The sequence below is a fragment of the Latilactobacillus sp. genome (assembly GCF_033176295.1).
Lineage (GTDB): Bacteria > Bacillota > Bacilli > Lactobacillales > Lactobacillaceae > Latilactobacillus > Latilactobacillus sakei.
In genome coordinates this window covers 1-55,569 of record NZ_JAMQEX010000014.1, presented here as the reverse complement: position 1 = coordinate 55,569, position 55,569 = coordinate 1, and the positions used below count along the sequence as shown (strand labels likewise).

Genomic DNA, 55,569 nt, shown 5'->3' with positions numbered 1-55,569 from the left:
CACTTGAACTAATTAATCAACGACCATTAAAAATACATCATCAACAGACTGCCATTGAAAGATTCCGGGCTTGTTCGGATTAAACTTGTAATTTGCCAACTAAAAAAGCCTCGGGACAAAATAATTTTTGTGCCAAGGCTTTTTTTAATGATTAATTTTATTTATCAGAAACCGTGCGATTTTTTCATGACCGGCATCATTGGGATGCAAGCTATCGAGACTAAGAGCTTCTGCTTGTTGCGCATCGGCAAAAGATAATGCCTTTTGATTAAAGAGACTGATATGCGCAATTCCTAATAATTCAGTGACTTGATCAATTGCCTTTTCGTAATCGGCTTGTCGATAACCACTTTGATTGATGGCTGGGAAAAAATCCGTTCCAATTTTGACATGCGATATAAAATAAATCGTTGCTTGCGGATAATGTTTACTAATCTGGCCAAGCATTTGCTGCAACGCGCCGTAAAAAGTCACGGTCGTTTGGTCGCCAAGTTGGCCTAACGGGACATCGCGACCAAAATCATTGATACCAGCATAGATTAATAATAAATCTGTTTCAGTTGGTATCTGTTGCCAGCGATTGACCATTGGATCGTACGGTTGGGCAATCGTTGAGCCGGAAATACCGAGATTGGTGGTCTTAGGAATCGCTAACCAGTCCGCCAACCATTGGTAATACCATTGATGCGCATAGTGGTTTCGTTGATCGGTGATACTATCTCCTAAAACCGTTAAATGTTGATAATGTCTCACCTGTCATTCACTCCTATTACCGAATAATCTATCAATTGCCAGTTATTTCTTTGCCAATAAGCCATCGCTTGTAACGTTTTTAGCGTCTCAAGCTCAACCAAGCGGTTAGTCGTTAGACTACTTTTTTGCCTTAAGGTACTGGATAAATACCCGACATGACTTAGAATGACTGGTGGCACTGTTTGATCAACTAACAGTAATTGTTGCTGAATATCAGCGGGTGTTAAGTATGGCCCTTGTTGCGCCGTGATTAATGCACCTGTCGTTTTAACCGTGCTCTTTTGCCACAAATCTTGATAAGCTGCTTGCTGTTTAAGGGGTAACTTAGTCACTTCATGACGCAGTGGCACCTGGTAGGTCTGGGCCAACTCGAGCACTACCGCATAAATGGCAGGCGTTAAAGTGGCGACAAAATGATGTGAGGTCAGATGGGTCAGTTTTAAACCGCTCGCTAAAAAGCAATCAATCTGGGCCTGAAACTCACGTCTGACCTCATTGATATCAAGTTCTTGTTCACGTGCTTGTAAGTTCGCATAGCACATCAATCGGCCAGCTGTTGTCACCAAACTTGGGATGTTTTGCGGGTCACAGATGGGTACATCCTTATCAAGTACAAGATGGAGCCCCATTCCCTGAATCCCCATTTGCTGAGCCAAGACCGCACTCGCCGCAAAATCTGGTGACGTCACTTGTGCATTGGTTGCCGAGAGCAGTCCCCGCTTTAAAGCTAATATAATCGCCCGTGAAATTGGGATGGTCATCCCAAAATCATCAGATTCAACAATAATTGATTGCATATGGCACCTTATTCTGCGCTCAAATCGAACTGTCCAATGACACTGTCCGTCGTCACTGCTGCTGGTAGTGGTTCGGCTGGTGTAAACGTCGCATTGCTGCTGACGACCATGATTGTATTAGCTTTATCAGCTGCTTTTAATTGTGCCCAGTCGATTGTCACAAGTGGTTCGCCAGCTTTTACTTTAAAATCAGCTTCCACTTGCATTTCAAAAGGTGTACCTTGTAATTCAACTGTATCAATCCCCATATGAATCAAGACTTCAACACCTTGTTTCGTTTTAATCAAGATAGCATGTTTTGTTGGAAAAATTGAACTAACCACACCATCAACTGGCGCATTAATCGTATTCGTCATTTCGTCCGGCACGATGGCAAAACCATCACCAACTGCCTTACTAGCAAATACTTCGTCTGTCACTTGTTCGATTGGTAAATAGTGACCTGTAACGGGCGCTGTTAGTTGGCCCGCAGGTGCTTTTTTCATAAATTTAAACATCATTCTTATCCTCTCTTTATTCAATTTCTAGCATAACGGCTTCATATGGTCGTAATGTAATTTGGTCGGTCGTTAATTGTTGGTCTGGATAATTACTCATCATCACCGCTTTAACGGCCGCGTTAGCGCGTTGTTGCGTTTGATCTGTAAAGTTTGCGATCACACGGACTTTTTTATCACCTAACTGTCGTTGATAAGTATAAACCGCTTCATCTTCTGGTGCCAATAATTGATATTGGCCTTCAATAAGGACAGGTTCAGTCTTACGTAGCGCTACTAATTGTTGGTAAAAGGCAAAGACACTATCTGGTGCTTGTGCTTTAGTCGCCACCGAATAATCATCCGCAACAACTGGTTGCAACCAAGGCATACCAGTTGTAAAGCCGTGATTGGCAGTCATATCCCATTGCATTGGAATCCGACAATTTTCACGCGATTTTTGTTGTAGGATTTTAATCGCCAAATCTTCACTAATCCCATCAGCTAACATTTGGTGATATGCGTTAATCGATTCAGCATCTTGATATTGATCAATCGAAGTGAAATTAGCATTCTTCATCGCAATTTCTTCCCCTTGATAAATATACGGTGTGCCTTGTAACCCAAATTCAACTAATGCCAATAACTTAGCGGATTGATCACGATACTGACCATCGTCTAAGAACCGTGAAATCGCCCGTGGTTGATCGTGGTTTGACCAGAATAATGCATTCCAGCCACCACCTGCTGCCATTTCAGTTTGCCATTGACTTAAAATCCGCTTCAAATCAGACAGACGGTACTGCCCTAGCGTCCACTTTTTACCACCCGTATAATCGACTTTAACGTGGTGGAAGGTAAATGCCATCGAGAGTTCTTCACGTTCTGGGTTCGTATAACGAATTGCTTCTGAAACCGGCGTTGATGATAATTCACCAACCGTCACAAAGTTGTTAGGGCCAAAGACGCGTTCATACATTTCATGAATATATTCGTGAACGTGCGGACCGTTGGTATAAAAGTTACGGCCATCGTCACTCGGTGTCTCGAAAGTATCATTTGGAAAATCTTTATCCTTCGAGATGTTATTGATCACATCTAACCGTAAACCATCAATCCCTAAATCAGCCCAAAACTGCATCATTTGATAGATTTCTTCACGCAATTGTGGATTTCGCCAGTTTAAATCAGGCATCCGCTTCTCGTATAAATGTAAGTAATACTGATTTAGCGCGGGGACATACTCCCAAGCACTACCACTAAACTTAGATAACCAGTTATTCGGTTCATGACCATCAACTGGATCACGCCATAAATAATAATCGTGATAAGGATTGTCCTTGCCCTTCAAACTTTCTTGGAACCAACGGTGTTGATCTGAAGTATGGTTGACCACCATATCCATCATAATTTTAATCCCCCGTTGATGAGCCTCTTTCAAAAGCCGTTCAAAATCAGCTAAGTCACCAAAAATTGGATCGATTTGATAATAATCCGCAATATCATACCCATTATCCCGACCTGGTGAGACATACATCGGTGTTAACCAGATTAATTCAATCCCCAAATCTTGTAAATAATCTAAACGTTGGATAATCCCGTTGATATCACCGATACCATCACCATTTGAATCTTGAAAACTCCGCGGATAAATTTGATAAACTGTTGCTTTTTGCCACCATTTCATATGACGATCTCTCCTATGCCGTTACTTTTTTAGTCGTACCTGGTTTTTGTGGTTTAGCCATTCCTTGCCCTTCTTGCATTTGGTCGTTATAACCCCAAACGTAAGTGACGATGAATGGCACAATTGTCGCAACCGCTGAAGCGGCAATGAAGATCCAGAGGTTTGATAAATCTGCTGGGTGTTTTGGATCTAAGAATGATGCAAATCCAATCCATGAACCGGCAAAACCAAACATATTGCCATGTAATAAGCCGCTGACAAAGCCACCAGCTGCTGAACCGATTAAACCAGAGATGAAAACCCGTTTGTATTTCAAGTTAATCCCATAAATAGCGGGTTCTGTTACCCCACAGAAAGCTGAAATTGCACCAGCAAATGATAATTCTTTTAAAGCTGTTTTCCGAGTTTTAATCGCAACTGCTAATACCGCAGCCCCTTGCGCAACCATTGTCGTACTTAAAATAGCGTTTAAATAACTGTGCCCGGAAGTGGCCACGTCGTTAGCAATGATTGGTAAAATCCCCCAGTGAAGCCCGAAGATAACGAGCACTTGATAGAAGCCGCCGATTAATAGACCGGATAACCAACCACTCTTCAAGAGTAAGAACTGAATACCAAATGCTAAGCCGTTTGATAACCAAATAATAGCTGGACCTGTAATATAAAGTGTAATGGCTGCAACAACTGCGATTACAATTAGTGGTGTAAAGATAATTTGTAAGTAGCCTGGTAACCAATTCTTAACCCATTTTGTTAATCTAGCAACCAACCAGGCTGCTAAAATCATTGGGAAAATTGAATACGTGTAGTTCACCATTGGGAAGTTTAACGAACCAATCTCAAGGAGTGATTTACCGTTTAAAGCGACTAATGATGGGTGGACTAAAACGCCCCCGATAACCGCTGTTAAGACCGGATCGCCTTTTAATTTCTTAGCAGCTGTAAACCCAACTAGCATTGGTAAGAAGTAAAAGACGGAATCGCCCATCGCACTTAAAATAATGTAGAATTCACTCTTTTGACTCACTAACGCGCCTAATTGCGGCATCGTTAACATTGCTAAAACACCTTTTAAAATCCCGCCGGCAGCCAAGATTCCGACGATGGGACTCATTGCACCAGTGATGACACCGATTAATTGACTAAAAGCTTCTTTCACGTGCCCCCATGGTGTTAGGTTCTGTTTTCTTTTAGTTTTTGCGACCACTTGGGCTGTTTCATCTTCATCGGCAAAGTCTGCGCCAATTTCAGCAATCACAGCGTCATAAACGGCCGTTACCTGATTCCCAATCACAACTTGATATTGACCAGATGCTTTTTGAACATTAATAACGCCATCCAAAGCTTTGATCGTTTCTGTTTGTGCCTTTGATTCATCTTTTAAATAAAACCGAAGTCGTGTAATACAGTGAATTAAACTATCGATATTTTCTTTGCCCCCGACACCGGCAACAATTGCTTTTGCGAGTTGTGAATAATCTTTTTGTGCCATATTAAATCCTCCCTTGATTTCTTTTTATAAAAGCGCTTTCTGTTTATGGACTCATCATACAACATGTATAGACAAGTTGTCAACGAACTTCTTAAACCGTTTTCAAATTGCACTTGCAACTTCGCCATTTAATTTATATGATGGAATTAATCAAACAATTGAGGTTTAGTCTATGTCGAAAAAATATGAAATAATCTACCGCGAACTCGTCCATAAAATTACGAACCATGTTTATCCAGCCAACTCATTCTTACCCAGCGAAAACGAACTCGCAACAGCGTATGGTACCTCACGCGAAACAGTCCGCAAAGCACTCGCTAGCCTTTTAGAAAATGGCTTCATTCATAAGATCAAAGGCAAAGGCTCTTTAGTCCTTGATTTTGATAAATACGCCTTTCCCATTTCCGGCTTGACCAGTTACCGCGAATTGGATAGTCTCTTTGAAATGCACACGCAAACAACAGTCCTACAACTCCAAAAAGCAACCGTCCCACAAGCGCCTTTTCATTTAGACCCCACAGAGATTCTACCCGCGACCTATATTCAACGGTTACGGACCGTTGATGGTGAACCAATTGTTATCGATAACGACTACGTTCTAACCAGTGTTGTCCCAGAAATCTCACGGGCAGTCGCTCAGGATTCACTTTATCACTACTTTGAACAAGAATTGGGTCTAACTATTGGTTATGGGAATAAAGAATTCACTGTTATCCCTGCAACCGAAGAACAGTGTGCCATTTTAAAACTCGCCCCTAATAGTGCGGTCGTTAGTGTTAAAGGTATCACTCATCTTCAGGATAATACCTTAATTCAATTTACCGAATCCATTCACCGGGCTGATAAATTTAAGTTTATTGAACACGCGCGCCGCCAATCAATTTAAAACAATCATAATCAAAAAGGGGGGACCGATTTTACCATCGGTCCCTCCTTTTTGATGACGCCACTAACTGTTTAGTGCACCAATGCTATTTAAGAGTTGATTTAATTTTAGTCGTTGCTGTTTTTGAATCGTTCGACATTGATTTAATTGTTGTTCCACTTCCGACTCTTCAGTCAATCGCATCGCATTGACAAAATCCTTTGCAGCAGTCACATAATGCTTAATAACCATCTGTAATTGCTCATGTAATGCGACAAATTCCGTTGGCGGTTGAATACGCGCAATTTGATCAACAAATTGATCGAGGACAGTTAAATTCTGTCTGGAATAGTGATTAAGTAATTGTAAATTTTCATCTACCAATCCTTTACCCCGCATAACATTTTTACTAGTTTGCGCATATTCACTAAAAACCGTTTCGAAGACAATAAACCGCTCTAAAAACCGATTCCATTGGATCACATAAGCTTGTGCCGATAGCTGAATTGTTGGTTGTAACATTCTAATCGCCTCCTTGACTATACTTTAAAATTTATTGTTATTATAATCGTATATCACAAGGAGGCACCTTGTCAAAGATAGTGCATTTATTCACATTTATTTAATTAAACCCGCTTTCGCCATCGTGACCCGATCAGTATTATTAACCAGATCAAAAGTGTGCCCAAACTAATCAGTTGTCCAAGCAGCAACCCCGGTGCCCGATACCGTAACTGTACCTGATTGGTGCCACGTTTTAATGGCACTGCTAGCATGTTGGCCATTACCTTTTTAGGTTTACTCATTTGCCCGTTAACCTTAGCTTGCCAACCAGCATCATACGGAATGCTGAGATACAGTAGCTGATTAGATGCCATTGTTTTAATATCGCCAGTGACATGTCCGTTATCTTGCCATAAAGCAGTCGTCGTTAATTTTTGCTGATCAAGTTGTTTGACAGCTTGATTAAACCGTTCTTGATTGAGTGTCGCAACTTGGAAATGATTAATATTCTGCCGTTTAGGGCTAATCACAGTTAATCGTAGCGGTTGCCCTTTATGCGAGTCCTCAAGCGGGATAATTGCAGCACTCGTCACTCTAATCGGCGTTTTCTTCTTACGTCCGTTAACAAATAATTTAATTCGCGCTAAATTTTGATGTGGTAAATATAAATACGTAGGACCTTGCGTATCTCTTGGAATTTCTAGCGTATACCGGTAGCTATGGGCCTTAATTTCTTCATGGACCATATTAACCCGATGATTTGTATAAAATGCTTGGTCAGTATTTACCATTGCTTGTAACAACCGATCCTGGTTGTCGAATGGCCGATGCTTTTTCAAAGTAACATGCGCTAATTGCCGATTAACCGCAAAACCCAATCCAAGCGTTTGATGTCGTTGAATAACCGTTTGCTGATTTTTTGGTTGTAAATCATAGCGATTGGCAAATAACAGATCCGTAATCGCTGTATGTCCGACCCCATTAATTCGCCGGACGTTCTTACTGTAAAAACCAAGGTCCACCAGCATACTGCGCATTTGTTCGTCCAAAGTTGATGAGTAATTATTTAACGTATATTGGCCAAATAACAAGGCATCGTTGTAGCCATAATAAGGTTCGCGATACGCCGATTTTAATAAGATCGACTGGTTATTGACCCGATAAAAATCATTATCTTTTTCACTGAGTTGTTCATACAGTGCAGCTTGGCGTTGATATTGTTGCGCATATTGTTTTTGATAACCCAATGGTATTTTATGCGTCATTAATTGAAAATTAGTGACTAACTCGCCAAATGATACCAAAACAACGCCTGTTATCAGTATTTTTTGATAGTGACGGTTTGTTTGACCCCAATAATAAAATAATAACCCGAGAAATATTGTGTAGCCACTTAATAATATCCATGATTGTGCTGTAACTTGCGGATAACTCTGATTACCGTGTAATCTCAATTGACCAATCACCAATAAACCACTCACTAAGGCAATGGCCCACCCTTTGGCCTTTTTATTTTGCCTCTGTACTAGGCTTGCTTCGTAGGCAATTTTAATTAAGACAAATGAGAATAAGTAAGCATTCCGGTAGGGAAACCCTTCTGGCTGCTGAAACATATGCCAAATAGTATTAAACGTTGTTACCCAAAAACTAAGGGCTAAACTAATCACTAAAAAGCCATTAGCGTACTTCGCCTGTTTTCGAATTTGTGGCAACATAAAATATAAAACCGCAAAAAATAATGCCAATGTGCCCACAAAAAGTGTTGGTTCGTGCGTTAATCGTTGTGTATAGCGACTACCACCGACCTGAAATTGCGTAAACACTTCCCAGCCAAATTGTGGTGTCGGGTAAAAACTGGTCATGGCAATTGTCTTTTTTCCAGTCTTTAACATGCCTAACAACGCTGGGAGGAGGATAATGGCGCTTAAGCCACCAACAATCAGTGATGACCAAATAAACTGCCAGATAACTCGTGCTTGTTGCTGTAATAAATGCCCCCACTTTTGCTGTGGTTGCCGTTGCTTAATTACAAGGCTAATCATATATAAGGCGGCAAATAAGCATGTCATGTAACCCAAATAATAATTGGTTAGAATCGAAATCGTCAACGTCACGATGTAAAATGTCGGCTTTTTAACTGAAAATAAGCGTTCGAGGCCGATGACAATCAGTGGCACTAAGATTAATGCATCTAACCACATCAAATTATAAAAATTCATGGCTACAAAGCCACATAAACTATAAGCCGTTGAAAAAATCAATGCGGCATAATGATAAGTCGTTGTCCGTGTTCTCAGAAAATAACTCATTGTCACGCCCATCGTACAAATTTTAAGCGCAATTACGTAACTCACCATAACTGGTAACTGACTATTCGATCCTAAAAGTAACAATAGATTAAACGGGCTAATCAGATAATAGGCCGCTAGTGGCACTAAATTGCCACCTAGCGATAATGAAAACGAGTAGGCACTGAAGTTAAGATGAGCGACTTGCCGCTTGAATTCAGCCAAAAATGGCATGTACTGTGTCCCTAAATCACTAAACAATAAATTGTGATTACCAAAAGGCACTAACCCCATGATGGCAAAGCCGATCAAGACCAATACTAACGGCAATCCGAAACTGAGTCCGTAATAGCTGATCACCTGTTTATGTTTTGTTTGCATCAAATTTCAACCCTCTCTTGTTTGAAGCACAAACTAAGCATAGCATGCTGCTGAGCTAAAACACCACCAAACAACTACGCTACTTTGATAGCACAGTTATTAAACAAAAAAGCAGACTACTACCTGTCATTAAGGTATCAGTCTGCTTTTTAATTAATATTAAGATTATTTCATCATTCCAAGTGTCACGCCACCGACAATGACTAGTAAACAGCCAAGTGTGACATACACCATTTCTTTTTTCGTTTTACGTTCACCCAAGAGGTAGATACTACCAATTGTTGAAATGATAATCCCACATTGTGAAAGTGAATAACTGATGGCAAGACCGATATCTGACATTGAAATCAACATGAACAAGTTTCCTAAGCCCCATAATAGACCTGTTATAATGTTCAAACCTGTTTTCTTATCAAAGACTGCTTTACCAATACCAACGCCAGCAAAGATAGCAGCGCCGATAAACATCCCAATCGCTTGTGGTAAGACGATTGTTGTTGCACTAATTCCTGACCAGTTAACAATGATTGTGTAACCACCATAACCGATTGTTGAAAGAATCAAGGCCCGGAAGCCACGTGCAAATTGTGTATCTTCTTTAGCGGCTAAGCTACTCTTAGGATCTTTCATTGATGTTAATGTTGCACCAGCGATTAAGATCACTAATGCTGTAATCCCGAAGATATAATCATGGGTTGTTTTCCATTCGTGGAATAACAAAGCGCCCGCTAAAGTGTTTACAATCAATTGCATCCCTGTTGATAATGGGACGGTTTTTGAAACACCCATTGCTTGCATTGATTGGAATTGTTGCCCTTGACCAATACTCCAGAATAATCCGGAAATGACACCGATTACCATGATGAATAAATCGATTTTAGGTTGAATAACCAAAAAGGTACCGATTCCAAAAACCAACGCACCAATCGTCATCCCAAAAGTTTGTTGATAAGCGTTACCACCTAATTTACCACTTACCAATCCGATACTACCCCAGGCAAGTGCTGGGATTAATGCAATTAAAATAGCCATTTTTAAATTCCTCTTCTTCTCTAAAGTACAAGAATCCATTATACAGACAAACGTAATCGATTTCTAGAGGGAAAACGGCACCATTAAGCGCCTTCCAAAATGGTCTGTTTATGAAAAAATGATTACACCAACCATGTTAACGGTTACCGTTTTTTTGCGTATAGGTTGAATTTTTTTTACTTTTTTTTAGTAAACCCGCTAATCTTTTTTAGTAAACCCATTAACCTATTGTTTTGACGTAATTAAAAAGGTATCAAAGACCAATCATTCGTCTTTGACACCCACAATTTAATGTTTTAAAATTCGGTAGCCCTTGTACAAAGTCACCCCGATAATCGCGCCAAGTGTATTGAAGATTAAATCATCAATATCGGCCATTCCTGTTCCTAAAATAAACTGGGCGGTTTCAATCCCAAATGAAAATAGTGCGCCTTCAATAATCGTTAATAGCCAGGTCCCTTTTCGATCTGTTAATGAACCACGCAACCACCCAAACGGCACAAACCACAGAATATTACCATAGAAGTTATACCAGTAATCTATTTGTGCCGGCGCATTCCGTAACTTAAACGTCTCGACAAACGGCGTTAAGTTAATTTGGGTTAGAGAGCGGTTGACATATAGGTGCATCTGCCAAGGATAATAAATATGGCGTAAAACCGTTAACGATAATAGTAGACATAGATAGAAGACAAATATAAAAAGTTTCAATTCATACTTAAATTGAATCCGACGTTTTTTAAGGCCTAAATACAATAAACGCAGTCCGATAAAAATAAAACAATACAAAATTGTCTTATCCAAACTCTCTACCGTTAATTTAATTAAGGGCAGATGATTATATTTTGTCCCCCAAGGAAGGATGATGTTGTTATAAAGACCACCTAGAAATAACAAATGATAACCCCACTTATCTGATTGATTTAAGCTATTACGTCATACGTCTATTATATACACTTTGACGACTAAATGACATATGCCACCCCGCTAACTAAAGTGAATCTTAAACTTCTAATCAAGATACACCTAGCGTTGGAGGAGAGATTTAACGAGCTATGCTATAATGGTGTGATTAGTTACCAATACAACGTGTCATAAGGAGCCATTTAATGAAAGTTTTATTGTATTTTGAAAGTCAAAAACTACTCGCTAAATCAGGTATCGGCCGCGCACTAGATCATCAAAAGCGTGCGCTAACTGCCATGGGCATCGACTACACACTCGATCCTAACGATACTGATTATGATATCTTACATATTAACACATACGGTTTAAATAGCCGGCGAATGATTAAAAAGGCGCGCAAGGCTGGTAAAAAGGTGATTTACCACGCACACTCAACCGAAGAGGATTTCCGTAATTCCTTTGTCGGTTCCAATCAACTTGCCCCTTTTGTTAAACATCGCTTGGTTAGTCTCTATTCAAAGGCTGACCATCTCATCACACCTACCCTCTATTCAAAGGCGCTTTTACAAGGGTATGGCATTCAAGTACCGATTGCACCGATTTCAAACGGGATCGATCTTGCTAAGTATCAAGCAACGCCGGATAAAGAACAAGCCTTTAGAGCTTATTTCAACTTGAAGCCCGATCAAAAGGTAATTATTTGTGTCGGTTTATTCTTCCAACGTAAAGGCTTGCTAGATTTTGTTGAAATTGCTAAGCAATTACCCGAATATACCTTCATTTGGTTTGGTGATGTGCCGATGTACAGTATTCCACGCAACATTCGCCTGATTGTTAAAAAGGACCATCCTGCAAATGTGCGCTTCCCCGGTTATATCAAAGGTGACATTATCGAAGGCGCTTATGCTAACGCTGATTTATTCTTTTTCCCTTCTTACGAAGAAACAGAAGGGATCGTTGTGCTAGAAGCCCTTGCCAGTCACCAAAAAGTCTTGGTGCGCGATATTCCAGTCTACCACGGCTGGCTCAAAGATCAACAAAATTGCTACATGGGTACCGATAATACGGAATTTAAGCGATTGATTCAAGACATCGTTGAACAACGCGTCCCCGACTTAACTGAAGCGGGTTATCAAACTGCTGAATCGAAACAGATTACCGCAATTGGCCATGAATTAGCGGCCGTCTACCAACATGTCTTAACCCCTGATGAATCAAATCCAACCTACACGCAAATCATGCAACACACTTTAAAACTTTAAGTTTCCGTTTAAATCATGTCATGCACTTTGCGCTGTCTTCATTTGGGCGGTAAAATGAGTCAATGACGCGCTTTAGATTGATTTTGAAAGGATGTCACATTTCTTGAAACTCACAAAAATAAAACAATTTATGGCCTCTAAGCTTGGCTTTTTAAGCCTATTAGTCTTTTTATTTTGGGTTAAAACCCTCTTTGGTTATTTCACCGATTTCAACCTCGCAGCTAGCGATCCGCTTCAAATGGCCATTTTAATCTTTAATCCACTCGCAACTACCTTGCTTGTCTTGGGGATTTTATTGTACATTAAGCAACCGATTATCAGTTATTGGACCGGGCTGGTGATTTACACGGCCAACACGGCCCTTTTGTACTTTAATGTCATCTATTACCGGCAATTCACCGATTACATGACAATTAACACGATCCTCGGTTATTCAAAAGTTTCCGCGGGCCTCAGTAAAAGTTCGCTGGCCCTAATGAACTGGCATGATGCACTCTACTGGCTCGACATTATCATCTTGGCCGTTTTAATCCTATTAAAGGTCATTAAAATTGATCACCGCCAATTCCCTAAAAGGTGGGCATTTAGTATTACGTCCCTAGCCGTTTTGTTATTCGGTGTTAATCTTGGTCTGAGTGAAATCAGCCGGCCACAAATTCTCTCACGGACTTTCGATCGAAACTATATTGTTAAATACCTCGGTATTGATACTTTTACCGTCTACGATGCCGTTAAAACCACCCAGAATAATCAAGTCCGGGCCCAAGCCGAAAGTTACGACTTAGATTCCGTCTTAGATTTCACCAAGCAGCACTACGCCGCGCCCAATGCCGATTATTTCGGCGCTGCTAAAGGTAAAAACGTGATCGTCATTCATCTTGAAAGTTTCCAACAATTCTTAATTGATTTCAAGTTTGAAGGTCAAGAAGTCACGCCATTTTTAAACAGTCTCTATCACAACCAAAATACGCTTGCCTTTTCTAACTTCTTTAATCAAGTTGGGCAAGGTAAAACCAGTGATGCAGAAAACATGCTTGAAACTGGCGTGTATGGCTTACCACAGGGTTCCGTCTTTACAACGCTTGGTTCCGACAACACCTTCCAAGCAGCCCCTTCAATTCTTAAACAAAATGGCGATTATACCAGCGCCGTTTCCCACGGGAATGTTGGGACGTTCTGGAACCGGAATAACGTTTATAAAAACTTTGGTTACAACTATTTCTTTGATTCTAGCTATTTTAATACAAGTCCTGATAACGTCTTACAATACGGTCTCAAAGATAAACTCCTCTTTGGCCAATCGATTAAATATTTAGAACAACTACAACAACCGTTCTATTCCAAATTTATTACCGTTACTAACCATTTCCCATTCCCACTTCCTAAGACAGATGGTGATTTCCCACGGGCAACAACCGAAAATTCCGCTGTTAATAACTACTTCGCAACCGCTCATTATCTCGATCAGTCACTCGCTGAATTTTTCAATTATTTGAAGAGTTCTGGTCTCTATGATAAATCGATGATTGTGTTGTATGGGGATCATTACGGCCTCTCAAATTCCGATAATAAAGCTTTATCTGGCGTTTTAGGCCGTGATTATGACACTTGGACCGATAACGATAATGCCCAATTACAACGGGTTCCTTACATGATTCACATGCCTGGTTTAAAAGGTGGTATTCAAACCCAATATGGTGGCGAAATTGATGCCTTACCAACCATGTTGCATCTATTAGGGATCAATAGCCAAAATTACGTTCAATTTGGGACAGACTTACTTTCCAAGCAACACGATCAAGTCGTCGCCTTCCGAAATCATAACTTCGTGACGCCAGAATATACCGTCCTCGATGGCACCATCTATCAAAATCAAGATGGTACAGAAGTCACCCAACCAACAGCTAAATTGCAAAAGCAAGTCGCAAAATGGCAAAAGCAGGTCAATCATGAACTTAGCCTTTCTGACTCAGTTAACGAGAAAAACCTCTTACGCTTTTACACACCAACTGGTTTCAAACCGGTTGATCCTGCCGATTATAATTATCAAACCGGCTATCAACAACTCGTTGATATTGAAAATAAACTAGGCACTAAATCAACAAGTGTCCTTTCCCAAAACAAAGGCAAATCAACAGTCCCATTATTTAAAACAGATGCCCCTGAGTTAGCAGATGATCAATCTAGTTTAACTGAAGTCCCTAAAAGCAAAGCACTAAAAGATAGTGCAGCTACCTCGTCAAGTAGTAGCTCGGAATCCGGTCAATCAACATCAGAATAGTCCCAAATAAAAAGTGCCATTCCGAATTTGGAATGACACTTTTTTGTATTTAACGCGTTAATACTTGTTTCTTAAAGCTCTCAAAAACAGATTCTTGTACCGTTGTAAAGATAATAATTAGTTCATTATCGGCCGCAATCTTGCGGACATCGTTTAATAACTGACGCGCATCTCGAGGTGCTAGTTGATCTAAATAACGCGCTAAGACGAAGACCTGTTGCCGATTTGCTAAACCACGAATAAATTGAATCCAAAACTGATCGATTGGTTTCAACGCGCTTCCTTGTGTCGTCCGCACTTTTTTGACATATTGATCAGTCAAGATGCTAATGACTGACTGATCAGCATCCTTAGGTAACAATAGATTATCCCACCCCGATAAGAACGGTAGGATCTTTGGTTGCGCATAATCAATCGTAAAGGGCTGATTAGGGAATTGTAATGCTGTCTTCAACAACTCTGGTTGACTGAAATAAATCTGCCCGACTTCTAATGGTTGTTTGTTCAACATACCGACTCACCTCTTAAATATTTTTTCTTAAAACGACTGACTTGTAACCCACCAATCATTAAAATCGGTGCGGCTAAGCTAATGATTGCTTGCCATAATTGCCCAAAAATTTGATTGGTTAATGTTTGTTTGACACTATTGTGCAGTGTCGGATTCAAAAGAGAATGACTACTAAAATCTGTCAAATGATTTTTAAAGAGTGGGTTGAGCGTTTTAGGTGCTTTTTGCATTGCTTGCAGTGGTCGATGCCAATAATGGTTGATCGCTTCTAATCCTCGCCAGAACGGCTGATTAGCGACTAACAACAAAAGGCTGATCGTTACGACAGCAAAAAATAGTAAGCAAAGCGCCGTTAAGCCGTAATACAACGTCACTCTCGTTCGTGTCCAATTGGCACTAAAGAAGGTCTCGATATCACGCGTCAAAATTTTAAACGCCAACCAACTAATGATTACTGTGGCGATGATCCCGACAATCATTAGTAATAGATACGCAGTTTGATACCGCTCTAAGACTGTCTGGTTAGAATGGAGCAACGTCTTTAACGGATGATCCGCTGCAAACTTTTCTTCAGCTGTAAAATTAGCTAACTGACTCTTGAGTTGGGTTAAGTTATGTCGTTCTAACCGAATCAAGCCCAAAATAATTGTCGCCAGGCCTAAAAATAAACAGTCCAATAAATAAATCGCTAGCGACTGCCGCCAATAATAATGAATATTGGCCGGAATCGATTTTAAGAAAAACATTAACTCACCCCCTTATAGAAACAGTGTAAAGCTAAAGTGTGAAAAATATATGAACTATCTGGTAAAAAATAAAAAAGCCAGCATAAAATAATTTTATACTGACTGTCATAACGATTTAAATCACTTTTTTAGTTTGTAGTTGAACAGCTACCCCATAAAAAAGCGCTGTGATCAACATGGCGATAAAGGTTGCCCCTGTATAGGCGTGCACGATTGCGAATTGATTTAAGATTAAATAACTGATAACGCCAATCACCCAACTGAATAATGCCGTTAGATGATAGCCCTTCGTATACCAGTATGGCCCAGCAATCGTATTAAGCGCGTCTACTTGATAGTGTCGGCGTCTAATCCAGAAGTAATCGACTAAGAAAATCGCAATCTCTGGTCCTAAGAACATCCCAATACTGTCTAAGAAGGTTTCAAAGGTGGTCAAAAATGACGCGACATAAACTGGAATAAAGGTGACGACCGTTGCTAACAAGGTGACACACCAGAGTGCTGGCGTTAACTTGAGCTTTGGAAAAATGTTAGTGAGCGCTGAACCAGCAGCCATTAAATTAACAGCATTCGCGGTTGTACTGGTAATTACAATCACCAACAAGGCTAAAACGCCGAGTCCTAATTTAGCGGCAATCGTACTTGGATCAGCGTTATTAGGATCAAAATGATTCAACGTAATCGCGGTCGCAATTGTCGCCGTCAAACCGATGAAAGCAAACCAGAATAAGCCGATATTAGCCCCTAGGAATGAATAAACAGTTGCGGCCTTCTTACGCTTGGCAAAACGACTAAAGTCAGCAGCTGCTGTGACCCACGCTAAATTAAAGGCGGCTAAAATATCGATTGCTCGACCGGCTTCAAGACGAAACTTGGCAGCTGGACGCCAAGCCACCAGATCCTTGAACGGTACCATTTTGAAAACAATGATTGATTCCCATGTCACTAAGATAATCACGAGTACAATCCCAATCCGTTCGATCCAACGCACTGATTTTTCACCTAACGAAATACTGATAAGATGCAAGATGGACATGATGATGATCCCAACAACCAAGCTCAAACGATTCGTAGCGGCATCATTGCCCGACCAACCCATAATTTCTTTCAAAATAAAGCTCACAGAAGTCGCCGCAATATAAGTATTAACGGCTGCCCAACCGATGAATTGCACGACGTTAATGAGTGACGGTAAGACTGAACCTTTAACGCCAAACGAAGCACGCGTTAAGCCCATTGCACCCACACCAGTTTGATAGCCCATATAAGAAGCAAGTGCTAATAAGACATAGGATAAACAGCCGATGGCAATCAACAGTGTAGAACCTTGAATAAGACCAGTTGCGGCAATAATACCGCCGATGTACCACGTCCCATTATTAGCGTTGGCACCTATCCAGGTCGCAAATAAATCCCAATCACCCATCGTTCTTTCAGACTTAGCAACTGAGTGAATCGTATGTTGTTTTGCCATTTTCTCTCCTCCAACTTCGACTATCACAAACAAAAAAGGCCCACTCCAAAACAGAGCGAGGCCATTAAATCCCGATAGTCGCTCCTTTGTCAGCCTCTCTGGACTGCACTTAAAAGGAATTATATTTATAAGCATTGTATTAAACCTACTTGCCAAAGTCAACCCAGTATTGTTATACTCACTATTAAAAAATAGCGAGGATGGATTCAGATGCTTATTCAAAACGTTCATATCGAGAACCAGACAGCTTTAAAATCAATTAGAATTGAAAACGGTCTTATAACAGCAATTGAATCACATCTTGAGCCCCAACAAAATGAAAAAATAATTGACGGCCAACAACAATTAGCGCTCCCACCGTTTGTTGACCCCCACGTTCATCTCGATTCAACACTAACTGCCGGACAACCAGAATGGAATGAATCTGGCACACTTTTTGATGGTATTCGAATCTGGTCCGAGCGTAAGAAAACACTGACACACCAAGATGTTAAAGACCGAGCCCTCAAAGCCCTGAAAATGCAGGCTAGTCATGGGGTCCAGTTTGTTCGCTCACACGTTGACGTCACTGATCCTGAACTAGTCGCCCTGAAAGCACTGATTGAGGTCCGCGAAGAAGTGAAAGACTGGATGACATTGCAACTTGTTGCCTTCCCACAAGAAGGGATTCTCTCCTTTCCAAACGGTAAGGCGCTAATGACTAAGGCCGCTCAACTAGGGGTGGACGCCATTGGAGCAATCCCCCATTTCGAATTCAATCGAGAATATGCTGTTGAATCCTTGAAATTTGCCTTTGAACTAGCCCAAGAATATGATCTACTATTCGATGCCCATACTGATGAAATCGATGATCCTAATTCACGGAGCCTCGAAACAGTCGCTACACTCGCCTTAGAAACTGGCATGAAAGATAAGGTAACAGCCTCGCATACAACAGCAATGGGCTGTTACAATGATGCTTACATGTATAAGCTAATGCGCTTATTAAAAATGGCCGATCTTAATTTTATCGCTAACCCCTTGGTCAACTTATTCTTGGGGGGGCGTTTTGATACCTATCCCAAACGCCGCGGTCTCACCCGGGTCAAGGAATTAACAGCTAACGGATTGAATGTTGCGTTTGGTGAAGATGACATTCAAGACCCTTGGTACCCTATGGGCGATGGTAACATGTTAGACGTCCTCCATGCTGGTTTACACGCCACTCAAATGATGGGTTATACAGAAATCATGAATGCTTACCGCTTCATTACCCACAATGGCGCTCGGGCAATGCACGTGACTGACCAATACGGCCTTGAAGTTGGGAAACCCGCCCACTTAATCTTAATGGCTAGTGATAATTTCTATAACGCAATTAATCAACGGGCCGCTGTTACGCTATCAATCCACGCTGGTCGTATTATTAGCGAAACACAACCGGCTACCACTCAGTTATTTATTTAAAAGCTAAAAAAACGCAACCTTGTAGGCTGCGTTTTTTGTTTGCGTAGTTATTAATTAGCATCAGTTGTGACGGTTTCGTCTGGGAAAGTTAATGTAAAGGTTGTCCCTTGATCTGGTTCACTTTGAACCTCGATGGTCCCATGATGTAATTGGACCAGTTGATGAACAATTGCTAAGCCCAAACCAGATTCACCGTATTTTGTGTTCTTCCGGGAAGGGTCAGCCTTATAGTATCGTTCCCAAATATTCTTAACTTGCTCAGGGGTCATCCCAATCCCAGTATCACTAACCGTCAGAATGGTTTCGTGGAACCCAGCTTCTGCAGTAACCGTAATCTGTCCGTTATTGGTAAATTGGATGGCATTTTGCATGATATTAAACATGACCTGAACAAAGCGGTCATAGTCGGCATAGATAGCCACTTCTTCTTGTGCTTCAAGCACAATGGTATCACCGGCATCCGCCGCTTTTTTCTGAAGTTGTTCTTGAATATTTTGCAACGCTTCTACCGCATTAAATGTTTGTTGATTCAATTTAATTTGGTTTGTTCGAATCTTTTCATAATCCAAGTTCTCATTAACCAAGCGAATTAAGCGATTCGTTTCGTTTTGCATTAATGAAATACTCTTTTCTCGCATTTCTTCTGGGATGGCATCGTAGGCTAAGCCTTCCAATAGCCCTTTCACCGTCGTTAATGGCGTCCGCATTTCGTGTGCAGCATCGGCCATAAATTGACGACGGCGATCTTCTTGCCGCTTAATTTCGGCCTCAGATTCATTAAGCGAGTGGACCATTTCGTTAAAGTCGGTCGCCAAATCATCCAATTCATCCTTACCGGGGTTATCAATATGGACATCAAAATCCCCTTCGGCAACCAGATGCGTTGCATTTCGTAAGCGGCTAATCCGATAAATCTGGTAGCGCGCTAGAACATAACTGAGTAAAATCCCACCAATCGTCGAAAGTAAGAAAGCAATCAATAAATTCTTGCGCATCGTCACTAAGCCCGACTTAACGTTTTTAATAGAGGAACCCACCCCAATAACATAAATCAACTTATCATTATAGAAAACCGGTTTAAAAACAACCAGTTGATCTTGATCATTATTAAATTGCCGGGAGTCCTTGCTCATACTGAGTCGTTGGACCTGCCCCTTCTTCAGGTATTTCCAGTACTTTTTCTTAACGGAGACGTTCGAGTTAGGCGCTGGATAGACCATTTCATTTTGCGCATTAAAGAAATTAAAACTAACCCGTTGTTGCGACAGGATGGCTTGGCTATCGTCAATAAACTGCTTGGATAGTGTTGCCTGTGAGCCCTGTTTAAATGCTTCACGTTCAATAACTGATGCGTAACCTTCCAACTGATCCCACGTATTATTATAAGCCGTCTTCGTTGAATACTGCGTAAACGCAATTCCAACGATCACGATGGTCGTCATAATAACCCCAAAAAAGGCTAGCATCCACTGATAGATCAGTTTCATTAGTGTTTATTGACCGCTGAATCATCAAATTTGTAGCCGACACCCCAGACCGTCTGGATCACTTGGGGACCAACCTTTTCGATCTTTTGACGGAGTTTTTTAATATGGGCATCGACTGTTCGTTCATCACCAAAATATTGGTAATCCCAAACAAGTTCTAATAACTGTTCGCGTGAGAAAACTTGGCGTGGATTCTTCGCTAAAGTTTTCAATAAATCAAATTCTTTGGGCGTAAGATCTAAAATCGGTTCGTCCATTAAATAGGCCTCGCGCGTCTTAGAGCTCATCTTGAAGTGATCTGTTTGCACATCATAATCGGAGTTATCTACTTCTTCAACTTGCGCGGCTTCCGCGCCAACTTGTTCATCAACTAACTCAGCACGGCGATGAAGCGCCTTAATCCGGGCGATCAATGTAATTGGGCTAAAAGGTTTCGTCACATAATCATCCGCACCCAATTCGAGCCCCAAGACTTGATCACTCTCTGAATCGCGAGCCGTTAACATAATAATCGGCACCACTTTAGATTGCTCCCGAATTTTTTGGGCGACCTGCATCCCATCCATTCCTGGTAAATTCAAATCTAACGTAATAATATCCCAACTATCAGGATCAACACTAAATTGTTCAACCGCTTCATTACCATCATACGCAAAGTGGGCATCCCATGCTTCTTTTTGAAAGAACATGCCCATCATTTCAGAGACAGACTTATTATCTTCAACCATTAATATTTTCATTAGAATTCCTTCTCTTTTGTGTGATTATATTCTTATTATACAGTATCTTAACCAATGGCGGATGAATTAAATATGAAGAAGCTATGAAATTTACCACGTTGAATTGACGAATCTTGACACGCTTGTTAAAATTAATTTATAATTTAAGTGATTTATACGCAAGTCAAAAATTAATTTCTAACGCTCAACTAGTCTTTTATAAAATTAAATCTCCTGTAAGCTAGGGCTTAACCAATTGGTTAGGCCCTTTTTTTATGGCCAATCGGATTAGAGGAGGTGGTCAACTTGATCGAACACGAAGCACTTTTTTTCAAAAACCTGAAGATTCTTCAAGATTTGAAGTTCATGATTTATGAACGAACGTCACCTGCAATCGATTTTCATTGCTTTGGTATTATCTATCTCGAAGTTAATCAACAACAGATTGACCTCGCAGCGGAATATCAGGCTTTAAAAAGCGATCATTCATTGGGTGAAATTGCCCAGACAATCATCAATCACTATCAGTTATAGCAGTTTTACTCGGGGGAGTATTAATCAAACACATGAACAATTTAGCCATCTTGTAAACCGGAAGGACGTTTATTTGCATGCATGCTGAAACCATGCTAGCATGGAGTTTATTATGATATTAGGAGGCACTTATTTTGACCTATAAAGGACTTGTATTTTTTGATCTTGACGGGACACTTTACAATGAACACTCTCGCGTGGACCCAGCAGTCGCCATCGCTGTTAAACAACTACGCGCCAACCATTACCTCCCAATCATTTCTACCGGCCGTTCACCACTTGAAATTCAAGAGGCATTAGCAATTACCGGGATTGACTCATTCATCGCATTAAACGGTAGTTACATTCAATTTGAAGGCCAACCGGTTTACCAAGGCACTATTCCAACTAAGACGATTGAACAAGTGGTTACAATCGCTCAAGAAGCTGGCGAAGCAGTTGCCTTTTATGATGATCAAGCCATTCGAATTACCAGTGTTACACAAGCAGCTAAAGATGCTTATGCTGAAGTCAACGCACCAGTACCAAGTGTTGATCCAGAATATTACTTAAATCATCCAATTTATATGCTGTTAATTTTGACGAACGACAATGATGCGGCTTATGCAACAGACGATTTAACATTCTACCGGAACACACCTTATTCAATCGATACTGTTGAAAAGAACGGTTCTAAACAAACTGGTATTAAGCGACTACTTGCTTCTCAAGGATTAGAAGACATGCCAACTTATGCTTTTGGTGATGGTCGCAACGATATCCCGATGCTTAGTTACGTCGATTATCCAACAGCCATGGGCAACGGCATTCCAGAAGCTAAGGCCCAAGCTAAATACATCACATCAGCCAACGTAGAAGGTGGCATTATTGAAGGCTTAAGACACTGGAAATTAATCTAAGCTAGTGCTATTTAAACACCATTCCGCTCGCACGGCATGGTGTTTTTTATTGCTTATCCCTATTGACTGTTTGCTCCTTCACAGCTTACAATAATAACTATTTACTACTAAATGATTAATCAAAGGAGTCCTATTATGTCCAAACATTCTTTATTTGCTAAAAAGAAAATCGATGCAAGTCAATTTAAAAATGGCTTACTTGAACGAAACTTAACAGCGGTCGGCTTAACCGCTATGGGGGTTGGCGCCGTTGTGGGGGCCGGTATTTTCATCACACCCGGAATTATTGCGGCTAAATATGCCGGTCCAGGGGCAATGTTATCTTACTTATTAGCGGCCGTTGTTTGTGCGCTAGCAGCCCTTTGTTATTCTGAATTTGCTTCTACCATTCCACTAGCTGGTAGTGCCTATACTTACGTCTACACCGTCTTTGGCGAATTAGTCGCTTGGATTTTAGGCTGGGCACTGGTTTCAGAATATCTATTTGCGGTTGCTTCAGTTGCGGTTAGTTGGTCAGCTTATTTTCAAAATTTAATGGCCGGCTTTGAGCTTCATTTACCAACTGCGCTTTCGGCAGCGTGGGAACCTGGTAAACCAGCCGGTGTTAATTTAATTGCCGGAATTGTTGTTTTAATTGTCGGTTTCTTACTCTCAAATGGTATGCGCGAATCTACCCGGATTAATACCATTATGGTCGGCGTTAAAATTGCCGTCATCGTCATTTTCCTTGGCGTTGCCATTTTCTACGTTAAACCAGCAAACTTCCAACCATTCCTCCCTTATGGTGCCTCAGGTGTCTTATCTGGTGCAGCCCTGGCCTTTTACGCTTATATTGGGTTTGACGCTGTTTCAACGGCCTCTGAAGAAGTTATTAACCCCCAACGTGATATGCCAATCGGGATTATCGCCTCATTGTTAATTGCTTCATTACTATATGCCGCTGTCGCAACAGTATTAGTAGGGGTTGTTCACTATACAAAATTAAACGTTGGTGATCCTGTGGCTTTCGCATTACAATTGATGCACCAAAACTGGGTGGCCGGCATTATCTCATTAGGTGCCGTCGCTGGGATGACAACCGTTTTACTCGTGATGACTTACGGTGGAACACGTTTAATCTTCGCAATGAGTCGTGATGGTTTATTACCAGCCGTCTTTGCCAAGATTAATCCTAAAACACATGTACCAGTTGCCAATACTTGGATTTTTGCAGTCGTTACCAGTATCGTGGCTGCCCTCGTACCGCTTGATAAAATTGCCGAATTGGTTAATATCGGCACCCTCTTTGCCTTTGCAACTGTCTCATTAGGTGTGATTTTCTTAAGAAGAATTCCAAACTACAATGAGTTGCCTCAAGGCTTCAAAGTACCGCTCTATCCTATCGTGCCAATCCTCTCATGCATCCTCTGCGTCCTCTTAATGACGCAACTGCAAATGACAACTTGGATTGTCTTTGTCATCTGGCTCGTTATCGGATTGGTGATTTACTTTAGTTATAGCTATCACCATAGTCAACAAAGAATGTAAGGTATTAAAAAAAGCGTAACAACTCAATAATCAATTGAGTGTTACGCTTTTTGTGTGGCCATACTATATTTTAAACGCTCTAAGAATATCCCTAAACTCAATAAATCAGCGGTTCCACCTGGGCTGAGGTGCGCTTCAATTAACTGAGCATCAAATTGCCGTAATTTTCTTCTAACAAGTACCATATCATCTGTTTCTTGTAAAATTTCAGCTGCTACTTTTTGAACCATTTGCCAACCATCAATGCCACCTCGATGAACAAGATTCATATCCTGGACCTCAGTCATCAGCGTTAACATCAATAGTAAGTGGCGATCATCTTCTGGCAGCATTCTATATTTTTGTAAAGTTGGTAAAGCGATATATTCAAGTGATGGATAACCCGCTTCTGCTTCGCCCCGAATTCCTGTAAAGCCGTATTCTACATAAAGTTGCTCACCGTAACTAAGCTGTGTTTTATCTGTCATTTGACTAAAATCCCGACTCACAAGTCCCTTGGTCATATTGCGAATAATCTCGAAAACTGGTTTAAAGTTTTGCTCAACTAATTTAGATAGTGTCAAAGTCTGTCCAGCTCGTCCTATTGCGCCTAAAATAAAAGCATAGGAAAAGTTAGCACCTTTATGCGTATTGATTTGGCTCGTTGCCAGTAACATCTGCTTTTCGGCGTCTTGACCAATTTGTCTTAATGTTAAGAAAAGTTGCTGATCAGAGGTGCTTTGGTAACCAGCTTCAATATACGCCAATAAATATGCTTTTAGAGCAGCAATACTCTTTAAAAAAAGCGGATAATCCATATCATCATGGGCGCCATTTGATTCTGGATCGACTAATCCTGGCTTAGGCGCTAATTGCACTTCTGCAATTAGTGATTGGTATGCAAGTATCGCAATCGCTTTTAAATCGCTATTCAAGATGACGATGCCTCATTTCCTTAACAATAAAATCTAGTGAATGATTCAAATGCTCATGGGTGATTAGATTAATTTGGTTAATATCCTGATTCAACATACCACGATAAATTAACCAATGTTCTGCTAATGCCAAATCACATCTATCAGTACTTCTAATACAGATATCTCGAAAATAAACTAGGTATTCCTGTAATTCAACAACAATTGATTTTAACCGATACATCTGACTCTTATCATAAATAAACTGATTGAATTCAGAAAATTTCTGTAAAACAGCGGTTACGTCGCCCGCTTCATTCAAACGCCTAGTCTCTAATAACAATTGGTTTAATTGTTCAAATTCAGCCGTTGTCATTAACCGCATCGCCTGGCGCGTTGCCAAAGCATCAAGTTCTTTGCGAATTGCATAAATTTCATAGGCATCCTTCACAGAAATCCCCTTAACAATAACACCTATGCCTGGTTTTCTAATCACTAAATCTTCATCGGCTAATCGTTTTAGCGCGTACCGAATTGGTGTCCGACTAATATTCATCATCTCTGAAAAATACTTTTCATTAATTCTAACACCTGCAGGAATATCCCCTAGAATAACCGTTTTTCGAAGAGCCTCATAAATTAATTCTTTAATGGGACGATTTTGTGAGAGGTCAAGATTCTTAGCGACTGCATTAACGATTTTATCCATGCCAATACACCCTTCTTGTTTTTAGCCTCATTATATACTAAATTGCTTAGCACTTGTTAACTACCAGAACAAAACGTATATTTAAAATTCCGTCTCAAATTGAATATCTATTTTTTGAACTGGTACATCATAGAAACGATCTTCACGACGACCTAAGAAATCACGCGCCTGTTCAGGAAATAGTGCATACATCAAAACATCTTCAATATTATGTGCGTATTGTTGAATCTCTTTTTCAAATTCAGGTAATTGCGGTGCTAATAAATCAGCTGGCCGTTGTGTAATAGGCTGTTGGTCGCCAATAATCTTAGTAACCATTTCCGGTTTAATAGATACTGGCGGATGCCCATATAATCCCTTAACATAGTCCTTGATTTCGTTAGGTACCACTTGATAGCGTTGACCAGAAACTATATTCATTAATGCTTGCGTCCCAACCATTTGTGACAACGGCGTTACCAATGGTGGATAGCCTAAATCGGCGCGTACTTTAGGAATCTCTTCCAGTACTTCTTGGTACGCATCTGCCATATTTTGGGCCTGTAATTGTGCAAGCAAATTAGAAAGCATCCCGCCAGGCACTTGGTAAATAAGCGCCTTAGGTTGAATATCTTTCACCTTAGGATTAAGGATTCCTTCTTCTCGAAAACGATCTCGGATAGGTGCAAAGTAATCCGCAATTTCTGATAATTTAGTTTGATCTAAATCCACTTCATAACCTAAATTTTGCAAACTAATTAGCATTGATTCAGTCGCTGGTTGACTTGTCCCGCCAGCAAATGGTGAGATTGCTGTATCAATAATATCAGCACCGGCCTCAACTGCTTTAAGATAGGTCATTTCTGCAATACCACTTGTTGCGTGAGTATGCACTTCTAAAGGTAAATCAATCGCTGCCTTTATTTTAGCAACTAGGTCAAAAGCTGTTTGAGGTGTTAAAATACCAGCCATATCTTTGATGCAAATCGAATCAGCACCCATGTTAGCCATTTTAACGGCTAACTCAACGTAATAAGGCACAGTATGAAAAGCACTCGTTGTATAAGCAATTGTCATTTGGGCATGCCCACCGTATTTCTTAGTTGCTTTTAAAGCTGTTTCTAAATTACGAGTATCATTTAAAGCATCAAATAAACGAATGATATCAATACCATTTGCCAACGACCGCTCGATAAAACTTTCAACAACGTCATCAGCATAATTTTTATATCCTAATATATTTTGGCCCCGTAATAACATCTGTAGTTTTGTGTGTGGTACTTGTTTACGAATCTGTCGTAATCTTTCCCAAGGGTCTTCATTTAAATAACGAATACAAGCATCAAAAGTTGCACCACCCCAAACTTCGAGCGCATGATAACCAACCTGATCCATTGTTTTCAAGATTGGTAGCATATCCGCAATTGGCATTCTAGTTGCAATCAGACTTTGCTGACCATCTCGTAAAACAGTTTCCGTTATTTCTACTTTCCGATTCACCATCTAGCATCCCAACCTTCTTCGATTATTTGTTCAATTTTTAGTTGGACTTCTAACAGACCATGCTGCCGTGAACGACTACAATTTTTTGCATCCTGACCACAAACTAGACAGGTTCGTCTTGGTGCCCCTAAAGCTACGCGACTGACTTGTACTAATTGTTCCGACTCCCAATACAAGACATCCAAGTCCCAAATTGCCCCTAAGGGATTGCCTTGCTCAAAGCGAACCATCTCTTGCTTAATCTGTTTTGGTGCGATATTTAAAACAAAATAAAATTCTGGACCTGTTATTGCTTCAAGCTTGATTAACTGGTCAACAAGTTTATCCTTATATTGTTTTTGAATAGTTTCACAAAATTGTTGAACCAGTCCTTTTAATTTAGGTCCGGTTTTTATCGGGCCCGGAATCCGCATCGTACCACATAGTAAAGTCGCTTCTGGATATTTTTTAAGCAATCTTGTTTGATTAACAACACGCTGCTCACGTGCTGTTAACATCTGACCTAAATCGATGGCTGGACCTGTTAGTTGCCGGAATTCAGACATTTTTGACCACATCGATCAATGTACCGTCACGGTATTCAATTAAGGCAACTAGCCGATCCCCATATTTAATAGGTGCCGGTTCACCCGTAATTGCATAAGCTTTTTCTTTTAAGGCCTCAATTGTCAGTTGTGGGATTTTACTATCTTTGAAAGCAGCAATTAAATCCGTTCGCAGTGGATTAATCGCAATCCCAAGTTCGGTAACGACCACATCGATACTGCTGCCAGGCGTAACCACCGTTGTCACTTGGTCAACAATCGTTGGAATTCTTCCTCGAACGATTGGCGCAATCACCATACTCATCTTGCAAGCTGTACTTGTATCTGAATGGCCACCTGACGCGCCTCTCAGTACACCATCTGATCCGGTAATCACATTCACATTAAATTGCGTATCAATTTCCAATGCCGATAAAATTGCAATATCCAATTGGTTAATTACTGCACCTTTGCTCAAAGGTGATGCATACATAGCAGCATCGATCTCGTAATGTTCACTATTTTTACCTAGTGAAATCGCTGATGGATGATCAAAATCTTGAACATCAATTACTTTCTCTACTAAGCCATCTTCTAATAGTTCTGCCATTGCATTCGTAATACCGCCTAAAACAAAACTTGCTTTAAGGTTTTGATCAATCATTGCCTGCTTCAAAAAGCGGGTCACTGCTAGTGCTGCCCCACCGGTACCGGTTTGGAATGAGAAACCATCTTTGAAATAGGTTGATTCTGTAATCATTTTAGCCGCATACTCAGCAATTAATAGTTCCTTAGGATTCTTCGTAAAACGAGTTGCACCTTTGGCAATCCCCTCTGGATCTCCAATCGCATCAACTTCAACAACATAATCTACCAATGTTTGCGGAATACTGATTGGTGTATTAGGATATGGCATCAAACTATCAGTGATGATTACCACTTGATCTGCATATTGTGCATCAACCATTGCATACCCCAATGACCCACACGTTGTTTTACCCTTTACACCATTAGCGTTACCATATTCATCGGCACTAGGTGCACCCAAAAAGGCTACATCAATATGAATATCACCACGTTCGATTGCTCTGGCACGGCCCCCGTGAGAACGAATAATAACGGGATCAGCTAGAATACCTTCTGAAATTGCCGCACCAACTTTATCACGCAATCCGCTAGAGGTAACGTGGGTCACAACACCTTGTTTAATATAATCAATTAATGGTTCATGTACATTTGCAATTGAACTCGGTGCAATTGCAAGATCCTTAATGCCCATTTTAGCAATTTCAGCTAATACCATATTCATGATATAGTCGCCTTCTCTAAAATGATGATGGAATGAAATCGTCATACCATCTTTTAAACCAGTTTGAATAATAGCATCATGAATACTTGCTAATAGCTTACTATCTCTTGGTTTAACAGGATGTACTTTTTTAGTAGCACGTTGATAATCTTTAATGTTGGTTAATTCGCCAGCATAAACGCCATATTGGCTTGCGTATTGATCTGGAATATCCCGACCGACTTGATTAATCGTCATTATTTTACCTCCATATTAGCTGCTTTTGCCATTGCCAAAACGCGATATGCCCGTTCAACAATTGGTTTATCAACCATTTTTCCGTTAATCGCAATTACACCAGAACCCTTTGATTCTGCTTCTTCAATTGCGGCTAATACTTCTTTTGCATTTTGAATTTCAGCTTGCGTTGGTGCATAGATTGCATTAATAATTGGAATTTGGCGTGGATTGATAACAGATTTTCCGTCAAATCCTAATTGTTTAATGAGACTTGCTTCTTGTCGTAAGCCGTCTTCATTATCAACATCTGAATAAACAGTATCAATCGCGGCAATCCCTGCTGCACGTGCTGCATGTAAAATATAATTTCTAGCAAAAAACAACTCTTGACCATCTGGATAACGTCTTGTTTTTTGACTAGTAACATAGTCTTCGGCCCCAAGTGCAATCCCAATCATTCGATTTGAAGCGATAGCAATTTCACGTGCATTTAATACCCCTTCAGCTGATTCAATCGCAGCCATCATTTTAGTTGTCCCAACTGGTATTTGATAGTGACTTTCAACTGATTCAATCGCAGCATCTACAGCTCTGATATCATCGGCTGTTTCAGTTTTAGGTAGTCGAATAACATTAATACCGCCTAAAATCATGGCTTCGATATCCTGACGACCACCACTAGATAATTCATTAATTCTAACAACAGTTTCAACACTCTGATAATCAAATGTCTTTAAAGCTGAGTAGACTAACAAGCGTGCTGAGTCTTTTTCCTTCATTGAAACAGCATCTTCTAAATCAAACATAATCGAATCTGCACCATATAAAATTGCATCCCGTAACATTGCAGGGTTAGCACCTGGTACAAACATCATTGTTCTTCTTAAGCGATCCATTTGTTAATCTCCTCCCAATCGTAATCTTCTTTACCTAGGCCGCGATAAACAGCAACAATGGTTCTGGCCTTAATCGTACAATCCAAAGCACCTTTATCAACTGCATCTACCGTAACGTTTGTAATCTCAAATTGCTTTAATACGGATTCAATCATCGTTCTAATCTGTTGACCAAACTGTTTTTCAACATTACTTTGTAGTTTAATTTCTAAACCTGTCTTATTGGGACTTAAGGTAATCATAATATCACTTGATTCCATCGTCCCCGCTGTTGCAATTTGCTTTAATTCCATTAGCCCTAACTCCCTTTCAAAATTGTATAAGTCTGTTGTGGTACTAATTTTTGAACCGTTTCCCAATCATCCTGCTCAATCGCGGCCCGAACGCGAGTTGCACTAATCACCGTGCCATCTTGTGTGAGCCTTGGGATGATTTTTAGTTTAAGTTTATTCCCAAAAACGGCCATCATTTGTTCATTATAAATTTGCGTCACTGGCGATAAAGGTTCTTCACCCACCCAACGCGTTTGAATTGATAAAATAGGTGCAATAATTTCTAGAAATAAAGTGGCATCAACTTTAGCTTGTACCTTAGCAATATCTTGATTCGCTTTTTCCTTTAAAAAATAAGTTGGAAACGTCATATTGGAAACAATATAGTTATCGGTTGGCAATACCACGATCTTAGGATTATCTTGCGTCACTTGACGAACGATCTCAAGGCGTGTCGCTTCTGAAAAAGTCGAGCGATTCTCAGAAACGACAAACAGATATAGTACATCACTAGCGGCAGCCGCTGTTTCAATCAAATATTGATGTCCCAGAGTCAGTGGATTAGCGTTCATTACAATAGCGCCTATCCGCCGGCCTTCTCTTTTGGCAGTTAGTAATTTCTGACGATAGGTGTCAATATTAGGAAAACCTCGTTCCAAAACAACAACAGTATCCGTTTTTACAATGACTTTAAATCCTAATGATTCAAAATAGACAGCTGTTGCTGGTTTTGTATAAACAAAACTATGATGTTTTTGAAGTTCTTCCAGATAAGTCAACAGATCTTGAACCACTAATGCTAGTAAATTCTGGGACTGTTGGTTATTCTTAATTGCAACACATTTGATGATATTGTCATAAACTGAGCCGGTGGCGATCAATTCTTCACCTTCAAACAAACCAACCGTATAATCAACTTGCCAATCCGCCGTTAAACCAGATTCATTTAATAGCACTTGCCATTTTTGCGCTTCTTCTTGATTAATCGTTAACCAAATCCGTTTACTCGTTACCATTTTTAATTAACCGGAAAGAACTTGATTAATAATTTAGCTGCGACGAAAAGGATAAAAAGTACTAGAAAAACGCCACCCATTCCGAATATCATTAATTCTAAAGCAGTTTCTAGATTAGTCCACATTAAGCTTCTCCTCCTAGCTGAAAAATGATAGTAATAACCCACCGGCAATTACTGAGGCAATCTGCCCAGAAACATTTGCACCAACTGCGTACATTAATACAAAGTTTTTAGGATCTTCTTCTGATGCCATTTTCTGAATAACTCGACTTGACATTGGAAATGCCGAAATACCAGCAGCACCAATCATTGGATTAATTTTTTCTTTTCTAAAGATATTTAATAACTTAGCGAATAACACGCCACCCACTGAATCCATAATGAATGCGACTAAACCAAACGCAATAATCATTAATGTTTGAACATTCAAAAATAGACCAGCTTGCATCTTAACTGAAATTGTTAATCCTAATAAAATACTGACAATATTCACTAATTCATTCTGAGCTGTGTTGGATAACCGATCTAGTACACCACATTCTCGCAATAGATTACCAAACATTAGGAAACCAACTAATGGTAATGAAATTGGTGCGATAAACCCAGCCAAAATGGTGATAATGATTGGGAATAAAATTTTAGTCATTTTTGAAATATTTTCTGCTTTATAGGTCATCCGAATCTGACGTTCTTTTTTAGTCGTCACAGCTTTAATTGCCATCGGCTGAATAATGGGCACTAACGCCATATAGGAATAGGCCGCCACTGTAATTGGTCCTAGTAACTTCGGCGCTAATTGATTAGAAACAAAGATAGCTGTTGGCCCATCGGCTGCACCAATAATACCGATTGAAGCTGCTTCTTTAATATCAAAGCCGAACAACACAGCGACAACAATGGTGAAGAAAATTCCAAATTGAGCCGCCGCACCAAATAATAACATAAATGGATTCTGTAGTAACGGTCCAAAATCAATCATTGCACCAATCCCGATAAAAATTAATAACGGAAATAATTCGGTATTAATACCAGCATTGAATAAAACATCTAAAACGCCTTCTGTTTTGGAACCACCCACAACTTGTGTTAAAACCCCAGTCCCTGGGAAGTTAACGAGTAACGTTCCTAATCCCATCGGTACTAATAAGGTAGGTTCATATTCTTTTTTAATCCCTAAATACATCAATAAACAACCAATCAGCATCATCACAATTTGACCGATCGTAATACTTGTAATGCCTTGAACTAAGGCCGCCATAATAAGCCCCCCTATTTAATCGTAATTAATGCATCACCTGCATTAACCGATTGATTTCGTTCTACAAATATTTGTGATACTTGGCCAGCACGGTCAGCAACGATTTCATTTTCCATTTTCATTGCCTCTAAAACTAATAATGGTTGATTTTCAACAACTTGATCGCCTGGTGCTACCAATATTTTGATAACAGTTCCGGGCATTGGTGCTGCCATCGCATCAGCATCAGCTGCTGCTTGATTCACAACTGGTTGACTCTCTGATTTTGCTTCAGGTGCCGGTGCTGCAGGTTGTTCTACAGCTTGTGTGACTGGTGCCACCGGTGTTGGTGTGCCACCAATTTCTTCCATTTCAACTAAATATTCTTGACCATCAATTGATATTTTGAATTTTCTTAACATTATGCTTCCTCACTCACTCTCTTTTTAATTGAACGTACAACGTATTGTTGCTGTTCTTGTGTCGCCATCAAACAACTGGCAATCATGCTAACCCGTTTTGCCTCTGGATTAGGCACTAATAATCGCCGAACAATAAATTGACTCTGAGGATTTTCGCCACTAGCAATACTGGTCGCAATTAATATCACCTGTGGATATGCCTTAGGATTAACCGAGACGTATTTAGGTACCGTTAGCCATTCTTCTTTTATAGATTCTTCTGGCTGTTTAAGCGGTTCAGATACCGGTTGTTTTTGCTTTTTGAACCAACCAAACATCTCATCATCTCTCCTTTCAATTAAGAATGTTTAATGTTGTGGAATATAAAGTGGCATATGACCTGATAAAATAATTGTAATCACAAAGATGACAAACACCCCTAACGCATATTTAGCGGCTTCTTTTTGCCATTGCCCCATATCTAATCCTGTTAATCTTAATAATAGATAGATAAACGCAACCAATGGGCTGAGTAGATGGAATGCTTGACCCATTAATGAAGCTAAAGCCATATCCATATTACTGAAACCATATGCACGCCCCGCCTGTGCTAGAACCGGTAATACCCCAAAATAAAAACCATCATTTGAGATAAAGAACGCACCTGGTGCAGAAATAACAGCAATGACTAAGCCCCAGAAACCGGCTAATTGGTGCGGAATAATCTGAGTAAAGCTTTGTGCCAATGCTTCAGCCATTCCAGTTCCTTGAAATAATCCCATGAAGACCCCGGCTGCAAAGACAAGGATAACAACTTGAACGGCGTCCCCACCATTTTCACCAATTCGTTTAGATTGATCCTTTAAAGATGGATAGTTAACCATTAATGCAATACATGTGCCAACAAGGAATAGTAGTAATGGTGGCATTTCAATCGCTGAGATAAATGACCCTGCAACTAACCAACCAATTAAGACAATTGTCAAAATACCATTAAAAACAAAATTCTGTGGGCGACGCATTTTTTGAACTTCTGGATCAGTGACAGCCGTCATTTCTTCAATTTCAGCGTCTGTTAATTGCTTAACACCTAATCGTTTACGTTCTTGACGTCCCATATGTGGTGCAACGTAGAAAATAACGTAGGCTAATGCTAAAATCATCCCTGGTGCTAGATAGGCTAAAATACTAGCATCAACATTTAAAACGGCCATTGCTCTAGCCGTTGGTCCGCCCCAAGGCAGTAAATTCATGATCGTATTTTGTAAAATAACTAAAACACCTAAGTTCATTAGTTTCATATCAAGTTTTTTGTAGATTGGAATAAAAGCAGAACAACAGATTAAAGTAGTTGTTGTCCCATCCCCATTTAGGGAAACGGTTGCCGCAACAACGGCTGTTGCAATTAAAACTTTCATCGGATCACCTTTAGCGAAGTGAATCATCTTCTTAGTAATCGGATCAAACAATCCCGCATCTAACATAATTGAAAAATATAAAATTGCAAATAATAACATAATACCGGTGTTCGCTGTAGTTTTGATACCTTCTAATACGAAATCACCCAAAGTTCCTTTTTTAGCAACACCTGTCAGCATTGCAACAATAGCAAAGATCAGTGGAATAATAACTAGTGCTGTGAAAGGTGACATTTTTTTCTTCATGATAATATACATAAAAACAATAATCATAGCATAAGCAATAATAGTTAATAGCATGTTCTAACCTTCTTTACTTTATATTTTGTCTTTCATTTCGGAATCCCTATCATCATAATAGCCTGTTATAAAACACAATAAAAGTGCTTACAATATAAAGAACACTTAAAAAACAATCGTTAGAAATATCAAATAAAAGAGGTATTAATAAGTCCTAACAACTTATTAATACCTCTTTATTATTTTATCTTTATCACCATGATAAGACCCGCTCTACCTCACCAGCTCTGATAATTTGAAGTCGCTGTTTCTCCGTTTGGATCACTAACTCACCATTATTTGTAATATCTTGAACGTACCCCGTCAAAATTTTCTCTTCATTCAATCGGACAACAATCTTTTTTGATATTAATAAAGACGATTCGCGATATTCTGCCATAAATGTTTTTTGACGATAGGTTGGTAGTAATCGATCAAATTCTAATAGAATTTGACTAATCAGTTGATTACGAGTAATCGGACTTGTATTAGGCAACAAAACGCCTGCTTTTTCTACCAACTGGCTTAATTGACCGTCATCTTTAAAGTCAATGCCAATCCCAATGACAATGCCATGATGTGGAATTGACTCCGCTAAAATACCAACCACCTTTTGACCTTCGTAATAGATATCATTAACCCATTTAATCTGCGTTTCAATCTGACAAACTGCTCGAATAGCACGGACAACCGCTACTGCGCTCAAGGGCGTTAGCAATGTCGCTTCTTCATTCAATGGTATGTCAGGTAAGAGAAGACTCATATAGATTCCTGTTTGCTGCGGAGAATAAAATTTACGCTTTAAACGACCATACCCTGCTGATTGTTGATTAGCAATGATCACATCTGGCATAACAGATGCGTTCAATAAATATTGTTTAGCTAACTGATTAGTTGATGTCACAAGATTATGAATTTCAAGTCTCTTAGGCTTAGCTAACCCTCGATTAATAAGAGCGGCTTCTAATTGATCAGCTACCATGCGCATACCCTTCTTTCAGTCTACCAATCGCCAAATTTCGTATCTTGAAGTTGTTGTAATAATTTCTGATACTCCTGACTTGTGCTTAGTCCTGAAGTAAAGGTTTCATCTTGCAAATTGTTAAATTTTTCAGCAAGATAATAAGCCGTTAAATAGATCGTCAGTTTTCGTTTAACAATTGCTTCTGGATCAAGTTCATCTGATACGCGGTGTGAATTAACAATCATTTTTGCAAATTCTTTTTGATCTAATTTTAAATTATCATCTGATGATTGAGTTGTCATATGATGACCTCCATTTTTATGATTTACATTTAGAATAGCACAACCAATTCATAAAGAAATTGAATGTTGGCTTTTTATTGTTCTTTTTACAAAAAAAGGCCACCAATCAACATTTTAATCTGTTGATTGGTGGCCTTAAAGTTGGCTAACCTAAGTCAGTCCCTTTATTTTTTATGTTTTTTATTCAAAATCTTGTCGAACAAGTTGTTGTCTTGTGGGTTAACTGAGTCACCACTAGCTACTGCAAATGCTTTTAAGGCATCTCGTTGTTTACTGTTTAAGGTCTTTGGTGTCACCACGTTGACTGTCACGTTTTGATCACCGTTACCTGTGCCGTGAAGTTTAGGCGCACCCTTACCACGTAGACGGAAAACAGTGTTCGTTTGTGTACCAGCAGGAATCTTCAACTTAACTGGACCATGGACCGTGTTAACTTCGATTTCGTCCCCTAAAGCGGCTTGGACGAATGAAATTGGTACTTCAACAAAAATCTGAGCACCATCACGTTCGAACTCATCACTAGGTGCAACGCGGAAGACGATAAATAGGTCCCCATAAGGGCCACCATTTGAACCGGCTTCACCTTGACCTTGAAGACGCATTTGTTGTCCATCTTCAACACCGGCAGGGACTTTCACCTTAACGGTATGACGTTCTTCTTCGCGACCTGTCCCATGACAAGTATCACATTTTGACTTAATTTCCTTACCAGTCCCACCACAGACATCACATGTTTCGCGTGACATCATACGGCCAAGTGGTGTTTGACGTTCCACTTGGATTTGGCCAGCACCGTGACATTTATGACACGTTTCAGCACTTGTGCCAGGCTTAGCACCTGAACCGTGACAAGTATGACATTCGGCTTCACGGCTGTAAGAAATCTTTGTTTCCTTACCAAAGACAGCTTCTTCAAACTTCAAGTCCATTCGATATTGTAAATCAGAACCTTGACGTGGGCCATTAGGTTGTTGACGAGCCCCGCCACCGAAGAATGAACTGAAGATATCGTCGAATCCGCCGAAACCTTCTGCGCCACCGCCGAAGCCACCAAAGCCTTGACCAGCACCAGCGCCGCCACCAAAACCGCCATTCATGCCCGCATGACCATATTGATCATAGGCTGCTCGCTTTTGAGGATCGCTTAATGCTTCGTATGCTTCAGTTACTTCTTTAAATTTTGCTTCTGCATCAGGTGCTTTATTGATATCTGGATGATATTTTTTAGAAAGTTTACGATAGGCTTTTTTAATCTCATCGTCAGAAGCATCGCGTCCGACACCTAAGACGTCGTAATAATCTCTTTTTTCAGCCATTGTGGGCCTCCATTCATTTACTTACGGGTTAAATCTACCCTAACAAGAATAGCATAACTGATTGATTAAAAAAAGCCAAAGCCCTAGACCATACTAGGTTTTGGCTTTTTTTAACGTTCTTATTCTTTGTCGTCTTTAACTTCTTCGAAGTCGCCGTCAACAGTACCGTCATCAGTCTTAGCATCAGTTGCGTTACCTTCAGCACCACCAGCAGCTTGTTGTGCTTCTTGGGCTTGTTGATATAACTTAACTGTCAATTCTTGAACAATTTCACTTAACGCATCGCGTTTTGTCTTCATGTCTTCAAGGTTGTTTTCTTGTTGTGCTTTAACTAATTCTTCTTTAGCATCTTTTGCTTTTTGTAATTCTTCGTCAGAAACCTTACCTTCAAGTTCTTTCAAAGTCTTATCTGTTTGGAAGATTAATTGATCAACATCGTTCTTCAAATCAACTTCTTCTTTACGTTTTGTATCTGCTTCTTCGTTTTCTTGTGCTTCTTTCATCATACGATCGATTTCTTCGTCTGATAAACCAGAGTTACTCTTGATAGTGATTTTTTGTTCTTTGTTTGTGCCAAGATCCTTAGCAGAAACGTTAACAATACCGTTCTTATCAATATCAAACTTAACTTCGATTTGTGGCACACCACGAGGTGCAGCAGGAATATCTGTTAATTGGAAACGACCTAAAGTCTTGTTGTCAGCAGCCATTGGACGTTCACCTTGTAAGACATGGATGTCTACGGCAGGTTGGTTGTCAGCAGCAGTTGAGAATGTTTGGGCCTTGCTTGTAGGAATGGTTGTATTCCGGTCGATTAACTTCGTGAAGACACCGCCCATTGTTTCAATCCCTAATGATAATGGTGTAACATCAAGTAAAACAACGTCTTTAACGTCACCTGAGATAACGCCACCTTGAACAGCAGCACCAAGTGCAACGGCTTCGTCAGGGTTGATTGAGTGATCAGGTTCTTTGCCTGTCCAGTTCTTAACAGCTTCTTGAACAGCAGGGATCCGTGTTGAACCACCGTTTAAGATGACTTTGTCGATTTCGTTTGCATCTAAGCCAGCATCTTTCAAAGCATTCATAACTGGTGCTTTTGTACGATCAACTAAGTCTGATGTTAAACGATCGAATTCAGTCCGTGATAATGTCATTTCTAAATGTAAAGGACCATTTTCGCCAGCTGAGATAAATGGCAAGCTGATTTGTGTGCTTGATACACCTGATAAATCTTTCTTAGCTTTTTCAGCAGCATCCTTTAGACGTTGCATAGCCATCTTGTCTTTTGATAAGTCGATACCATTGTCTGATTTGAAGTTTTCAACTAACCAGTTCATGATTGCTTCATCAAAATCGTCCCCACCTAAACGTGTATCACCATTTGTTGATAATACTTGGAAGACACCATCGCCTAATTCAAGAACAGAAACGTCAAAAGTACCACCACCAAGGTCATAAACTAAGACTTTTTCGTCTGTTTCTGTCTTATCCAAACCGTAAGCTAAAGCTGAAGCTGTGGGTTCGTTGATAATCCGTTTAACATCTAAACCGGCAATCTTACCAGCATCTTTTGTAGCTTGACGTTGTGAATCGTTGAAGTAAGCAGGTACTGTGATAACAGCTTCTGTGACTTCTTCACCAAGATAATCTTCAGCGAATTTCTTGATGTATTGTAAGATCATTGCTGAAACTTCTTGTGGTGTATATGATTTGTCGCCAACAGTTACTTTGTAACCTGCTTCGCCGATGTGACGTTTGATTGATGCGATTGTATCTGGGTTAGTGATTGCTTGACGTTTAGCAACTTCACCAACTTGGATTTCACCATTTTTGAATGATACAACAGATGGTGTTGTACGAGCGCCTTCTGGATTTGTAATAATTTTGGGTTGTCCGCCTTCTAATACGGCAACAGCTGAGTTTGTTGTTCCTAAATCAATACCGATTACTTTACTCATTGAAAATACCCTCTTTTTTTAATTTTTTAAATTTTATTATTGTGCAACGACAACCATTGCTGGCCGTAAAACGCGGTCCTTCAAATAATAGCCCTTTTGGAAGACTTGAACCACGGTGTCAGCTTTTTGATCACCATCAACCGCAACCGTTTGAACGGCTTGGTGAATGGTCGGATCAAAGGCTTGACCTTGCGCCTCAATTTCTTTAACACCATGGTCTTCTAAAGCATGTTTCATATGATCATATGTCATTTGAACACCCTTTTTAAGACTTTCATCAGTTGCTTCGGCTGCCAATGCGCGTTCTAGATTATCTAAAACGGGTAAGACATCTTTGGCTAATGATTGGCCATCATATTTTAACAAGTTAGCTTGTTCTTTTTGATTGCGCATTTGGATGTTCTTAATTTCAGCTTGTGACCGTAAGAAACTATCTTCCATAGCGTCATATTTCTTTTGAAGTTCAGCTAATTTATCATCTGCTTCTTCAACAGGTGCTTGTGCCTCAGTTGTTTCTTCAATTTCATCAGCTTCCATAACTGGTTCAAATGGTGTTTCTTTTTTAGGCGTTTCTTCTACAGTTTCTTCAGTTGGCTTTTCTTGGTTTTCAGCCTTTTCTTGCTTTGTCAAACAAACACGCTCCTTTTAAGATTGACTATCATCAAAATCTGCATAATAATCAATTAGTTTCTTCGCTAATTCTTCGCGGAATAAATCGAGTAACCCGATCATGCGCGAATATGGCATGCTAGTGGGACCTAATAAAGCAATCAATCCTTGGCCGTGTTCACCAACATCATAATTAACAGTCATTAAACTGTAATTCTTCAATAAATCATTGGTCATTTCATTGCCCAAACGAACCTGAACTTGGCTATTGGCCTCACCCGGTGATAACTCTAGCAACTTGGCTAGATCGTCCGATTGATTAATGATGTTGTAGATTGACTTCAACTGTGACACATCCGTCAATTCTGAGAAGTTTAATAAGTTCGATTGGCCCCCCACATATAAACGTTCCTGTGAGGCTTGTTTTAAGACATCATCGAAGATGTTTAAAAAGCCGCCCGGTGAGCCCATGTATTGCATTAATAACGCAGGCACCTCTATTTTCAACTTCTGACTGACAACGGTCAACGGTAATCCGATTAGATGATCATTCACGACTCGAATCGCTTTTTCAAGTTCATCACCTGAAATCGCGTTTGGAATTGTGAAAACCTGATTATCAACCGTTCCGGCACTTGTCACGATAATCGCCATTACCTGGTGATTACCAAGTGGCACAAGTCGGAAACCTGTCAACCGAATCGCTGCCATCTCCGGTCCTAACGTAATCGCTGTATAGCTCGTTAGGTTTGAAAGAATATTGGCAGATTGTGAAACAATCTCGTCAATCTTATGATAATGGCGTCCAAATGATTGTTGCACAGTCGCAACATCCATTGGATTTAAGACAGCGGGCTGAATGAGATGATCTAAATAGTAACGATAGCCCTTCATAGAAGGAACACGTCCAGAAGACGAATGCGTCTTCTCTATTAAACCGACATTCTCAAGATCAGCCATATCATTTCGGATTGTCGCGGAACTAAAGTGCATTGGTAGTTCAGACATTAGCTTCTTAGAACCCACCGGCTGACCACTCTCGGTAAAAAGACGAATAATTTCTTTCAAAATCATTAATTGTCTTTCGGTCAGCATGTTATCACCTCTTTTTAGCACTTGATTATTACGAGTGCTAATTACAAGTATTAATATAGCAAGAACGTCAAATAAAGTCAAGAATTGAACTGTAATTTTCACGGATTTAATGAAAATGGGACCAAAGACCGATAAAAGGCCACACCCAAATGATGAGTGTGACCTTTTCAAAGATTGCTATCAATAATTCTCGTGAAATTGTTGTAAATCAGCGACTGAATGACTCGCTAATATTGATTGGGCTGCTTGGACTTTTTCAATTGGCCAGTGGTACCAATCAATTGCTTGCAGGGTTTCAATGTCAGCTGGTGTAAACCGTGACTTTAAAACCCGTGCTGGATTACCACCGACGACAGCGTACGCTGGCACATCCTTAACCACCACCGCACCGGCAGCGATAATCGCACCCTGCCCAATATGAACGCCAGGCATAATTAACGCACGCATCCCAAGCCACGCACCGTCTTCAATGATTGTATCACCCTTGGGCTCATAAGAGGCCGCAATTTGTTCTGGGAACGGATAGGCGCTAATCCAATCACTGTGATGATTATGATTACCGCCCATCAAAATAACAACGCCACTGGCAATGCAAACGTAACGGCCAATAATTAGGCGGTCCAATTGCCAACCAAATTCAGCCTGTGGATTAAATAAGGCACGTGAGGCATCATCGCCCCAATGATATCGAACACAGCCGTCCTCAAAATTCTGGTGATCATAATACCCCCGAAAAGTAAGAATAATCGCCGACTTCAATTAATGGGTTTGTCACCAAATCCTTTAAATATTTTGTTTCTGACCAATGTTGATAAGTATTCTTGTCCATTTCATAAAACCTCGCTTCTAAGTTTTTGTTATCTGCTTAACTTAGAAGCGACTGCTTGTGAAACGGCCCGTAATTGTAAAAGGTGTCTAACCAAAAATGATCACCATCCCATTTGCTCGAAATATAACCGGTTTGAACGCACTCACTTAATAGCTGTCTAACAAGAATTCCTGGAAGACTTCGTTGCCTAGGAACTTTCCTGATTCAGTTAGTCTTAGCCAGTCGCCTTCTTGTTTTAGGTACCCTTTTTCAATCTGATTGGCGACTGTTTCGCCGTAGATATTCTGTAGTGGGTATCTGAATTTTTCTTCAAAGTGCTTGATTGAGACACCTTGCATTGTCCGAAGCCCTAAGAAGAGTTCTTCTTCCATTTGTTCGGTCAAGGGAAGCACGTGGCGTTCGATCACTGGCACTTTATGTGCTTGTAGCGGCTCTAAGTATTGTTGGATTGGGCCAAAATTGTGGTAGCGGTCCTTGCCCAGATAGCCATAAGCACCAGCCCCAAAGCCGAAATACTTTTCATTCCGCCAATAGGTTAAGTTATGTGCAGACTGGTAGCCTGGTTTGGCAAAATTACTAATTTCGTATTGTTCTAAACCAGCTTGTTGGAAACTATCAATCGCATTTTGGTACATGTGTGCTTCAACATCTTGCGATGGTAAGCGTAACTTACCCTGACGCATCAAATTATAGAAAATAGTCTTCTTCTCTAAAATTAATGAATAAGTTGAATAATGCGGCAAGTCAAGATCGATTGCCTGTTTCAAACTATCCATAAAATCTGCTTCACTTTGTTGCGGTAGTCGGAAAATCAAATCAATACTGATATTTTCAAAACCCACTTGACGCGCATTAGCAATGGCCCGATAAACGTCAGCACTACGATGAATCCGGCCAATCTTCTTAAGAATGTCATCATTAAAAGACTGCACGCCAATGCTCAAGCGATTAACGCCGTTATCCTTTAGTACTTGCAATTTAGCGGTATCTTGTAGATCATTGGGGTTGGCTTCAAACGTAAACTCGCCACCCTCATAAGGTAAGTACTGGTGAATGCCATCCAACAAACGTTGGAGTTGGGCTGGTGAGAGTGTCGTTGGTGTCCCACCGCCGACATAAATCGTTTCAATTTTCTCGTCTGGGTATTCCGCCATTACCAATTGGAATTCGCGAATTAACATGTCAACGTACTCATCAACCGGTTGGCCTTCAATGAAGACCTTGTTGAAGTCGCAATAATAACAAATATGTTCGCAAAACGGAATATGAATATATGCACCTGCCATTAATGTTGACCCTCTAATTTCTCAAAATAAGTCCGGGTATCAGCTTCATCTTGGTGGAGTTGGTCAATCAACGCTTCCGCCGAATCAAACTTCACTTCACCTCTTAAATACTGATACCACTCAACTTTAACTTGTTCACCATAAATGTCCGCACTAAAGTCGAGTAAGTTAATCTCAACTGTCACGGGATTATTGGCATGGAACGTCACGTTCCGGCCAATTGACGCCATCCCCCAGTACCATTGGCCGCGAACCAATAAGCGGACCGCATAAATCCCAATGCCCGGTAAACGTTCTGGCTTTTGACTCTCAATATTAGCCGTTGGAAAGCCGAGTTCCCGGCCCCGAGCTTCACCATGAACAACCTCCCCAGTCGTTTGGTAAACATAACCTAACAACTCATTAGCTGCCGCTACTTGACCTTGATCCAAATTTTCACGAATCAAAGTTGAACCAATCTTATGGCCTTGATAGTCATGTTCCGCCACCGTCACGATTTCAAAACGATCTTTGGCATACGTGCTAAGGGTCTGCATATTAGCGATGTCTTTTTTACCATAGGTGTAATCAAACCCAGCGACCACCGTTTTCGCGTGGAGCGCCACTAAGTATTGATCGACGAAATCTTGGGGTGCCAACTTGGCAAAGCCATCGTTAAAATGAACGACATATAAAATATCGACACCTAAATCAGCCATTAATTCTTGCTTGCGTTCAACTGTCGATAAATAACGAAAATCATCTTGATTGACATTTCGGTAAACAATCGCAGGATGAATATCAAAGGTCATCACCGCTAATGGGCGGTTCTGTTGCACCGCCAATTCTTTGGCCGTCTTAATTACTGCTTGATGTGCCCGGTGGACACCATCAAAAAAGCCGAGTGCTAAGACAATTTCTTCGGCTGGTACTTGTTCTTTTGAATAGGGATGGATTAATTCAATCACACGCATTTTTTTCACCTAGTTTTTTTAATGAGTCCCTTGGTTTTGTAAATACATTTTATATGGTCGATAGAGATGTTGTTTCGTGTTAGCCACTTGATACAAGGCCTTGATGTGCCCTTCGTAAGTTAAGGCTAAGATTTCTTCTGTTTGTTCTGGGAACGTTAAAAAGACACCATTTAAAATTTTGGCCCATTGATCATCATCAAGTGCAACCTTAACGTTTTCTTCAAAAACATGATCTAACGGAATCAAAATATCCGCTAATTGACCGTTATCAGCAGCTTCAGCTAGTTGTGCCAAGGTAACACAACTGCCAATTTGAATGCCACCACTCTTAAGACGCGTTAAATCAGACATGACTGCCGGTAAGCCTAACTTACGGCCGAAATCGACAGCTAAAGTCCGAATATAAGTCCCTTTTGAACAGCCCGCAATAAAGCGGAAGGTTTGGCGACCCGTTTTTGCGTCAAATTCTGGTTCGCCTTGCAAGTCAAATTGCGTAATTGTAATTTTGCGTTGTGGGCGTTCCACAGGATCGCCGGCCCGTGCATAATCGTATAGACGGCGCCCGTTAACTTTTACGGCTGAGAACATCGGTGGAATCTGGATTGAATCCCCTAGAAAACTGGCCAGTGTTTCTTTAATTTTTTCAGTTGAAATTGGTTCAGCTAACCGTTGTTCTTCAACGACTTCACCATCTAAATCTTCGGTTGTCGTTGATAAACCTAACGTAATTTCACCGGTATAAACTTTACCAGAGTGCACCAATTGGTCCACTACCTTGGTTGCTTGGCCAATACAGATTGGCAAAACACCATCTACATTGGGATCAAGCGTTCCAGAATGCCCCACTTTTTTCATATGAAGAATCCGTCGTACTTTAAAAACGCAATCGTTGCTAGTCATGCCGCGTTCTTTATATAAGGGTATAATGCCGTCCATAAGTAATCTCCTTTTAACTATTAACTAAACCATTATAGCATAGAGTGCTGGCTCGAACGGGATTTGCTTTCCTATGCGCCACAATTTATCATTAACGCACAAAACGCCGGGACAACCATTAAGTTGTCTCGGCGCTTATTTTATGAAGGTAATTTCTTTATTTTGAAGCCGACTATCGATCCGGGCACTTTCTAATTCAATGGCAAAAATAATTTCTCTTTCCTTTTCTGCCTTAGAGAGACTCTCCATATAGCCCGGTACCTGTGCTTGATAAGCAGCCGCTACATCACTAAAACTATACTGGGTGCGGTATACCTTGAGCCGATTGCTGGTAATCCTCAACCCCTCACTCGTGGGTAGCATATAAATTGCAGCTCGGCCTAGATCCAGTTCACTCACTTTTGGTGCTTCCGGGTCCGTTCCAAAATACCAGATATTAGGGACATCATTGAGCGTAACAAAACTAATCTGTCGACTAGATGGCTGTCCCTGTTCGTCCGCCGTACTTAGCAGGATTGTATTAAATTGCTTAACGTAATTGCGAAACGCGTTTAAGTTATTCTGGTATGTCTCTGAACTAGCTGTTTGATTATCAATATAAGCAATCGCATCGTCAATTGTCTCTAACGCCGGATTGGCTTCTAAATAATAAAGAATTTGGGGAATAATTTGTGATATTTCTCGTTGATGATAATAAAACTGCAACCACCGATTAGAGGCCGATAAAGCATCCGTATAACGCTTATCCAGCTGTCTATGATGTCGTTGAACAATATTTTTTAAAGGGCGTGTTTAATCAGTTTTTGAAAGATTGCTAAACTCAGTAGAAACATTACGATTGCAACTAAAATATTAATTTTAACAATCCCCATCATTGGCTAGCCTTCATATGCCATCAGGCAATCATATAAGATTACTAAAAAAATGGTCAACACAGCCGCACAAACAATCACTAAGCGGCGTTTAAAAACCCGCCGTTTATGGGTCATCGCTTCAATTATTTTTTGCCGCTCTTTCATAGTTCGTTCGCGGGCAATCATCTCATCTATGACAGCTTGATCTTCATTAGAAATCATCGTTTTCCCCCTCAAAGGCATCAAAGCGCTGACGTAACTCATAAGTCCCAACATCGGCAAAATCGGGAATAATGATATTTTGGCGCTGCTTACGTATGCTTGCTGCACCATATTTAGCAGTATACATCTCTTCGGCCCAGGCTAATCGCTTCTGTAACCGCTGTTCATCAAACGTTTTAGCGATACCCTTTCTAATCCGATACTGTTTTACTTTATTCATTAAATAGAGACTGATAAAGAAAATTGAAAAAACGATAATATAGCGCAAGAAAATATAATTCGTATTCTGTAATAATTGTTTAAAGGCGACCCGATTAACCGGAATGATTGTTTCACGGGTTAGATAGATACCAACTGTTGTCGCGGTGGGAATCAGACACATTACCCAGCCAATGCCAATCAACACTAATTGACGCAAACGATGACCAGTCTTTTTAGACGTAAAAAGCCAATCGATTGTAATCTGATCTTCACTTAATTGATGGCGAATATAGTCTGGTTTACTCATCTGAATTCCCTCCTTCTCGTTTTCCGGTTGCTTCGGTCGAACGTTTCGGTGATTTCCAAACCCCAGCATCTTTGCCCCTGATAATTTGGCGAATCGTTGGGATAATCTCGACCGCTACGGTATACGTATTAACCATCCAATAAATCAAAATATACCAAGGCGCAAAAGCGATATACTTCAACGAGCGGCCCCCATCATTAAAATAGGAGGCTTGCACCAATTGAATTAATCCGACCAATATTTCAATCGTGGTAAAAATTGCTGCAATAGACAAACTCGAAAGGAGCCGGTGCCAATCCTGATTAATTACGTAACCAATTTGAAGGACAATAAAAGTCGCCATGCTGATCCAATAAAATAACGACCAAATGATACTCAAACCATAATCAATGATAATCGGGACCATCGAAAAGTGCTTAATTGGGTGCCGTAAAATACCAAACGATTTCGTCAAGAGCACGTAGATCCCGCCAGAGGTCCATCTTCGCCGCTGCTTAACGAGTTCCGGTAGTGTTTCTGGCACATCCATAAAAAACCGAATGTGCGGTGCAAAATAAGCCTGCCAGCCTGCGGTCTGCATATCCCATGAAATTGCAATATCTTCAGTTGGTTGTTCTGCTTGCCAACCACCAACATCAATTACCGCCGATTTGCGGTACATCGTATTAGCCCCAGAAAAGGCAAACAAGCCGCCATAAGAAAGCTGTGAACGTTTAATGAGCCCAATGATTGAATTGAGTTCATTTTGTTGGGCTTCTGCCACCAAAGTTGTCTTATTGATCGACAACATATTGCCAGTCACGGCACCTAATTGCGCCCCGCCTTCACGCTCAAAATAGTACATATACTTCCATAAGGCATCAACTTCTGGTTTGGAATCAGCATCATTGGACAAAATAAATTCGCCTTTGGCAAATCCTAAAGCACTATTAAAGCCGGCTGCCTTGCCCCGATTATTAATAATCGTACCGTTCGTAACCGTTGACCGTATTTTGCTTGTAATGTCTCTAAAATAATCCCAGTTTTGTCCGTCGAGCCATCATTGACAACAATTATTTCATATTGATCGGTTGGATAATTCATTTGGGTTGCTAAATGATCAATCGTAGCTTCAATTGAGGCTTCTTCATTATGTGCCGGCACTAAAATCGTGATGAACGGCGTCCCTTTTTTTAGATAACGCGGTTGATCTTCCTTCTCCATTAATAGCCAATAATACAAACTAGAAACAATAAACGATAACCCCCCGATAATCGGATAAGAAACCAGTGTGTAGATTAATATTTGGGTGAAATAGTCTATCAATAGCATATATCAGGCCTCATTTCAGAGCGAATTTTAATCAGCTAACAATGAAATCATATCAACAACTTTCCTCGATAAGTCATAAAATAATCCTAATTTTAGTTTAAAATAACTGTCAATAACAATAGTTGTCTATAGCTCAATAGTAATATGGTGCAATCTACCGTGTCAATTTAAGGGATTATGGTTTTCATAAGGTCATCAAAACAAAAAAAGAGCACCGACGAATTTCGTCGGTGCTCTTGGTCACAGCCTAACGCTGTGCTTCATCTTGATGTAACTTACGCAATAATTCGTCGATATGTTCACCATAACGAACTGAACCATCTTGTTCAAAGGTAATTTCTGGAATCTTGTATAACTTAATTCGTTGGCCAAGTTCGCTACGAATCAAGCCTTTAGCTTTATCCAAACCTTTTTGTGCTTTTTCAGCATCACTGGCTAGATTAGACAAGATACTGTAATAAACCTTCACGTGTTGTAAGTCACCACTCAGATTAATATCTGTAATCGTTACCCCTTCAACTCGGGGATCACGTACACGTTTTAATAAAATATCATTAACTTCACGTTGAATTTCTTGTTCAACACGACCGACACGATGTTTCATCTGTAGTCCTCCTGTAAATTAATTATTTAACAGGTACTTCTTCCATCACGTAGGCTTCAATTTGATCATCAATCTTGATATCATTGTAATCTTCGATTGTCACACCACATTCAAAGCCGGTTTTAACTTCTTTAACGTCATCTTTGAAACGTTTCAAGCTTGAAAGTTTACCTTCATAAATCACGATACTATCACGAATCAAGCGGACACCACTATCACGTCGGATAACACCAGTATCAACGATACAACCGGCAATTGTCCCGATCTTAGAAACATTATATGTTTCACGAACAGTTAATTGACCTGTTACTTTTTCTTCGTAAACTGGTTCTAACATACCCTTCATAGCAGCTTCGATTTCTTCGATTGCCTTGTAGATGATTCGGTGTAAACGAATATCAACTTGTTCAGCATCAGCTTGGATCTTAGCTTGTGGTGTCGGACGAACATTGAAACCGATAATGATAGCGTTACTTGCAGCAGCTAATGTGACGTCACTTTCGTTAATCGCACCAACGGCTTCATGAATAATATTCACGCGTACGCCTTCGACTTCAATCTTCCGTAAACTACCAGCTAAGGCTTCTGCTGAACCTTGAACGTCGGCTTTGATAATAACGCCAACTTCTTTTAATTCACCTTGTTTCATTGTTTCAAACAAGTTATCTAATGTGACAGGGTTTGAACGGCTACGTTCCTTCAAGAGGGCCCGTTTAGCACGTTCTTCACCAGCAGCACGAGCTGTTTTTTCGTCTTCAAAGACAACGAAACGATCAGCTGCTTGTGGCACATCATTTAACCCAGTAATTTCAACTGGTTCTGATGGGAAGACTTCTTTAACACGACGACCGCGATCATTTGTCATGACACGGACACGACCAAAGGTATTCCCAACAACGATTGAATCACCGATCCGTAATGTCCCTTGTTGTACTAATAATGAGGCAACAGGTCCCTTACCTTTATCAAGGCGGGCTTCAATAACTGTCCCAACCGCTTTTTGATCACGGTTAGCCTTCAATTCAAGCACGTCGGCTTCAAGAAGAACCATTTCAAGCAAGTCATCAATGTTTTCACCAGTTTTAGCTGAGATCTTAACAAAGATTGTATCGCCACCCCAGTCTTCAGGAACAAGGCCGTAACCCATTAATTGTTCCATCACGTGGTCAGGGTTAGCACCTGGTTTATCGATTTTATTAACCGCAACGATAATTGGGGCTTTAGCAGCCTTCGCATGGTTAATAGCTTCGATTGTTTGTGGCATCACACCATCATCAGCAGCGACAACTAAGATGATGATATCAGTAATATCAGCACCACGCGCACGCATGTTAGTGAAGGCCGCATGTCCTGGTGTATCCAAGAATGTGATTAAACGATCGTTTAACTTCGTTTGGTAAGCACCGATATGTTGGGTAATCCCGCCGGCTTCACCATCAGTAACGTGACTGTTACGAAGGTTATCCAATAATGTTGTCTTACCATGATCAACGTGACCCATGATTGTGACAACTGGTGGGCGACTTACAAGGTTAGCATCACTCTTAGCTTCTGTTTCAAAGACTGAATCAATATCAGCGATATCCACTTCAACTTTTTGTTCTGCTTCGATACCGTAATCAGTTGCTAATAATTCGATCGTATCCTTATCAAGTGATTGGTTCATGTTAACCATAATGCCTAACATGAATAACTTCTTGATAATTTCAGCTGGTTCGCGATGAATCTTCTTAGCGATATCCGCAACGTTCATCCCTTCAGAGAAAACTAATACTTCTGGTAATGGACGTTCTTTACGTTGTGGCATTTCCTTCTTAGCTGCGTTTTGTTCAGCTAATTGTTGCTTACGTGTCTTCTTACGTTTCTTATTGAAACGTTGTTGGCTATTGCCATAGCTGTTATAACCACCGCCACGTTTTTTATCTGGGCCAAAGTTCTTTGGCTTGCTTGCTGTATTGCTTGATGCTGGTTTAGAAGCACTAACAGTATTAGCTTGCATTTTTTGTTGCATTTCTTGTGCAGAAACTGGCCGTGATGGTGTCGTTGCTGGACGACTGTTTGTTGGTCGGTTATTCGTCGTATTAGGACGTGCACTATTGTTATTGTTTGGACGGCTGCTACCTAATGGGCGACCATCTTTTGTAACGGTTGGTCGTGGACTGTTAGTCGTTGGACGGGCACCGTTTGTTGGTTTGCCGTTTGATGGGCGGTTGTTTGAAGCATTGTTTCTTGTTGGACGTGGATGACTTGCTTGTTCACGACGCTTCTTTTCGTCTGCTTCACGTTGTTCACGTTGTTGTTGAATCCGTTCTTGGGTTCTTTGACGACGTGCATTAGCCTGTGAAATCTGTTCTTGTAAGCTCATTGGATGATTAGCGCTTGTTGAACGATTTTGGCTATTGTTATTTGGCCGACTATTTGTGTTAGGGCGGCTGTTATTTGGACGCGCGCTATTGTTGTTAGGGCGCGCATTGTTTGTCCGGTTTTGACCACTGCTTGCTTGACCGTTACGGTTAGCATTAGCTTGTGGTCGGTTATTTGAATGTTGTGTTGGTTTTTTGTCGGCTTCTGGGCGGCGACGGATAGCAGTTTTACTAATCTTGATCTTACCACTTTCTGATTTTTCGCTCGCTTTAGGTGCGGCAGGTGTTGCTGGTTTACTTGCAGCTGGTGTTGCTTTTGTTTGGAAAGCAGCTCGCAATGTTTTTTCTTGATTATCATCAATTGTTGCCATGTGATTCTTGAGATCATAGCCTTTTTTGTTGGCAGTCTCTAAAATGTCTTTGCTAGCAACATTAATTTCTTTAGCTAATTCATAGATACGTTTTTTACCCATATCTTCACGCTCCTTTATTATCCCAGTAGCGTTATCATCTTTTTGGCAAACCCAGCGTCGACAACCGCTATGGTGGCTCTATGTAATCCAATTGCTTGGGTTAGTTGGGCCGCGGTGTAGGCCTTTGTTTCTGGGATTTTGTAGAAATGACTCTTATCAGTCAATTTCTTCTGCGTCAGTGGGCTGATATCCTGGCCGATAAAAACCAATTTAGCTTTTGACTGCTGAATGGCTTTTAGGACCTGTTCTTCCCCACTGACCAGTTGCCTTGCTCTCATACAAATGCCTAAGAGTTGCAATAAACGGTCTGGTTGTTCACTCATTTTCGTTCTCCAAATAGTTCTTGACGGGCCTTTTGATGGTCAACATACTCGAACAATTCTGTGTAAAAGTCTGCTGAAACATCAATGCCAAAAGTCTTTTCTAAGATTTTCTTAGCTTGCGCGGTCTTAATCGCATCTGGTTCTAATGAAACATAGGCACCGCGACCAGATTTCTTACCGGTCGGATCGATACTAATTTCACCTTCAGCGGTTTTAACAATTCGCACCATTTCTTTTTTAGGCTTCATTTCTTGTGAAATAACGTCTTTTCTCATTGGTACTTTTCTTTGTTTCATCATGAACACCTCACTTATTCTTGTGGTTGTTCTTCAGAATCAACAACAGTTTCTGCTGGTTGTTCGATGTCTTCAGCAACTTCTGCCGTTTCAGGGGCTACTGCAACTGTTTCTTCAGTAGTCTCTGGTGTGATTGTTTCTTCTTCGAAACCTTCAACCACGGCTGATTCGTCTTCACTATCATCGCCATCGACAAATTCGACTTCTGATTCAGGTTTGATGTCAATCTTGTAACCTGTTAACTTAGCAGCTAAACGGGCATTTTGACCTTTTTTACCGATTGCCAATGACAATTGATAATCAGGGACGATTACCGTACATGTATGTTCGTTGCCATCGTTAAATTGAACAGCGATGACTTCAGCTGGGTTCAAGGCATTGGCGATGTAGTCTGAAGGATCTTCTTCCCACTTCACAATATCCATGTTTTCGCCGTGTAATTCATTAACGACTAATTGAACCCGTTGCCCCTTAGGACCAACACATGTTCCGACTGGATCCACATTAGGATCTGTTGAACGAACTGCCATCTTAGTCCGGTCGCCAGCTTCTCTTGCGATTGACACAATTTCAACTGTGCCGTCATAAATTTCTGGCACTTCTTGTTCAAATAAACGTTTTACCAAATCAGGGTGTGTCCGACTAACAAAGACTTGCGGGCCTTTAGTTGTGTTTTCCACTTTAGAAACATAAACCTTGATCCGGTCATGTGCGTTATACACTTCGTTAGGGATTTGATCTTGCTTACTTAAAACAGCTTCGATCTTACCTAAGTTAACGTAGATAAACTTGTTATCGCGACGTTCAACAATCCCTTGCATAATTTCGTTTTCGTATTGGCTGTATTCGTTGTAAATAATACTTCTTTCAGCTTCGCGAACCCGTTGCATAATAACTTGCTTAGCAGTTTGGGCGGCAATCCGACCAAAATCCTTAGGTGTCACTTCAAAACGAATTGTATCGCCAACTTCATATGCTTTGTTAATTTCTAAAGCATCTTGATAGCTAACTTCCAAACGTGAATCGAAAACTTCATCAGTCACTTCTTTGACAGCATAAACGTGGATGTTACCCTTCTTTTGATCGAATTCAACTTCCACATTTTGAGCTTGACCGTAGTTTCGTTTATAAGCCGAAACAAGCGCTGCTTCAAGTGCTTCAATGACGATTTCTTTCTTAACACCTTTTTCTTGTTCTAGCGCATCTAGGGCGCCTAACATTTCCTTGCTCATGTAACTAGCCTACCTTTACTAAAATTCAATTGCTAAGCGAGCTTTGGCAATTTCCTTGCGATTAAATGTCACTTCTTTTTGACGCGTTTTAATTTTAATGGCTAATGTTAAGGTCTCTTGATCAAGCGCCTTTAATATTCCTTGATAAATCTTCTCGCCATCAACGGCTTGATATAACGAGATATGAATGTATTCGCCAAGTGCATTTTGAAAATCTGCTTCCTTCTTCAAAGGACGCTCTGCACCAGGTGATGAAACATCTAAGAAATAAGCCTGCGGAATTGGATCCGGGTCGATTGAATCCAGTTTCTCACTTAACGCATCGTTAACTAAGGCACAATCTTCAAGGTCAATGCCGTTTGGTTTATCAATGAAGACACGTAGATACCAGCTACTACCTTCTTTAACAAATTCAACGTCGACTAGCTCAAAATGGTGTTGATCTAGTATCGGCACGAGTAGATCATGAACTGTTTCCACAACGGTACTCAAATGATTCCCTCCAATTCATTTATATATTCAGATTAGACGTGCTCCAATAAAAAGAGTGAGCATTTCTGCTCACTCGCTCTGAAGTATCTAATTACTGATAACAATATAACATAATTTTCATGAAAATACAAATGGCAAGCGGTTAATGATTATATAGAAGAAAGGCGGTTAAAGTGATTAGAATCGCCTCAATTTTACAACGGGCTGCATGAAAATACGCATTAATCATCTTCAATGAAGAAATCTTCATCAATATCAAAAGTTGTATATTGCTTCTTAACGTTGACGCCAACCTGATACTGCAGCATCAAGTCGCTCAATCGTACACCGTTAATCAATACAATATGCTGATTCTTGGCATACTCAATTGCACCATTCGAGAAATTAGAGGTTGTTATAAAAACGCCACGGTCTGATCCAAAGCCACTCAACGCTCCAAAGAATGCCTGCATCTCATTTCGGCCAACGTTGTTTCCTACTTGATACCTTTTAGCTTGAATATAAACAGTACTAGTTCCCAAAGCATCCTGATTAATAATACCATCAATACCGCTATCATTACTCTTTTGTGTCACAAAAGCTTGACCGTTTGTTCCTTTATATCCCATTGCACTTAGTAATTCGACAACTAATTTTTCGAAGAAGTATGGCGTTCCTTTACGAATGCGATCAAGCAACTCAATACTAACGGTATCATTATAATCCTTTACAATAGGGCCCACAGTTTGTATCGGTTCAACCGAATCTAAATTATCTGTCGACTGACTATCTTCAGTTTTTTCAAGATTCCCTTTTTGTTTTAACTCGTCTTGGTGTTGGATAAACTGTGGTAGTTTGTGGATTTTCTCAGAAGTTAAACTACCGCCATATCGCTCTAGTAATTGTTTACCTAGCGGTGTAATTACATAGAAGCCTCTTTTTGGCCGTTCTATTAAACCACCAATTGTTAATTCTGAAATAGGAAATGTCGTTCGACTATCTATAATATTGACGTCAGGGTATTTTTCCGACTTCAACTGTCGTAGATTATCAGGCAATTGCAAACTGTTTACAATTGCCTCCGAAAACTCTTTTCGGCTAATCGCAGATGACTGTTTACTAGCAACAGATAATGCAACTGGCAACATTGCATCCCAAGTTGGTAATCCATGTTTGCATAGCTTTAAGCTCTTATAATTAGTTTCAATTGTCATCTCGATAACACTCCCATTAATCCATAATTCTATCTAATTATACTTTACGCTAGATACCAAAGAAATAATATATTCACCCTAAAAAATGCTATCGCTGTGAATCAGAAAGCATTTATTCAAATAACAGTAATAAATATCAATCTAAATAGTGTTTACAACGTTAGTTAACCGTCTTTATCGATTGGGAACAAAGTAAGCTTGGAAATCTAGTTGAAATTAAAGATAGTGCAAGAATATCAAATATATATTGGCAAGAAGACGGTATTCCTTATTTAAGATCAAGTGATCTTGTTGACTATACAGCTAGTGGGGCATTGTTTATTTCTAAACAGACATACAATACTTTCTCTTCCAAAACTGGTTCTCCCAAAAAAGGAGATGTTTTGTTTACTAGTGGTGGCACAATTGGAATTCCTACGTTAAAAAAAGACGATTCATTGATATATGTACAAGGTGGCTCTATTCTATACGCAAAAACGTCGAATTCAGTTAAATTAGACGGTCGTTTTTTGGTCAACTATTTCTATAAGGCTCCTATGTCAAGAATCCGGACATAAAAGTACGAACAAATTTGACTTTCAATTTAAATTACTTAATTTAATTTTCGGAGGCCGAAGTTTTAGCCCCGTTCAGATTTTAAAAACGCTTTAGAGTATATTAAATAAGCCCCAACATTATTGAATTTAATAGCCTGTAGCTACGCTACAAGTGAAATACGATCAC

General features: G+C 40.3%; 57 protein-coding genes. 8 read left to right on the top strand and 49 right to left on the bottom strand.

Annotated features, from left to right (window positions below; genetic code table 11):
• Positions 1 to 144: 144 nt before the first annotated feature.
• From NDN60_RS07690 to NDN60_RS07670, 5 genes are read right to left on the bottom strand one after another with little or no spacing between them, the layout of a single operon-like run.
• The gene (locus tag NDN60_RS07690) at positions 145 to 753 is read right to left on the bottom strand and encodes an SGNH/GDSL hydrolase family protein (RefSeq protein WP_011374894.1); all 609 of its coding nucleotides are present in this window, start codon (positions 751 to 753) and stop codon (positions 145 to 147) included.
• Positions 750 to 1,550: a ChbG/HpnK family deacetylase gene (locus NDN60_RS07685; RefSeq protein WP_011374895.1), complete on the bottom strand. Its 801-nt coding sequence runs from the start codon at positions 1,548 to 1,550 to the stop codon at positions 750 to 752. The genes NDN60_RS07690 and NDN60_RS07685 overlap by 4 nt, the downstream gene beginning before the upstream one ends.
• An 8-nt stretch (positions 1,551 to 1,558) precedes the next feature.
• Complete coding sequence (locus tag NDN60_RS07680) at positions 1,559 to 2,050, bottom strand: PTS sugar transporter subunit IIA (RefSeq protein WP_231953162.1); 492 nt, start codon at positions 2,048 to 2,050, stop codon at positions 1,559 to 1,561.
• A 13-nt stretch (positions 2,051 to 2,063) separates the two neighbouring features.
• Entirely contained in the window at positions 2,064 to 3,713 is a 1,650-nt protein-coding gene (locus NDN60_RS07675) for an alpha,alpha-phosphotrehalase (RefSeq protein ID WP_011374897.1), read from the bottom strand.
• Between the two features lie 13 nt (positions 3,714 to 3,726).
• Positions 3,727 to 5,205, bottom strand: a complete 1,479-nt coding sequence (locus NDN60_RS07670; RefSeq protein WP_056948747.1) for a PTS transporter subunit EIIC — start codon at positions 5,203 to 5,205, stop codon at positions 3,727 to 3,729.
• 172 nt (positions 5,206 to 5,377) lie between these two features.
• Here NDN60_RS07670 and treR point away from each other — a divergent pair, with 172 nt between their 5' ends.
• Positions 5,378 to 6,091: a trehalose operon repressor gene (treR, locus tag NDN60_RS07665; RefSeq protein ID WP_016265311.1), complete on the top strand. Its 714-nt coding sequence runs from the start codon at positions 5,378 to 5,380 to the stop codon at positions 6,089 to 6,091.
• Positions 6,092 to 6,154: 63 nt separating this feature from the next.
• Here the strand turns inward: treR and NDN60_RS07660 are convergent, their stop codons facing one another.
• The 4 genes from NDN60_RS07660 to NDN60_RS07645 all read right to left on the bottom strand — a co-directional run bounded on the left by NDN60_RS07660 (position 6,155) and on the right by NDN60_RS07645 (position 11,172).
• The gene (locus tag NDN60_RS07660; RefSeq protein ID WP_056948751.1) at positions 6,155 to 6,592 is read right to left on the bottom strand and encodes a hypothetical protein; all 438 of its coding nucleotides are present in this window, start codon (positions 6,590 to 6,592) and stop codon (positions 6,155 to 6,157) included.
• A 104-nt stretch (positions 6,593 to 6,696) separates the two neighbouring features.
• Positions 6,697 to 9,243 (bottom strand): YfhO family protein, encoded by a 2,547-nt coding sequence (locus NDN60_RS07655; protein WP_099947671.1) that lies wholly within the window; start codon positions 9,241 to 9,243, stop codon positions 6,697 to 6,699.
• Positions 9,244 to 9,408: 165 nt separating this feature from the next.
• Positions 9,409 to 10,275, bottom strand: a complete 867-nt coding sequence (locus NDN60_RS07650; protein ID WP_056948755.1) for a GRP family sugar transporter — start codon at positions 10,273 to 10,275, stop codon at positions 9,409 to 9,411.
• Positions 10,276 to 10,563: 288 nt separating this feature from the next.
• The gene (locus tag NDN60_RS07645; RefSeq protein WP_056948756.1) at positions 10,564 to 11,172 is read right to left on the bottom strand and encodes a VanZ family protein; all 609 of its coding nucleotides are present in this window, start codon (positions 11,170 to 11,172) and stop codon (positions 10,564 to 10,566) included.
• A gap of 212 nt (positions 11,173 to 11,384) precedes the next feature.
• On the opposite strand from NDN60_RS07645, the gene NDN60_RS07640 reads away from it, so the two are divergent.
• Positions 11,385 to 12,443 carry a glycosyltransferase gene (locus NDN60_RS07640; RefSeq protein ID WP_056948758.1) on the top strand — a complete coding sequence of 353 codons (1,059 nt, stop codon included), beginning with the start codon at positions 11,385 to 11,387 and terminating at the stop codon, positions 12,441 to 12,443.
• A gap of 91 nt (positions 12,444 to 12,534) precedes the next feature.
• Positions 12,535 to 14,724 carry an LTA synthase family protein gene (locus tag NDN60_RS07635; protein ID WP_164905653.1) on the top strand — a complete coding sequence of 730 codons (2,190 nt, stop codon included), beginning with the start codon at positions 12,535 to 12,537 and terminating at the stop codon, positions 14,722 to 14,724.
• A gap of 49 nt (positions 14,725 to 14,773) precedes the next feature.
• On the opposite strand, the gene NDN60_RS07630 is transcribed toward NDN60_RS07635, so the two are convergent.
• The 3 genes from NDN60_RS07630 to NDN60_RS07620 all read right to left on the bottom strand — a co-directional run bounded on the left by NDN60_RS07630 (position 14,774) and on the right by NDN60_RS07620 (position 17,455).
• Positions 14,774 to 15,235 carry a hypothetical protein gene (locus NDN60_RS07630; protein ID WP_056948761.1) on the bottom strand — a complete coding sequence of 154 codons (462 nt, stop codon included), beginning with the start codon at positions 15,233 to 15,235 and terminating at the stop codon, positions 14,774 to 14,776.
• Positions 15,229 to 15,981 carry a hypothetical protein gene (locus NDN60_RS07625; protein ID WP_099947672.1) on the bottom strand — a complete coding sequence of 251 codons (753 nt, stop codon included), beginning with the start codon at positions 15,979 to 15,981 and terminating at the stop codon, positions 15,229 to 15,231. Before NDN60_RS07625 ends, NDN60_RS07630 begins: the two co-directional genes overlap by 7 nt.
• 115 nt (positions 15,982 to 16,096) lie before the next feature.
• Entirely contained in the window at positions 16,097 to 17,455 is a 1,359-nt protein-coding gene (locus NDN60_RS07620) for a cytosine permease (RefSeq protein WP_099947673.1), read from the bottom strand.
• Between the two features lie 210 nt (positions 17,456 to 17,665).
• On the opposite strand from NDN60_RS07620, the gene codA reads away from it, so the two are divergent.
• On the top strand, positions 17,666 to 18,901 hold the full coding sequence (gene codA / locus NDN60_RS07615; protein WP_076632376.1) for a cytosine deaminase: 1,236 nt from the start codon (positions 17,666 to 17,668) through the stop codon (positions 18,899 to 18,901).
• A gap of 50 nt (positions 18,902 to 18,951) precedes the next feature.
• On the opposite strand, the gene NDN60_RS07610 is transcribed toward codA, so the two are convergent.
• Positions 18,952 to 20,388 (bottom strand): sensor histidine kinase, encoded by a 1,437-nt coding sequence (locus NDN60_RS07610; RefSeq protein ID WP_056947946.1) that lies wholly within the window; start codon positions 20,386 to 20,388, stop codon positions 18,952 to 18,954.
• Positions 20,388 to 21,128, bottom strand: coding sequence for a response regulator transcription factor (locus tag NDN60_RS07605; protein WP_056947948.1), 741 nt, complete (start codon positions 21,126 to 21,128; stop codon positions 20,388 to 20,390). The genes NDN60_RS07610 and NDN60_RS07605 overlap by 1 nt, the downstream gene beginning before the upstream one ends.
• Positions 21,129 to 21,413: 285 nt before the next feature.
• On the opposite strand from NDN60_RS07605, the gene NDN60_RS07600 reads away from it, so the two are divergent.
• The 3 genes from NDN60_RS07600 (at position 21,414) to NDN60_RS07590 (ending at position 24,067) form a co-directional block, all read left to right on the top strand.
• Entirely contained in the window at positions 21,414 to 21,641 is a 228-nt protein-coding gene (locus NDN60_RS07600; protein WP_056947950.1) for a hypothetical protein, read from the top strand.
• Between the two features lie 134 nt (positions 21,642 to 21,775).
• Positions 21,776 to 22,540: a Cof-type HAD-IIB family hydrolase gene (locus NDN60_RS07595; RefSeq protein WP_025016354.1), complete on the top strand. Its 765-nt coding sequence runs from the start codon at positions 21,776 to 21,778 to the stop codon at positions 22,538 to 22,540.
• A gap of 135 nt (positions 22,541 to 22,675) precedes the next feature.
• Complete coding sequence (locus NDN60_RS07590) at positions 22,676 to 24,067, top strand: amino acid permease (RefSeq protein ID WP_056947952.1); 1,392 nt, start codon at positions 22,676 to 22,678, stop codon at positions 24,065 to 24,067.
• Positions 24,068 to 24,108: 41 nt separating this feature from the next.
• On the opposite strand, the gene citG is transcribed toward NDN60_RS07590, so the two are convergent.
• The 35 genes from citG to NDN60_RS07415 form a co-directional block, all read right to left on the bottom strand.
• Positions 24,109 to 24,981 carry a triphosphoribosyl-dephospho-CoA synthase CitG gene (citG, locus tag NDN60_RS07585; RefSeq protein WP_056947954.1) on the bottom strand — a complete coding sequence of 291 codons (873 nt, stop codon included), beginning with the start codon at positions 24,979 to 24,981 and terminating at the stop codon, positions 24,109 to 24,111.
• Positions 24,974 to 25,669 carry a GntR family transcriptional regulator gene (locus tag NDN60_RS07580; protein WP_011374918.1) on the bottom strand — a complete coding sequence of 232 codons (696 nt, stop codon included), beginning with the start codon at positions 25,667 to 25,669 and terminating at the stop codon, positions 24,974 to 24,976. Before NDN60_RS07580 ends, citG begins: the two co-directional genes overlap by 8 nt.
• 81 nt (positions 25,670 to 25,750) lie before the next feature.
• Complete coding sequence (locus NDN60_RS07575) at positions 25,751 to 27,151, bottom strand: oxaloacetate decarboxylase subunit alpha (RefSeq protein WP_099947674.1); 1,401 nt, start codon at positions 27,149 to 27,151, stop codon at positions 25,751 to 25,753.
• Positions 27,145 to 27,696: a citrate lyase holo-[acyl-carrier protein] synthase gene (citX, locus tag NDN60_RS07570; protein ID WP_157771047.1), complete on the bottom strand. Its 552-nt coding sequence runs from the start codon at positions 27,694 to 27,696 to the stop codon at positions 27,145 to 27,147. Before citX ends, NDN60_RS07575 begins: the two co-directional genes overlap by 7 nt.
• Positions 27,689 to 29,221 carry a citrate lyase subunit alpha gene (gene citF, locus NDN60_RS07565; protein ID WP_099947676.1) on the bottom strand — a complete coding sequence of 511 codons (1,533 nt, stop codon included), beginning with the start codon at positions 29,219 to 29,221 and terminating at the stop codon, positions 27,689 to 27,691. The genes citX and citF overlap by 8 nt, the downstream gene beginning before the upstream one ends.
• Positions 29,221 to 30,099: a citrate (pro-3S)-lyase subunit beta gene (citE, locus tag NDN60_RS07560; RefSeq protein WP_041820867.1), complete on the bottom strand. Its 879-nt coding sequence runs from the start codon at positions 30,097 to 30,099 to the stop codon at positions 29,221 to 29,223. The genes citF and citE overlap by 1 nt, the downstream gene beginning before the upstream one ends.
• On the bottom strand, positions 30,087 to 30,392 hold the full coding sequence (gene citD / locus NDN60_RS07555; RefSeq protein ID WP_011374923.1) for a citrate lyase acyl carrier protein: 306 nt from the start codon (positions 30,390 to 30,392) through the stop codon (positions 30,087 to 30,089). Before citD ends, citE begins: the two co-directional genes overlap by 13 nt.
• A 5-nt stretch (positions 30,393 to 30,397) precedes the next feature.
• Positions 30,398 to 31,387 carry a [citrate (pro-3S)-lyase] ligase gene (citC, locus tag NDN60_RS07550; RefSeq protein ID WP_099947677.1) on the bottom strand — a complete coding sequence of 330 codons (990 nt, stop codon included), beginning with the start codon at positions 31,385 to 31,387 and terminating at the stop codon, positions 30,398 to 30,400.
• Between the two features lie 2 nt (positions 31,388 to 31,389).
• Positions 31,390 to 31,512 carry an OadG-related small transporter subunit gene (locus NDN60_RS07545; protein WP_011374925.1) on the bottom strand — a complete coding sequence of 41 codons (123 nt, stop codon included), beginning with the start codon at positions 31,510 to 31,512 and terminating at the stop codon, positions 31,390 to 31,392.
• Between the two features lie 13 nt (positions 31,513 to 31,525).
• Positions 31,526 to 32,647 (bottom strand): sodium ion-translocating decarboxylase subunit beta, encoded by a 1,122-nt coding sequence (locus tag NDN60_RS07540; protein ID WP_076632381.1) that lies wholly within the window; start codon positions 32,645 to 32,647, stop codon positions 31,526 to 31,528.
• Positions 32,648 to 32,658: 11 nt separating this feature from the next.
• Complete coding sequence (locus NDN60_RS07535) at positions 32,659 to 33,048, bottom strand: acetyl-CoA carboxylase biotin carboxyl carrier protein subunit (RefSeq protein ID WP_056947971.1); 390 nt, start codon at positions 33,046 to 33,048, stop codon at positions 32,659 to 32,661.
• Positions 33,048 to 33,365 carry a hypothetical protein gene (locus NDN60_RS07530; RefSeq protein ID WP_056947973.1) on the bottom strand — a complete coding sequence of 106 codons (318 nt, stop codon included), beginning with the start codon at positions 33,363 to 33,365 and terminating at the stop codon, positions 33,048 to 33,050. Before NDN60_RS07530 ends, NDN60_RS07535 begins: the two co-directional genes overlap by 1 nt.
• Before the next feature lie 30 nt (positions 33,366 to 33,395).
• Positions 33,396 to 34,745, bottom strand: a complete 1,350-nt coding sequence (locus NDN60_RS07525; protein ID WP_011374929.1) for a CitMHS family transporter — start codon at positions 34,743 to 34,745, stop codon at positions 33,396 to 33,398.
• 193 nt (positions 34,746 to 34,938) lie between these two features.
• A complete protein-coding gene (locus tag NDN60_RS07520) occupies positions 34,939 to 35,706 on the bottom strand; it encodes a biotin--[acetyl-CoA-carboxylase] ligase (RefSeq protein WP_056947977.1) in 768 nt (255 codons plus the stop codon).
• Between the two features lie 20 nt (positions 35,707 to 35,726).
• Positions 35,727 to 35,990, bottom strand: coding sequence for a hypothetical protein (locus tag NDN60_RS07515; RefSeq protein WP_056947978.1), 264 nt, complete (start codon positions 35,988 to 35,990; stop codon positions 35,727 to 35,729).
• A gap of 164 nt (positions 35,991 to 36,154) precedes the next feature.
• Positions 36,155 to 37,306 carry a molecular chaperone DnaJ gene (dnaJ, locus tag NDN60_RS07510; RefSeq protein WP_056947980.1) on the bottom strand — a complete coding sequence of 384 codons (1,152 nt, stop codon included), beginning with the start codon at positions 37,304 to 37,306 and terminating at the stop codon, positions 36,155 to 36,157.
• Between the two features lie 119 nt (positions 37,307 to 37,425).
• Positions 37,426 to 39,267, bottom strand: a complete 1,842-nt coding sequence (dnaK, locus tag NDN60_RS07505; RefSeq protein WP_016265325.1) for a molecular chaperone DnaK — start codon at positions 39,265 to 39,267, stop codon at positions 37,426 to 37,428.
• A gap of 36 nt (positions 39,268 to 39,303) precedes the next feature.
• The gene (gene grpE, locus NDN60_RS07500; RefSeq protein ID WP_056947982.1) at positions 39,304 to 39,897 is read right to left on the bottom strand and encodes a nucleotide exchange factor GrpE; all 594 of its coding nucleotides are present in this window, start codon (positions 39,895 to 39,897) and stop codon (positions 39,304 to 39,306) included.
• A 15-nt stretch (positions 39,898 to 39,912) separates the two neighbouring features.
• Positions 39,913 to 40,971: a heat-inducible transcriptional repressor HrcA gene (gene hrcA / locus NDN60_RS07495; RefSeq protein ID WP_099947678.1), complete on the bottom strand. Its 1,059-nt coding sequence runs from the start codon at positions 40,969 to 40,971 to the stop codon at positions 39,913 to 39,915.
• 180 nt (positions 40,972 to 41,151) lie between these two features.
• On the bottom strand, positions 41,152 to 41,730 hold the full coding sequence (locus tag NDN60_RS07490; RefSeq protein WP_231953163.1) for a CatB-related O-acetyltransferase: 579 nt from the start codon (positions 41,728 to 41,730) through the stop codon (positions 41,152 to 41,154).
• Between the two features lie 216 nt (positions 41,731 to 41,946).
• Complete coding sequence (gene hemW, locus NDN60_RS07485; RefSeq protein WP_016265329.1) at positions 41,947 to 43,086, bottom strand: radical SAM family heme chaperone HemW; 1,140 nt, start codon at positions 43,084 to 43,086, stop codon at positions 41,947 to 41,949.
• Positions 43,086 to 44,039: a riboflavin biosynthesis protein RibF gene (gene ribF, locus NDN60_RS07480; RefSeq protein WP_056947984.1), complete on the bottom strand. Its 954-nt coding sequence runs from the start codon at positions 44,037 to 44,039 to the stop codon at positions 43,086 to 43,088. The genes hemW and ribF overlap by 1 nt, the downstream gene beginning before the upstream one ends.
• Before the next feature lie 18 nt (positions 44,040 to 44,057).
• Positions 44,058 to 44,975 (bottom strand): tRNA pseudouridine(55) synthase TruB, encoded by a 918-nt coding sequence (gene truB, locus NDN60_RS07475; RefSeq protein ID WP_056947986.1) that lies wholly within the window; start codon positions 44,973 to 44,975, stop codon positions 44,058 to 44,060.
• Positions 44,976 to 45,110: 135 nt separating this feature from the next.
• Positions 45,111 to 45,680 (bottom strand): pyridoxamine 5'-phosphate oxidase family protein, encoded by a 570-nt coding sequence (locus NDN60_RS07470; RefSeq protein WP_231953036.1) that lies wholly within the window; start codon positions 45,678 to 45,680, stop codon positions 45,111 to 45,113.
• A gap of 173 nt (positions 45,681 to 45,853) precedes the next feature.
• On the bottom strand, positions 45,854 to 46,051 hold the full coding sequence (locus tag NDN60_RS07465; protein ID WP_011374941.1) for a hypothetical protein: 198 nt from the start codon (positions 46,049 to 46,051) through the stop codon (positions 45,854 to 45,856).
• Entirely contained in the window at positions 46,041 to 46,559 is a 519-nt protein-coding gene (locus NDN60_RS07460; RefSeq protein WP_056947988.1) for a hypothetical protein, read from the bottom strand. Before NDN60_RS07460 ends, NDN60_RS07465 begins: the two co-directional genes overlap by 11 nt.
• Positions 46,552 to 47,520, bottom strand: a complete 969-nt coding sequence (locus NDN60_RS07455; protein WP_250645020.1) for a glycosyltransferase family 2 protein — start codon at positions 47,518 to 47,520, stop codon at positions 46,552 to 46,554. The genes NDN60_RS07460 and NDN60_RS07455 overlap by 8 nt, the downstream gene beginning before the upstream one ends.
• Positions 47,478 to 47,870, bottom strand: a complete 393-nt coding sequence (locus NDN60_RS07450) for a glycosyltransferase (RefSeq protein WP_250645015.1) — start codon at positions 47,868 to 47,870, stop codon at positions 47,478 to 47,480. Before NDN60_RS07450 ends, NDN60_RS07455 begins: the two co-directional genes overlap by 43 nt.
• Before the next feature lie 247 nt (positions 47,871 to 48,117).
• Positions 48,118 to 48,474, bottom strand: a complete 357-nt coding sequence (gene rbfA, locus NDN60_RS07445; protein WP_011374944.1) for a 30S ribosome-binding factor RbfA — start codon at positions 48,472 to 48,474, stop codon at positions 48,118 to 48,120.
• Positions 48,475 to 48,496: 22 nt separating this feature from the next.
• A complete protein-coding gene (gene infB / locus NDN60_RS07440) occupies positions 48,497 to 51,310 on the bottom strand; it encodes a translation initiation factor IF-2 (RefSeq protein WP_099947679.1) in 2,814 nt (937 codons plus the stop codon).
• Positions 51,311 to 51,327: 17 nt separating this feature from the next.
• Positions 51,328 to 51,633 (bottom strand): L7Ae/L30e/S12e/Gadd45 family ribosomal protein, encoded by a 306-nt coding sequence (locus tag NDN60_RS07435; protein WP_011374946.1) that lies wholly within the window; start codon positions 51,631 to 51,633, stop codon positions 51,328 to 51,330.
• Positions 51,630 to 51,929, bottom strand: coding sequence for an RNase P modulator RnpM (gene rnpM, locus NDN60_RS07430; RefSeq protein WP_025016343.1), 300 nt, complete (start codon positions 51,927 to 51,929; stop codon positions 51,630 to 51,632). Before rnpM ends, NDN60_RS07435 begins: the two co-directional genes overlap by 4 nt.
• A gap of 14 nt (positions 51,930 to 51,943) precedes the next feature.
• Positions 51,944 to 53,161 (bottom strand): transcription termination factor NusA, encoded by a 1,218-nt coding sequence (gene nusA / locus NDN60_RS07425; RefSeq protein WP_011374948.1) that lies wholly within the window; start codon positions 53,159 to 53,161, stop codon positions 51,944 to 51,946.
• 18 nt (positions 53,162 to 53,179) lie between these two features.
• Positions 53,180 to 53,653 carry a ribosome maturation factor RimP gene (gene rimP, locus NDN60_RS07420; RefSeq protein WP_016265337.1) on the bottom strand — a complete coding sequence of 158 codons (474 nt, stop codon included), beginning with the start codon at positions 53,651 to 53,653 and terminating at the stop codon, positions 53,180 to 53,182.
• Positions 53,654 to 53,874: 221 nt separating this feature from the next.
• Positions 53,875 to 54,846, bottom strand: coding sequence for a restriction endonuclease (locus NDN60_RS07415; RefSeq protein WP_099947680.1), 972 nt, complete (start codon positions 54,844 to 54,846; stop codon positions 53,875 to 53,877).
• 176 nt (positions 54,847 to 55,022) lie between these two features.
• Here NDN60_RS07415 and NDN60_RS09370 point away from each other — a divergent pair, with 176 nt between their 5' ends.
• Positions 55,023 to 55,403: a restriction endonuclease subunit S gene (locus NDN60_RS09370; protein WP_082268150.1), complete on the top strand. Its 381-nt coding sequence runs from the start codon at positions 55,023 to 55,025 to the stop codon at positions 55,401 to 55,403.
• Positions 55,404 to 55,569 lie beyond the last annotated feature (166 nt).

What these genes read in the sequence shown, in the direction of transcription:
- citX (WP_157771047.1), bottom strand. Translation starts at nt 27,696, where the DNA reads ATGTCTGAATTCCGGCAACTAACAGGTCCAGCCATCGATTTAGGTCAG.
- rbfA (WP_011374944.1), bottom strand. Translation starts at nt 48,474, where the DNA reads ATGAAACATCGTGTCGGTCGTGTTGAACAAGAAATTCAACGTGAAGTT.
- NDN60_RS07650 (WP_056948755.1), bottom strand. Translation starts at nt 10,275, where the DNA reads ATGGCTATTTTAATTGCATTAATCCCAGCACTTGCCTGGGGTAGTATC.
- NDN60_RS07530 (WP_056947973.1), bottom strand. Translation starts at nt 33,365, where the DNA reads ATGTTTGGTTGGTTCAAAAAGCAAAAACAACCGGTATCTGAACCGCTT.
- NDN60_RS07465 (WP_011374941.1), bottom strand. Translation starts at nt 46,051, where the DNA reads ATGATTTCTAATGAAGATCAAGCTGTCATAGATGAGATGATTGCCCGC.
- NDN60_RS07685 (WP_011374895.1), bottom strand. Translation starts at nt 1,550, where the DNA reads ATGCAATCAATTATTGTTGAATCTGATGATTTTGGGATGACCATCCCA.
- NDN60_RS07415 (WP_099947680.1), bottom strand. Translation starts at nt 54,846, where the DNA reads ATGACAATTGAAACTAATTATAAGAGCTTAAAGCTATGCAAACATGGA.
- NDN60_RS07575 (WP_099947674.1), bottom strand. Translation starts at nt 27,151, where the DNA reads ATGGTGAATCGGAAAGTAGAAATAACGGAAACTGTTTTACGAGATGGT.
- NDN60_RS07535 (WP_056947971.1), bottom strand. Translation starts at nt 33,048, where the DNA reads ATGTTAAGAAAATTCAAAATATCAATTGATGGTCAAGAATATTTAGTT.
- NDN60_RS07640 (WP_056948758.1), top strand. Translation starts at nt 11,385, where the DNA reads ATGAAAGTTTTATTGTATTTTGAAAGTCAAAAACTACTCGCTAAATCA.
- codA (WP_076632376.1), top strand. Translation starts at nt 17,666, where the DNA reads ATGCTTATTCAAAACGTTCATATCGAGAACCAGACAGCTTTAAAATCA.
- NDN60_RS07545 (WP_011374925.1), bottom strand. Translation starts at nt 31,512, where the DNA reads ATGTGGACTAATCTAGAAACTGCTTTAGAATTAATGATATTCGGAATG.
- NDN60_RS07605 (WP_056947948.1), bottom strand. Translation starts at nt 21,128, where the DNA reads ATGAAAATATTAATGGTTGAAGATAATAAGTCTGTCTCTGAAATGATG.
- NDN60_RS07630 (WP_056948761.1), bottom strand. Translation starts at nt 15,235, where the DNA reads ATGTTGAACAAACAACCATTAGAAGTCGGGCAGATTTATTTCAGTCAA.
- NDN60_RS07610 (WP_056947946.1), bottom strand. Translation starts at nt 20,388, where the DNA reads ATGAAACTGATCTATCAGTGGATGCTAGCCTTTTTTGGGGTTATTATG.
- NDN60_RS07620 (WP_099947673.1), bottom strand. Translation starts at nt 17,455, where the DNA reads ATGGCAAAACAACATACGATTCACTCAGTTGCTAAGTCTGAAAGAACG.
- NDN60_RS07590 (WP_056947952.1), top strand. Translation starts at nt 22,676, where the DNA reads ATGTCCAAACATTCTTTATTTGCTAAAAAGAAAATCGATGCAAGTCAA.
- hrcA (WP_099947678.1), bottom strand. Translation starts at nt 40,971, where the DNA reads ATGCTGACCGAAAGACAATTAATGATTTTGAAAGAAATTATTCGTCTT.
- nusA (WP_011374948.1), bottom strand. Translation starts at nt 53,161, where the DNA reads ATGAGCAAGGAAATGTTAGGCGCCCTAGATGCGCTAGAACAAGAAAAA.
- NDN60_RS07675 (WP_011374897.1), bottom strand. Translation starts at nt 3,713, where the DNA reads ATGAAATGGTGGCAAAAAGCAACAGTTTATCAAATTTATCCGCGGAGT.
- NDN60_RS07525 (WP_011374929.1), bottom strand. Translation starts at nt 34,745, where the DNA reads ATGCTATTAACTATTATTGCTTATGCTATGATTATTGTTTTTATGTAT.
- NDN60_RS07460 (WP_056947988.1), bottom strand. Translation starts at nt 46,559, where the DNA reads ATGAGTAAACCAGACTATATTCGCCATCAATTAAGTGAAGATCAGATT.
- NDN60_RS07680 (WP_231953162.1), bottom strand. Translation starts at nt 2,050, where the DNA reads ATGATGTTTAAATTTATGAAAAAAGCACCTGCGGGCCAACTAACAGCG.
- NDN60_RS07580 (WP_011374918.1), bottom strand. Translation starts at nt 25,669, where the DNA reads ATGGATAAAATCGTTAATGCAGTCGCTAAGAATCTTGACCTCTCACAA.
- NDN60_RS07670 (WP_056948747.1), bottom strand. Translation starts at nt 5,205, where the DNA reads ATGGCACAAAAAGATTATTCACAACTCGCAAAAGCAATTGTTGCCGGT.
- citD (WP_011374923.1), bottom strand. Translation starts at nt 30,392, where the DNA reads ATGGAATTAAAGCAAATTGCAACAGCGGGGACGATGGAATCAAGTGAT.
- NDN60_RS07625 (WP_099947672.1), bottom strand. Translation starts at nt 15,981, where the DNA reads ATGTTTTTCTTAAAATCGATTCCGGCCAATATTCATTATTATTGGCGG.
- NDN60_RS07520 (WP_056947977.1), bottom strand. Translation starts at nt 35,706, where the DNA reads ATGGTAGCTGATCAATTAGAAGCCGCTCTTATTAATCGAGGGTTAGCT.
- citE (WP_041820867.1), bottom strand. Translation starts at nt 30,099, where the DNA reads ATGGATCGCTTAAGAAGAACAATGATGTTTGTACCAGGTGCTAACCCT.
- dnaK (WP_016265325.1), bottom strand. Translation starts at nt 39,267, where the DNA reads ATGAGTAAAGTAATCGGTATTGATTTAGGAACAACAAACTCAGCTGTT.
- NDN60_RS07450 (WP_250645015.1), bottom strand. Translation starts at nt 47,870, where the DNA reads ATGCTATTGATAGACTATTTCACCCAAATATTAATCTACACACTGGTT.
- hemW (WP_016265329.1), bottom strand. Translation starts at nt 43,086, where the DNA reads ATGGCAGGTGCATATATTCATATTCCGTTTTGCGAACATATTTGTTAT.
- NDN60_RS07515 (WP_056947978.1), bottom strand. Translation starts at nt 35,990, where the DNA reads ATGACAACTCAATCATCAGATGATAATTTAAAATTAGATCAAAAAGAA.
- dnaJ (WP_056947980.1), bottom strand. Translation starts at nt 37,306, where the DNA reads ATGGCTGAAAAAAGAGATTATTACGACGTCTTAGGTGTCGGACGCGAT.
- NDN60_RS07660 (WP_056948751.1), bottom strand. Translation starts at nt 6,592, where the DNA reads ATGTTACAACCAACAATTCAGCTATCGGCACAAGCTTATGTGATCCAA.
- ribF (WP_056947984.1), bottom strand. Translation starts at nt 44,039, where the DNA reads ATGCGTGTGATTGAATTAATCCATCCCTATTCAAAAGAACAAGTACCA.
- treR (WP_016265311.1), top strand. Translation starts at nt 5,378, where the DNA reads ATGTCGAAAAAATATGAAATAATCTACCGCGAACTCGTCCATAAAATT.
- rnpM (WP_025016343.1), bottom strand. Translation starts at nt 51,929, where the DNA reads ATGAAACAAAGAAAAGTACCAATGAGAAAAGACGTTATTTCACAAGAA.
- citF (WP_099947676.1), bottom strand. Translation starts at nt 29,221, where the DNA reads ATGACGATTAATCAAGTCGGTCGGGATATTCCAGATCAATACGCAAGC.
- NDN60_RS07635 (WP_164905653.1), top strand. Translation starts at nt 12,535, where the DNA reads ATGTCACATTTCTTGAAACTCACAAAAATAAAACAATTTATGGCCTCT.
- infB (WP_099947679.1), bottom strand. Translation starts at nt 51,310, where the DNA reads ATGGGTAAAAAACGTATCTATGAATTAGCTAAAGAAATTAATGTTGCT.
- NDN60_RS07435 (WP_011374946.1), bottom strand. Translation starts at nt 51,633, where the DNA reads ATGAGTGAACAACCAGACCGTTTATTGCAACTCTTAGGCATTTGTATG.
- citC (WP_099947677.1), bottom strand. Translation starts at nt 31,387, where the DNA reads ATGGTAACGAGTAAACGGATTTGGTTAACGATTAATCAAGAAGAAGCG.
- NDN60_RS07540 (WP_076632381.1), bottom strand. Translation starts at nt 32,647, where the DNA reads ATGGCGGCCTTAGTTCAAGGCATTACAAGTATTACGATCGGTCAAATT.
- NDN60_RS07655 (WP_099947671.1), bottom strand. Translation starts at nt 9,243, where the DNA reads ATGCAAACAAAACATAAACAGGTGATCAGCTATTACGGACTCAGTTTC.
- truB (WP_056947986.1), bottom strand. Translation starts at nt 44,975, where the DNA reads ATGGACGGCATTATACCCTTATATAAAGAACGCGGCATGACTAGCAAC.